We start from the raw sequence: 56,258 nt of genomic DNA, 5'->3' as shown, positions 1-56,258 counted from the left end.
AGAAACTTTCTAGCACCCATCGGATCCGCAGCCGGAGGACGCCGTGCACGGGCACACCGTTCTCGTCTGCGGCCGGCGTGTACTTGCCCCGCCGCACCGCCGCGGCACATGCTCTCAGATCCAGGTCCTTGGACCCGCTCGTCCCGGCGACGCCGCAGGTATGGGGCTTTCCAGTAGCGTCGACAAAGACCTCCACCACGGTGTAGCCGCTCTTCCCCAAGCCCGCCGCGCGCGTGACGTAATCATCCGAGGTGAGCAACTCGCTTTCGTTGCGGACGGTCACGGGCGTTAGCGGGGCCCGTTCCCCAAGCACAAGCAAGGCCAGCAAGATCATATGATTTCCCTTGATGGTGCTGTTGTACCGGAACGCAAACCGGTGGAGGCCATCTTGCTCGGACGAGCATGCCACAAGGTTCCTGCCCGAAGTCTAGGTTGATACGAAGAAAAAATGCAAGGGAATCTGGGCGCGCTGCCATCTGAGAAGCATCGTCTCGTACGCAATTTTACGAATGTCGTTATTTGACCTTTACGGCCAAGTCGCCAGCTTCACCTTCAGCACCTGCGCCTGGCCAGTGAAGTTCAGCCCATAGTCGGTCTGGTCGCCGTTCCACACCCGATCGAACACCCATTTCCCGTCCTCGAAATGGCCTTCCTCCACCCGGTCGAGCATCAGGTTGCGCTCCCCCGGCCGCGCCAGCGCGAACTCGATCCGCGCATCGAACCCGGTCACCAGGAACTCGTCCGCCGCCAGCCGCGCCACCACCAGCCCGCCGAGCGGCTCGGCATTGCCCGTCGGCGGATCGAAGCCGAACTGGTGCCGCCCGAAGGTCACCGTCGCCTTGTACGCGCCCAGGTCGATCGACTGGCTGTGCTTGGCCTCGGGATCGGTGGGCTCGGCGACACCCCACACGTCGCTCTCCAGCGCCAGCCGCGCCCATTCGCGCTGCATCGGCCGGAACAGCTTGTACGCGCGAGCGAACAGGTCGATCGTCGCGTCGTCCAGCTTCGGCGCACCCAACGGGAAGTTCGAATAGCCGCTCGCGTCCATCCCGAACACCGACCAGCCGATCGCCCCGCGCCCGATCGTCGGGAAGAAATAGCGCGCATAGCCACGCGCGTTCCCCGTTTCGGGGACGAACAGCGGATTGTCCGGCCGCCGATAGGCGTCGAGGAACCCCAGATACGCCTTGTGATCGGGATTGTAGATGTCGGGCCCGACCAGTTCGAGATGCGGCGCCGCGGCCTTGTAGACGTCGATCACGGTGTGCGCCGGGCCGCCGCTGGCATAGGTGTTGGGATCCTGCCAGCCGAACGGACTGCCGGTCAGCGCGGCATTGGCGTACATCGGCAGCGGCTTGATTGCCTTGCCCGCCGCGGCGACCGCATCGATGTACCGCGCGACGTGCCAGCTATGGAAGAACAGTTCGGCATCGCGTCCATAGACCGTTGCCCAGCTGCCCGGCGCCTTGCCGGTCTGCTTGAGCAGTGCCGCCGGCACCGGCCCGGCGAACAGCTTGTCCGCCGCCGCCGAATGGTCGCGCGCGCTGCTGTAGCTGCCCGGCTCGTTCTGCACTTGCATCATGATCACCGTGTTCTGCGGATCGCGCTCGCGCAAATGCCGCATCAGCGCGACGAATGCCTTCTTGTCCGCCGCGAGCGTCGATTGCGCCAGCGGTGTGAAGGCATAATGCGTCTTGCCCTCGCGCCCGACCATCCGCGGGAAGCGCTTGTTGTCGCGCTTGACCCAGCCCGGCGCATAGGCAGTGCCCGTGTTCTTCCACGTCGCGAACCACAAAAGCACCAGCCGCACGTCATGTTCGCGCGCCTGGGCCAGCAGCGTATCGACGAACGCGAAGTCGAACCTGCCTTCCTGCGGCTCGATCTGCTCCCAGGCGACCGGCACCTGCAGCGTGTTGGCCTGGAGCCGATCGATCACCGGCCAGACCTTGGGCAAGGCCGCCGGATAGTTGCTCGAATTGTTGACCTGCGCGGCGAGCATCAGGAAGGGCGCGCCGTCGACGATCAGCGCATGCTTGCCGCCCTTGGAAACGATGCGCGGCAGGTCCTGCGCCGTGGCGGGGAGGGCAAGCAGCAGCGCCGCCAGCAGCCCGAATATTGACTTCATACCCCTCCTATGCGGCCGCGCTCGCCGCGGGCTCGTGCTTGCGATAGCGGAACGCCGCGAGGCTTGCCGCCTTCATTTCGATCGAGAAGCCCGGTGCCTCTGGCACGCGATAGGCGCCGTTCTCGACTACGCACGGATCGACGAAATGCTCGTGCAGATGGTCGACATATTCGATCACCCGCCCGTCCATCGTGCCGGCAAAGGCAAGGTAATCGATCATCGCGAGGTGCTGGACATATTCGCACAGTCCCACGCCGCCGGCGTGCGGGCAGACGGGCAGGTCGTATTTCGTTGCCATGAGCAGCACCGCGAGGACTTCGTTGACGCCGCCCAGCCGGCACGCGTCGATCTGCACCACGTCGATCGCGCCGCGCATGATCAATTGCTTGAACACCACTCGGTTCTGGCACATCTCGCCCGTCGCGACGCGCAAGGGGCGGACCGCCTCGCGGATCGCGCGGTGCCCCTCGACATCGTCGGGGCTGGTCGGCTCCTCGATGAACCAGGGCTTGGCAAAGGCGAGCTGGGCGAGATGGCCGATCGCCTCGTCGACTTCCCACACCTGGTTGGCGTCGATCATCAGCTTCCGGTCGGGGCCGATCGCGGCGCGGGCGATCGTCGCGCGGCGGATATCCTCGTCCACCGAGCGCCCGACCTTCAATTTCACATGATCGAAACCTTGCGCCACCGCCTCGCGGCACAGCCGTTCGAGCTCAGCGTCGGAATAGCCGAGCCACCCCGCCGAGGTGGTGTACGCCGGATAACCCCTGGCCAGCAGCGCCGCGACGCGCCCGGCCTTGCCAGGCGCGCGCGCTTCGAGCAGCGCGAGGCCCTTTTCGGGAGTGATGCAGTCGGTGATGTAGCGGAAGTCGATCAGTCCGATCAGCTCGGCAGGCGTCATCTCGCCGATCAGCCGCCACAGCGGCTTGCCCGCCGCCTTGGCGAGCAGATCCCAAACCGCATTCACCACCGCACCGGTGGCAAGGTGGATCACGCCTTTCTCGGGGCCGATCCAGCGCAGCTGGCTGTCCCCGGTGACATGCCGCCAGAAGCGTGCGCCGTCTTCGCGGATCCAGTCGAGGTCGAGCCCCTCGACCAGCGGCGCCAGCGCCTCGATCGCCGCGCACACCACGTCGTTGCCGCGCCCGATCGTAAAAGTGAGACCGTGGCCTTCCTGCCCTTGGTCGGTTTCGAGAATGCAATAGGCGGCCGAATAGTCGGGATCAGGGTTCATCGCGTCCGATCCGTCGAGCAAGTGCGAGGTCGGGAAGCGGATGTCGAGCACGCGTAATTTAGTGATCGTCGCCAGTTGCCTCTCCCCAATGTTCGTAGATACTTACAGTTTTCATATGTGGCAATCGCAGCTGGTGCAAGTTCCCTCTCCTTGCTAGGGTTCGCAGGGGGAATCGAAAGGGGAAGCAAGCATGGCAAAGCGGCGCTGCTTCGCGCTCGACCTGATCGACGATGCCGCGCTGATCGCCGAGTATGAATCGCGCCACGCCCCTGGCGCAGTATGGCCTGCGGTGTTGGCTTTTCTCGAGGCCCAGGGTGTCGAGGCGATGGAGATCTGGCGCACCGGCGATCGCCTGATGATGATCACCCGGGTCTCGGACGATTACCCCCGCACGGTCGCCGAGGCTCCCGAGATCGCGCAGTGGGAGACGCTGATGTGGCGCTTCCAGCGAGCGCTCCCGCATGCTGCGCCCGGCGAGAAATGGGTCGAGATGCAGCGCATCTTCGCGTTCGGCAAGGCCGAGTGATTCCCACGCGCCGTCTCGGCACCACCGGCCTCGCATTGCCCGAACTGGGTCTCGGCACCGCACCGCTCGGCAATCTCTACCGCGAGGTTACCGACGTCGATGCCGCCACGACGATCTCCGCTGCATTGGCCGGCGGCATGCGCTACGCCGACACCGCGCCTTATTACGGCTTCGGCCTTGCCGAGAAGCGACTTGGAGCTGGGTTGCCCGAGGATATGATCGTCTCGACCAAGGTCGGCCGACTGCTCGAACCGACGACCGCCGTCTCCGGCGAGCGCCACGGCTTCCGCTCGCCCGAACCCTTCGAACCCGTGTACGACTATTCCTATGATGGCGTGCTCCGCTCGCATGAAGCGAGCCTCGCGCGGCTCGGTCTGGACCGCATCGACATCCTGCTCGTCCACGATATCGGCCGGCTGACGCATGGCGCTTGCCATGCCGAGCGGATGACCGAACTGGCTGGTGGCCTGCGCGCGCTCGAAAGGCTGCGCGGCGGAGGCGCGATCTCGGCGTTCGGGATCGGGGTCAACGAATGCGCGGTCGCGCTCGAACTGCTCGACCGCAACCCGCTCGACCTGATCCTCCTCGCCGGGCGCTACACGCTGCTCGACCAGAGCGCGCTCGACGCGCTGCTGCCCCGCTGCGCCGCGCTCGGCACCGGCGTGGTGATCGGCGGCCCGTACAACAGCGGCATCCTGGCCGGGCAGGGACCGGGCGATCACTATGACTACCAGGCCGCCCCCGCGCCGATTCTCCAAAAGGCACGCGCGATCGCGGCGGTCTGCGCGCGGCAAAGCGTGGCGCTCGGTGCCGCCGCGCTCCAGTTCACGCTCGCGCACCCCGTGGTGGCGAGCGTCGTACCCGGCCTCGCCAGACCCGCCGAGGTTGCCGAGACGCTTGCGCGCTACGCCGCGCCGATCCCTGCGCAACTCTGGGCCGAACTCAAGCAAGAGGGCCTTCTCCGCGCCGACGCGCCTGTCCCCGGCTAGATCCGGCTGTCGCCTTCGACGAGTTGCTCGGAAATCTGCGCCGCCGCCACGCGGACCAGCTCTCCGGTCTCCTTTGGCGAAACCGCGGGCTGGAGCTTCTTGAGATAGGGCACGGTCAGCGCCGCCGCGGCCATCCCGCCGCGCAGCACTGGCGCCGAGATGTCGGTCACTCCCGCGACGAACTTGCTCGGCGTCATCTCCACCTGCCGCTCGCGGATTTCGTCGGCATGCGCCCGGAACGCGTCGAGCTCGGCCCCCGACAATTGCGGATCGAGCAAACTCTCCCAGCGCAGCCGCACATCCTCGGGCTGGAAGGCGTAGAGCACCAGCCCCGACGCCGCCAACTGGAGCGGCCGCCGATAGCCGACGCGCACAGAGAAACCGAGCTGCTCGCTCGATTCCATTCGCGCGACCACCACCATCTCCCCCTGGGTATGCAGTGCGAGATGGCACGATTGTCCGACGCTCGCCGCGAGCTGGCGCATCACCGGCAGCGCCGCCTCGATCAGGTTGCGCGTACGCGGCTGCTGCATCCCCAGCGAGAATAGCCGGTCTGTCAGCCGGTATCCCTCGTTCGACACATCCTGTTCGATATAGCCGCGATATTCGAGCACCTGTACCATGCGGAACAGCTCGCCATGCGAACGCTCGAGCCGGTTGACGATGGCCGTAAGCGTCATCGGTGCGGCCTCGCTCGCGAGCAGCTCGAGGATGTCGATCCCCTTCTCCAGCGCAGGCGCCCGGTAGCGCGAATCGATCTCGCCCTTCTCGTCAGCACTTTTCTTCACGGCGCCCCCTCATGCTATTCTCGATGCTACACCCTGTATCGGTTGATCGTCCCGGATTGAAGCCGGAGCGCGGGGCGGCGCGAACGTATATTCGTATGTGAATAATGTTTTTATTTACGCAAGTCTCGAAGAAGGCTGCGCAAGTGGAGGGGAACTCAATGGAAGCCGGAATGTCATCCGCTGCAGTTGCGCGCGCACCACGTGTCGCCGGGCTCCTCCCGATCGCCCTGATCGTCGCGTTGTTCTTCCTGTGGGGCGTCGCGAACAACCTCAACGACGTGCTGATCGCGCATTTCCGCGAGCTGTTCACGCTGGGTGACTTCCAGGCGGGGCTCGTCCAGTCGGCTTTCTATCTCGGCTATTTCTCCCTCGCCATCCCGGCGGCGCTGTTCATGCGCGCAAGCGGCTATCGTGCTGCGGTGCTGACCGGACTCGGGCTCTATGGATTCGGCGCACTGCTGTTTTGGCCCGCGGCGATGGCGCAGAGCTATCCCTTCTTTCTCCTCGCTTTGTTCGTCATCGCCAGCGGGCTCGCATTCCTGGAGACCTCGGCCAACCCGCTGATCGCGCGGCTGGGGCCCGAGGAGACCGCGTCGCGCCGGCTCAATCTCGCCCAGGCATTCAACCCGCTCGGCTCTATCGCCGGCGTAGTGCTCGGCAGCCATTTCCTCCTGTCGAACCCGACCTTCCTGCTGGAAGAGATCCAGGCGATGGATCCGGTGTCGCTGGCCGAGTGGCGCGCCGCCGAAGGCGTTGCGGTTCATCTCCCCTATCTGATCGTGGCCGGTGTCGTGCTCGGCTGGGCAGTGCTGATTCGCCTGACGCGCTTCCCACCGATCGCCACGCAGCGTGATGTAGACGAAGGCGTCGGCACGCTTGCCGATTTTCGATCCTTGTTTCGCGAGCGCCGGCTGATGTCGGGGGTGATCGCGCAGTTCTTCTATGTCGGCGCGCAGGTCGGCATCTGGAGCTATCTGATCCGCTATGCTCAGGTCGCGGTGCCCGCGATCGGCGAGCGTGAGGCGGCGAATTGGCTCACCGTCTCGCTGGTCCTGTTCATGGCCGGGCGCTTCGTCGGCGCTGCGCTGATGGGGCGTATCGCTGCGCTGCCCCTGCTCGCGGGCGTTGCGGGCATTGCCGCATTGCTGTGCGTCGCAGCGACGATGATCGGGGGGAGCATCGGCGTCGCCGCGCTGGTCGCCACCAGCTTCTTCATGTCGATCATGTACCCGACGATCTTCGCCGAGTCGGTGGCGGGGCTTGGGCCGCGCACCAAATCGGCGGCGGCGCTGCTGGTGATGGCGATCATCGGCGGGGCGGTGCTCACGGCGGCGATGGGCGCCGTCTCCGACGCCAGCGGCTCGATCCTCTGGGCGATGCTCGTTCCGGCCGGGTGCTTCCTCGTCGTGCTGGCGTTCGCGCTGCGGGTGGGGACTCAGCGCGCTTGATCGACGCGCATGTCCATGTCCGGCGGATCGGTGCGTATAGCTGTGTGTGCCCTGGCCCCGATCTGGCTGCGATCCACCGCTACTTCGACCTCGCCGATTTTGACGCCGCGGCGGAGGGGGAGGGATCGGGGCGCTACGCAACGCGTATATCGGCTCGCAACCGGACGGCCGGGCGACGGAAAAGGGAGTTAAACGCCGCCCGGCCGCACCCCTTAGGGGGAACCCTGCGGAGCCTAACCTTCATACTCCTGAATGGGTCTGCGGACCAGTATGGATAATCACCATATCGGGACAGGTCAGGGCAGCGGCGTCAGCCCTTCGGAGCGCACTTTCCAGCCTTTCCGCGGGAAGCCGGGTGCCGGTCCCGACGATCCCTCCCAGCCGCCAGCCATCATTCCCACCGCGAGCAGCAGTGATGCGTTGGACGGAAAATACGTTTCCGCCGCACGGACATAGCCGGTGCCGTCCGGCCCGGGACTTCCCGTCCCGGCAGCGGGGCCGACCATTTGCCTCTCCGCCTCCATATGCACACGCGGCGTCATCCCGCTGACGCCCCAGCGATTATTGGGCAAGTCGCGGAACAGCCAGTCTACCGCGCTCTCGGGATTGCCGAGTCGCGCGGCGGTCATCGCCACGACCGGAAAGTCCCACCCCCAAGTCTGGCGCAAATCCCAATGCGACTCGGTCCGCGCCAGCGTGCGCGCCATCGTCGCGCGATCGACCCGGCCCGGGATCAGTCCATAGGCCATCAGGAACGATGGGTGGTCGCGGTTGAGGCAGCGCGCCGCCGCCGCATGGCCGCTGCATGCGGGCGAGGCGGCGGTGCGCCAAAAATCGGGGGCGGTTTCCACTGGCAGATAGAAGCCGTCGCGCTGGGGAAGCGGCGGCAGGCCTGCGATCACCCGGTCCCATTGTGCCTCGCGCGCGAGGCCGCGCCGCTCGCGCCAGCGTTGCGCGACGCCGAGCGCCCATCGATAATATTCGAGCTCGAACGCCGGATTGCGCGTGGTGAGCGGCGGATGGTTCTCCTGCACCGGGATGATCGGCGGGCCGAGGACATAGCGATCGCCTTCGCGTAGCGGCCAACTCGCGAGCAGCTGCGCGGTCTGCTCGACCACCTCGCCATAGCGGGCGAGCGTCGCGCGATCCCCACGGCGTGCGCGCCACACGAGCTCGGCAAGGTAGATCGGGTGCGGCTGCTGCCACATGATGAAGGGATTGACCGTGCTCGGGCTGTTCCACCCGTTCGGCCCGGTCATCTTGCTCCACCACGCGCCTTCGACGCCTTGGCGCTTCGCCAGCGTCTGCGCCTGGGGAAGCATGTCTAGATACCAGCCCAGGCTGCGCTCGAGCAGTTCGGGCCGGCCCCAGCTCGCCCAATGCGCGAGGTGGAAGGGTGTCATCTCGAGGTGGAACTTGCCGTTCCAACTGTTCGAGAACAGCCCCTCCTCCTGCGGCGGATAGTCGCCGGCCTGATGGATCGCTGCAAGATATTGCGAAAGCACCACGCGGCGTTCGAGCTCGGCGGCGCGGCTATCGGTGCTGCCGCTGAAATCGATGGCGCCGCCATGGGTCCAGTATGTCCGCCAATGTTGCGCCACCGCCGCCGTATCGGGCAGGCCGGGCTCGGTGCGGTTGCGCTCGAAGCTGATCGTTACCGCCAGTGTCTCGCCGCGGCGGCCCAGCGCGCGAAAGCCGTGCGGTCCGGTGCGTGAAATCGTACCGCCCTGCGCCCGCATCGCCGAGAAATAGCGCGTGTCGTCGAGTTGCCGCTCGGCCACCATCCTGTCGGGGCGTTGCGTGAGGATGCGGGTGCGGTGCCGCTGATCGTTCGACCATTCAGAGGGATCTGGGTTGAGCTTGGCGGCCACCCCCGGATAGCGGACGTCCACGCCGATCCGCCCCGCTGCCACCAGCGGCGAGGCGATCGATACCATCACCATGTCGCGCGTCGGGTGCACGCGCGTTTCGACGCGCACCGGTGCGCCGTCGAAGACGAAGCTGCTGGTCAGCGTGCCCGACCATAGATCGAGCGTCTGCTGCGTGGCGCTGAGGTCGGAAAACGCGGCCTGCGTGCCGTCGCGCCGTAGCAGTGCGAGACCCACCCGGCCGAGCGAGAAGCGATGCGGGTTCTCGCGCAGCCATTGCAGCGCAGGGCGGCTGTCCAGTTCGGCCCAGTCGCGGATCCAGGGGAAGGGCCGGTCGCCGCGGCCGGGGACGGGGACCATCACCAGGCCGTCGCGTTCGGTATAGAGTTCGGGGTTGGGAAAGCTGTGCCAGGCCCATTGCGCCATCGTCAAAAGCGGCGCAAGTGACGAATATTGCTCGGGAAATGTCTGCAGGCCGGTGATATCGGCAGTGAAGCCGAGATTGCCGTTGCCGAGCGTCAGCGGCGCGTGGGGATCGACGCGGGTGAGCGTGACATTGTGCCGCGTCACCAGCGCGTGCCGGTCGATCGGCTGGGCGGGGGCAGGGGAGGCGGTGGCTGCCGCTATTGCGAGCAGGAGCCACCGCATCGTCAGGCCTTTGCCATCCGCGGGGGCTGCGCCACCGGCGCCTTGTGGCTCGGCATCTTTGCATAGACAGGCCAGTCGAGCCCGGTGACCAGATCGGCGATCTTCACCGGCTGGCCGGTCTCGAAGCACTTGTTCGCCGCGACGCCGACCAGGATCGATGCGGCGCCACTGCGTTCGTCCGCGGCACGCAAAAGCGCGTCTTTGGGCGCATTCGGATCGAAAATGTCGGCCAGCATCACCGCATCGCCGCCGCCGTGGCCGCCCGCCGCGCCGGTCTGGGGGACGATGTCGCGCGGGTCGCCGCGCATCGGCACGATCCGCGTCTTGATCCGATCGTCGACGCTATGCCCGCCCGCGCCGGCGACGCCCGCCTGCTCGACCACGCTATGCTCGAGCCGGCCCTTGGTGCCGTTGAAGGCGATGTGATAGCCCTCCCAGGCATTGAACGCATTGAGGCTGTAGCTGAGCGTCGTGCCGCCGGCGTAGCCGACGATCACATTCATCGTGTCTTCGATGTTGATTTCGGGGCGCCAGACGCACTGGTCGCGGAAATAGCCGTCATACTTCTCGTTATCGAGGTACAGCGCCTTGAGCGCGGGATCGGCGGCGAGATCGAAGAAGAAGCTGCACTCGGCCTTTTCGGGGCAGGTGCGGCAGCGCTGGTGCGCCCCGTCGAGCCCGAAGCGGCGCGCCATTTCGGGCGTGTAGAATTCTCGCTTGCCGGTGGCGTTGACCGAGACCGGCATGTCGGAGAGCCACCAATTGACCAGATCGAAATGGTGCGTCGCCTTGTGGACCATCAGCCCGCCGGAGATGGCCTTGTTCGAATGCCAGCGGCGGAAATAGTCGGCGCCGTGGACGGTGTTGAGCAGCCACTGGAAATCGACCGACAGCACGTCGCCGATCTCGCCCGCCATCAGCAGCTCCTTCACCTGGCTGCGGAACGGCGAGTAGCGATAGTTGAAGGTCACGCGGATGTGCCGCCCGCTGCGCTTGACCGCGTCGAGGATGCGCTGCGCCTTGGCCGCGGTGGTGGTCATCGGCTTCTCGGTGATGACGTCGCACCCCGCGTCGAGCGCGCGGACGACATAATCGTCGTGGAATGCGTCGGGCGTGGTGACGATCACTGCGTCGGGCTTCAATTCGCGCAACATCTTGTCGAAATCGGCGGCGAGATAGGGCTTGGGCGGCCGCGCGCCGGCCTTGGTCGCTTCGCGAGCGAGATAGTCGAGCCGGCCCGGATTGACGTCGCACGCGGCGATCAGCTCGCCATGCGCCTTGTGCGGCCCCCACAGCGCCTGCTGGAACATCCGGTTGCGGCTGCCGACGCCGACCGAGACATAGCGTTTCCGTCTATCCGCCGCCTGCGCATCGAGCGCCGCCGCCAGCGCGGTCCCTGCCGCGAGCCCGCCTAGCACGTCGCGCCGCCGGACGGCGGGGCCTTCGCTGTGATCCATCTTCCTCTCCCGTCGGGCTTTTTTGCCCGTTATGGTGTTCAGCGGCGCTCGGTCTCCACCAAGGCGTCGCGGCTGATCTTGTCGATGCTGGTGCAGCCGGTCAGCGCCATCGCGACGCGCATCTCGGCCTCGACCAGCTTGAGCATGTGGGTGACGCCCGCCTCGCCCTGCGCGGCGAGCGCATAGGCCCAGGCGCGGCCGAGCAGCACGCCCCTGGCGCCGAGCGCGAGCATCCGCACCACGTCGAGCCCCGAGCGCACCCCGCCGTCGGCGAGCACGGTCAGCTTGTCGCCCACCGCGTCGGCGATCGCGGGCAGCGCGTGCGCGGTTGAGGGTACGCCGTCGAGCTGGCGCCCGCCATGATTGGAGACGACGATCCCGTCGGCGCCGAGCCTGGCGGCGTCGCGCGCGTCTTCGGCGTCCAAGATGCCCTTGATGATCAGCGGGCCGTTCCAGCGCTCACGGATGAAGTCCAAGTCGCGCCAGCTCACCGTCGGATCGAAATTGTTGCGCATCCAGGCGAAGAAATCCTCGAGCCCGGTATTCTTGCCGAGCACCGGCGCGACGTTGCCGAGCTGGTGCGGGCGACCGTGCACGCCGACGTCCCACGCCCAGCCCGGGCGCTTGACGGCCTGCCACATCCGCCGCAGCGCGCCCGCAGCGCCGCTCGCCCCGGCAAGCCCCGAGCGATAGTCGCGATAGCGCGATCCGGGGACGGGCATGTCGACGGTGAACACCAACGCATTGCAACCGGCCGCACGCGCCTGATCGAGCAGGTCGGCCATGAAGCCGCGGTCCCGGATCATGTAGAGCTGGAACCAGAAGGGGACGCTGGTCGCCTTAGCAACCTCACCGAGCGGGCACGCCGAGACGGTGGAGAGGCAGAAGGGGATGCCCGCTTTCTCCGCCGCGCGCGCCGCCTGGACCTCGCCGCGCCGGGCGTTCATCCCCGCCAGCCCGATCGGCGCCAGCGCCACCGGCATCGCCAGCTTTTGCCCGAACAGCTCCGCAGACAAATCGAGCGCCGAGACGTCGCGAAGGATGCGCTGGCGCAGCGCAATCGCCGCGAGATCCTCGACATTCCGTTTGAGCGTCACCTCGGCATAGGAACCGCCGTCGATATATTCGAACAGGAAATGCGGCAGGCGGCGGCGCGCCAATTCGCGATAATCGAGGGTGGAAGCGGCTCGTCTCATTGTGTGGCAGGATGTGCCATAAGATGGAACCTGCTGTCGAGCCGCTTCGCCGCCCGACGGCTGTTGGATTCGGCAGACGATACCGGCCAGCAACTGTGCCATTTATGCCGCATCAATCGAATTTCGTCCGTTCTGCATTGCAGCAAATAGAGCAAGCGTCTGAAAACAAGTCGATATCTGCCGACGCCTAGTTGTCGGCAAGTTGCGTTATCAGCAGTTGACAACGCAGGACATGATGGTAGCGTTAACATCAGTCGGCGATCGGGCCGACCTTATAAAAAACCATGCGGCGCGCGGGGCGCGCTGACGAGGAGGGGACAAATGAAAAGCACTCGGCGCACGCCGACGCTCGCGCGTACGGCTTCCGCAATCGCCATCACGGCGTGCCTGATGATGCCTGGCATGGCGCTGGCGCAGGAAGCTGCGCAGGCCGATACGGCCTCGGCAGCGCAGGATGACACGGCGCAAGGCGAAGATATCGTCGTCACCGGCATTCGTGCCGCGCTGGATCAGGCGATCGCGATCAAGCGCAACTCGGCCGGCGTGGTCGATGCGATCTCCGCCGAAGACATCGGCAAGTTCCCCGATACCAACCTTGCCGAGTCGCTGCAGCGGATCACCGGCGTTTCGATCACCCGTGCGAACGGCGAAGGTTCGCAGGTCGCGGTTCGCGGCTTCAGCGGCGGCTTCAACCTGGTGACGATCAACGGTCGCCAGCTTCCCTCCACCAGCATCGATACCAGCACCGGCAACGCCTTCGCACGCGGCACCGGCCGTTCGTTCGACTTCCAGAACCTCGCCTCGGAAGGCGTCTCGGCGCTCGAAGTATACAAGACCGGCCGCGCCAATATCCCGTCGGGTGGCATCGGCGCCGCAATCAACATCGTGACTCGCCGTCCGCTCGATTCGCGCGAGGACGGCTTCTCGGGCTCGATCGGCGCCAAGGCGCTCTATGATCTGACGGTCGAGGATGCCGAAGCCGATCTGAAGAAGATCACTCCGGAAGTTTCGGGCCTGCTCAACTGGAAGAACCCCAGCGAGACCTTCGGCGTCACGGTGTTCGGCAGCTACCAGTTGCGCGAATCGACTTCGATCCAGTCGAACCCGAACTATTGGAACATCGTTCCGCTGGCAGCCTTCCTCAGCACGGCGGGCCCATATATCAGCCCGACGACCAACATCACCAATCGGCCGACGACGCCGTATGTCCAGATCCCGAACGACAGCCGCTACCAGTTCTCCGAGAACCGTCGCGAGCGTCTGAACGGCCAGGCGGTCGTCCAGTTCAAGCCTTCGGACGCGATCGAGATCACCGTCGACGGTCTCTATGCCCGCAACAAGCTGAGCGACGAGCGCAGCGAGCAGACCAACTGGTTCCAGCGTCCGTTCACCGACGTCACCTTCGACGACAACAAGCAGATGCAGAGCGCCATCATCCTGGCCGAAGCGGTGCAGGCGGATAAGGGCTATGAGCAGCAGCGCTTCGCCACCCAGAGCGAGCTGTACTCGGTCGGCGGCAACCTCAAGTGGAACTTCACCGACGCCCTGTCGCTGACGCTCGACGCCAACCATTCGAAGTCGAAGACCACGCCGGACAATGCCAACGGATCGTCGGCGACGACGATCTCGATCGGCGCCCCGGTTCGTGCGACGCACCGCGTCGATTTCACCGGTGGCTTCCCGCAGCAGTCCGAAACGATCAACGACTGCAACGCCACCAACGGCGGCCGCGGCGGCAATTGCAACAACCAGCTCGATATCGGCGACGTCGGCACGCAGATCGCGCGTACGATCACTTCGGAGCAGGAAGCGCGGATCAATCAGTACGGCGCCGAATTCGCCTGGGATCTGGGCGAGGGAAGCAAGTTCGTCTTCGGCGGCGACTATGTCGATGCCAAGATGCGCTCGGCGAGCTCGAACACCCAGCAGATGCTGGGCGACTGGGGCATCACCGACACCGGGCTCGTCAGCCAGCTGGCCGGCGATCTGGTCAAGACCTTCTGCATGACCTGCAAGTTCGACAAGTATAACCCGAATTCGACCGGCTCGGCGCTGGTCGCGTTCCGCGGCGACGCAGTCGAGCTCCTCGACATCTTCTCGCCTTACTACGTCAACCAGCCCGGCCGGAACATCGCGCTGCAGGGTTCGGCGGACGATACGGTCGGCGAAAAGACCTGGGCGGTGTACGGCCAGATGAACTGGAGCGGCGAAATCGCCGGCCGCCGTGCAAACGCCCTGATCGGCGTCCGCTACGAGAAGACGCGAGTCAATGCAGTGGCGCTGCAATCGGTGCCGCAGGCGATCCGCTGGGCGTCGGACAACGATCTCTATGTCGATGGCGGCCCTGCCGGCGGCGCAGTGGTCCAGAAGGCGAGCTACGATAACCTGCTGCCTTCACTCGATTTCGACATCGAGGTTCTCGACAACGTCAAGGCGCGTGCTTCGTTCAGCCAGACGCTGGCACGTGCGGATTACGGCAGCCTGTTCGCATCGGTGACGGCGAACGCTCCCAACCGCCCGACGGCGCTTGGCGCTGCAGCTGCGGGCGCAAACGTGCAGGATCCGTCGCTGTTGCCGCTGGAATCGGACAATTTCGACGTGTCGCTGGAGTGGTACTACAAGCCCTCGAGCTTCGTATCGATCGGCTTCTTCAACAAGAATGTGCGCAACTTCATCGGCACGCAGGTTACCAATGGCAACCTGTTCGGCCTGCGCGATCCGAGCTCGGGCGCTCCCGGCACGCGTTCGGGCGTCGCGCTCGATTATCTGCGGACCAACAACATTCCGCTGAGCGACATCAACCTGTTCGCCTACACCGCGTTGCTGGTGCAGAACAACGGCAACCAGGCTGCGGCGACGGCGCAGTTCCAGGCAAATTACACCCCCGGCGTGGGCCTGGGCACGGCGTTCTACAACCAGCTCGCCACTGCGGTGGACATCGTTGCCAACGACGCCGACCCGCTGTTCAACTTCGCGATCAGCGGCCCGGTCAACAATCGTGAGGGCAACATCCACGGCTTCGAAGTCGCCTGGACGCACTTCTTCGGGGAGTCGGGCTTCGGCTTTGCGGCGTCGTACACCAAGGTCGACGGCGACGTGAACGTGGACCCCTATGCCGATCCGAACGTCAACATCTTCGCACTGACCGGCCTGGGCGACAGCGCGAACCTGACGGCGATCTACGACAAGGGCGGTCTCTCGGCCCGCGTCTCGTACAACTGGCGTGACAAGTATCTGTCGGGCACCAACCAGGGCGGCAACCGCAACCCGCTGTTCACCGACACGTTCGGCACGCTCGACGCGAACATCAGCTATGATTTCACGCCGAACTTCTCGCTGTCGCTCGAGGCGGTGAACCTGACGAGCGAGCCGTTCCGTCAATATGCCCGCAGCGAGACCAACCTGGTCTATGTGCAGGAGCTCAAGCCGCGCTTCTGGCTCGGCGGACGCTTCCGCTTCTAACCGGACCCGGGAGTGGGCCAGCGCCCACTCCCGATAAAAGGGGGAGAAAGGCCGCAGCTCCCGAGCAGCGGCCTTTTTCTTTTGTCTGGCACCCGCGCGTCGCTAGACTGGGTGCAAACAGGACCGGAGCGGATGAACCCCGTACAGATCAACAATATCGACCACGCAAATCTGCGGGTCAGCCCCCGCGCAGGCGCCGCGTTCGGCGACGCCGCCAACCAGGCATTGGTCTTCCCCGCCGAGTTCGAGGAACTGCAGCGCGAGTTCGCGATCATCTTTCGCCGTCGCGAGGCTGGGATCCAGGCCTATGCGCTGCTCGGGCTCGACCGCGACGAGAATTTGTTCCTCGCCGGCGATCGCTGGGCGAGCCGGTACGTTCCCGCGATGCACCAGCGCGGACCGTTTTCGATCGGCATCGCGCGCAGTGCCGACGGCGCCGGGGCGGGCGAGCCGATGGTTCATGTCGACATGGACGATCCGCGGGTGGGCGCGGGCGAGGGCCTGCCGCTGTTCCTGGAGCATGGCGGCAATACGCCGTACCTGAACCGGATCTCGGAGATCCTGCAGCTGCTCTATCGCGAGACGGACAGGGCGCCGGGGGCCTATGCGGCGCTCGACCAGGCCGGGCTGCTCGCGCCGGTGACGCTGACCGTCGATGTCAGCGAGGACCGCCGCTATACGATCCCCGACGTGCTCGTAATCGATGTCGAACGCCTTGCCGCGGTGACGGGGGCGGCGCTCGAGCAGCTGTACAGCGCGGGGATATTGCGGCTCGCGATCCTGGCCGCGGCGTCGCTCGGCAACATCCAGCAGCTGATCGCCCGCAAGCAGGCGCTGCTGGATCCGGTGGCCTGACCGGCATGCCCGCCATCGCTCGTCGGACGCGCGTGATCGAGGGCGCGGACGCGCGCAGCCTGGCCGTCGCCGACCTGATCGCCGAGGGGCGTCCCGCGATCCTGCGCGGGATCGCGCGCGACGTGCCGCTGGTCGCCGCCGGGCTGCAAGGCGCGGAGTCGGCGATTGCCTGGCTCAAGCAATTCGATGGCGGGCGCCCGGTCACTGCCTATGTCGGCGATGCGGCGATCGGCGGCCGGTTCGGCTATGCCGACGACTGCACGGCGCTGAATTTCGCGCGCGAGCGCGGATCGCTGTCGGGCTATCTGGACCGGCTCCTCGCCGGGCTGGACGATCCGCACGCGCCGGCGATCTATATCGGCTCCACCGATATCGACTCGTATCTGCCGGGGCTTCGCGAACAGGCGGCACTGCCGTTCGGCGATCCGCAACTGGAGGCGCATCCGCCGCTGGTCAGCATCTGGATCGGCAACCGCACCACCGCGGCGGCGCATTACGACATGTCGAACAACATCGCGGTGACTCTGGTCGGGCGCCGGCGCTTCACGCTGTTCCCGCCCGATCAGGCGGCCAATCTCTATCCCGGCCCGCTCGAGCTGACGCCGGCGGGGCAGGTCGTCTCGATGGTCGATTTCGATGCGCCCGATCCGGTGCGCCATCCCGGCTTCGCCGACGCGCTGGCCGCGGGCGAAGTGGCGGAGATGGAGCCGGGGGACGCGCTGATCTATCCCGCCTTGTGGTGGCATCAGGTCGAGGCGCTCGATCCGTTCAACGCGATGATCAACTATTGGTGGAATGCCGCGCCGCGCTTCGTCGATACGCCCCAGACGACGCTGCTCCATGCGATGCTTAGCCTGCGCGACCGCCCCGAGCACGAGAAGGCCGGGTGGAAGGCGCTGTTCGATTATTATGTCTTCGGCCCCGCCGATCGCGCGGGTGCGCATCTGCCCGAAGCTGCCCGCGGCAACCTCGCGCCGCTCGACGACATCAAGGCGCGCCGGCTGCGCGCGGACCTCCTGAACAGGTTGAACCGATGAGCGAACAGATCGTGAAGCGTGTCGTCATCGCCGGCGGGGGGACCGCCGGCTGGGTCGCCGCGGCGGCTTTGGTCAAGCAGCTCGGGCCGCTGCTCGATATCACCTTGGTCGAGTCCGACGAGATCGGCACGGTCGGGGTGGGGGAATCGACCATCCCCACGTCGCGCAGCTTCCACGACCTGCTGACGATCAACGAGCAGGCATTCATGCGCGCCACCCAGGCGACCTTCAAGCTGGGCATCTCGTTCGAGAATTGGGGCAAGCCCGGCGACCGCTACATCCACAGCTTTGGCGAGATCGGCAAGCGCTCGACCTGGATGGCCGACTTCCACCATTTCTGGCTCCATGCACAGGCTCGCGGCTTTGGCGGCAGCCTGGCGGACTATTGCTTCGAGCTCCAGGCGTCGCAGGCGGGCAAGTTCGCCAAGGCCGAGGGCGTGCCGATCAACTACGCCTATCATCTCGACGCGACGCTCTATGCGCGCTTCCTCAGGGGGCTTGCGGAACCGGCGGGCGTACGGCGGGTCGAGGGCAAGATTGCGCAGGTCGAGCAGCATCCCGAAACCGGCTTCCTCACCGCGCTGGTGCTCGCATCGGGGACGCGCGTCGAAGGCGACCTGTTCCTCGACTGCACCGGTTTTCGCGGTCTGCTGATCGAGCAGACGCTGGAGACCGGCTATGACGACTGGACGCGCTACCTCGCCACCAATTCGGCGATTGCGGTGCAGACGCGCTCGGTAGGCCCCGCCATCCCGCTCACCCGCGCGATCGCGCACCAGGCCGGCTGGCGCTGGCGCATCCCGCTCCAGCATCGCGTCGGCAACGGCATCGTCTATTGCAGCGACTTCCTCTCGGACGACGAGGCGCAGGCCCAGCTTCTTGGCGATGTAGAAGGCGAAGTCCTCACCGAGCCGAGGGTAATCCGGTACCAGACCGGCGCACGGCGGCAGGTCTGGAACAAGAACTGCGTGGCGCTGGGCCTCGCCAGCGGCTTCATCGAACCGCTCGAATCGACCAGCATCCATCTGGTTAAGGTCGCGATCACCCGGCTGATCCAGGAATTCCCGTTCGGCGGGTGCAGCGAGGCGCTGGCCGCGCGGTTCAACGCCCAGTCGCGCTACGAAATCGAGGGGATCCGCGACTTCATCACGCTCCATTACCACCTCACCCAGCGCGACGATTCCCCCTTCTGGGATCGCTGCCGGACGATGGAGATTCCCGACAGCCTCGCGCAGCGCATGGCGCTGTTCCGCGATGCCGCTCAGGCCTATAAGGAGGGCAACGACCTGTTCCGGGTGGATAGCTGGGTTCAGGTGCTGCTCGGCCAGGGGCTAGCCCCTCGAAGCTATCACCAGCTCGCAAGAATGATGGATGCCGACACGCTCGCCGGCGCGCTCGCGACGCTCAAGTCGAATATCGACACTGCGGTCGCACGGATGCCGTCGCACCAGGATTTCCTGGCGCAATACTGCCCCGCCGGCGACGCCTGACGCCGCCGGCGGAAACGGGTCTATTCCACCGGCGCGCTGTCGTTGCCGGCTTCATCGCGCGAGACGCGCGCGGTCATGCCGGTGGCGTCGGCATCGTCCTGGGTCTGCTCGTCGGCGCTGAGGCCCGAGGGGACGGTCTCGGCCTCGGGCACCGCGACGGTGACGTTGTCGACCAGCGGCGCGGCGGGCGCCTCGGCCGGCAGTTCCACCGTCGTGTTCTCGACTTCGATCGGCGCCATGTTCTCGACTGGGGGCGGCGCCTTCTCGTCGCCGCCCGAGCAGGCGGCGAGCGCCAGTGCTGCAGCGAGCGGGGCGATACGCTTGATATTCATCCTTGGTCCCTCTTCGTCAGCGTGCGGCGACGGCGGTGATCGCCGAGCGCCTCTCGATCTTGGCGGCGAGCGTCTTGTCCCAGCCATAGGGATCGCCGCGGAAGTTCATCTGGCCGTTCGCGCTGGCAAACGCGGTCCAATAGAGCAGATAGACGTGCACCTGGTCCTGCGGCTGGAGCTGGACGCGCAGCGTCTTGCCCTTGTCCTTGGCCGCCTCGATCGCGTCGGGCTGCCAGGCGGGATCGTTGCGCAGCAGCAGCTCGGCGAGCGGGCCGGGCTTTTCGAGCCGCACGCAGCCATGACTGTCGAGCCGGTTGAAGCTCGCGAACTTCGCCTGTGCCGGAGTATCGTGGAGGTACACGGCGTAAGGGTTGTCGAAGTCGAACTTGTAGAGCCCCAGCGCGCTCTTCGGCCCGGGCTGCTGCTGGATGCGGCGGCCCGCGCCGGTGCCGATGATCTTGTAATTGTTCGCCGCCAGATAGGCTGCACCCTTGGGGAACAGCTCCTTGGCGGCGATCCCGGCGGGGACGTTCCACGGCGGATTGAGCACGATCGAATGGATGCGCGACTGGAGCATCGGCGTCTCGTTGCCCGGACGTCCGGTCACCGCCTTCATCGATGCGATCGGCGCATCGCCCTCGAACACCGTCAGCACCGCCGCGGCGATGTTGACCTGGATGCGCTTGGCTGGCAGCTCGGCGGGCAGCCAGCGCCAGCGCTCCATGTTCGCCATGATCTGGCGCACGCGATCGCCGGCGGGGACGTTGAGCGCGGCGAGCGTCTGGGTCGAGACGAGGCCGGTGGGGTTGAGGCCATAGCGCCGTTGCGCGCGGACCACGGCTTCCTTCAGTTCGGCGTCGAACGTGGCGCCTGTCGTCGCGACGTCGCTGTCCTCAACCGCGAGCCGCTTGCGCAGCGCAGTGACTCGCGCCCCGGTGGATCCTACGGCAAGGTCCGGGCCCGCCGGGAGCGTCGACCAGCCCCCCGCTGCCTCGATCTTGCGGTAATTGGCCAGGCCCTTCTGCAGCCCGTCATAGCCGGCATATGGTGGCGGCAGCGAGCGGAACCACGCCGCAATACGATCGCGCTTCACCGCATCGGCAAAGGCCGGTATCGGATCATAAGCGGCGGGGCGCAGGCCCCAGTCCGCCTGGAAGTCGCTGGTATCGAGCCGCCCCGAATGCACCGCGCGGGCATAATCGAGCGCCGCGCGGACCACCGCCTCGTTACCGCCCATCTGCGGCGCTGCGGCACCGTCGTGGCGAAGCCCTTGCGCGAAGCCGGCATCGGCGAGCAACTGAGTCAGCTGCGCCGCCTGCGCTGCGCTGATCGTCGGAGGCGGCACCACTGGAGCCACCGGCGGCAGCGGCTGCACCATCGGTGCGGCAGGGGGCGTCTGCTGCTGCGCGAAGCCCGGCGCGGCCAGCAATCCGACCACGGCCGCGACTGCGCTGCCTTGCCAAAGGGATCGGCCTAAACTCGCTCGCGATATCACACTCATACTCCTGCCCGGCTGCGTCGCCCCCCGGCAATTCAGCTGAATCGAAGTGCTAATAGGCGAAGTTCGCGTGCAAGTGCGAGAAACTATTGGCCCGCGGCCGAGATATGCCGACCGCGGGCGAACAGAGGCGCGGTGCTGCTGGCCGATGCGAGCCCCGGAACCGCGCTTATGGCGGGCTCATTCTCAAGAACGACTGCGATCCAGCGCGCTTGCCAGCTTTCTTTGCAGCCCGCTAAGCTCGTGCCGAAACAGGCGGGTCGCCGCTCGCCGAAGGACAGGAGAGATCACGATGCCGATCGTTCGCCGCGGCTTCCTGGCCGGCGCACTCGCGCTCCCGCTCGCCGTCCGAGCGCAGCCGCAGGAGAATCGCGAGGACAAGCGCCAGCGCCAGCTTCGCGAAGATTGGCCCTGGCTCGATCGCTATGCCGAGGAGAACCGTGCGCTGCTCGCATCGGGCGCGAAGACCAACATCGTCTTCATGGGCGATTCGATCACCGAAGGCTGGCGCAGGCAGCGTCCGGAATTCTTCAAGCCAGGTCGCGTCGGCCGCGGGATCGGCGGACAGACCACCCCGCAAATGGTGCTGCGGATGATGGCCGACGTCGTCGCATTGAAGCCGCGCTACCTCCACATCATGGCCGCGACCAACGACGTTGCCGGCAACACCGGCAAGATCACGCTCACCCAGACCTGCGACAATTTCCGGATGATGACGGCGATCGCCCAGGCCAATCGCATCGAGGTGCTGATCGCCTCGGTGCCGCCCGCGGACGGCTTTCCGTGGCGGCCCGGGCTGGAGACGGTCGCGCCGATCCGCGCGATCAACGCCCGGCTCAAGGCATATGCGCAAACTGCGAGAGTGACCTGGATCGATTACTGGCCGGTCCTAGCCGACGCCAAGGGCGGCATGCGACCGGGCCTCGCGACCGATGGTGTCCATCCGACCGACCAGGGCTATGATCTGATGGCAACGGTGATCGAGCCGTTTCTGCGGGCGCGCAAGGTGTGACCTTCGCTGTTGCGATATGTCAGACAAATGAGTTTCAGATGCGGAGTTTTCGAGTAGGTTGTCGGGAACCGGATTCGCAATCCTGCGAAAGCAGAAGCCCAGGATGACAAGCGAACCGGCCTGAAACGCCGGCTCCCTGCTTTTTGCAGGAGCACGGGATGGGAGAGGCAATGCGGATAACCGGAAGAGACGCCGTCGTCGCGGGCTTGGCTGCGTTATGCGTCGGGGCGGTCGCCGCAGCGGCGCAGACCATTCCCGCCAGACTCGGCCCCGCGGTGTTCGACTGGGCGAAGATGGACGTGAAAACCACCGATGTCGGCGCACTGCGCACTCTCGTCCGCCAGCCCACCGCGACGCTCGACGAGCTCGAGATGCACGTCACCACGCTCAATCCGGGCCTCGCCTCGCACCCGCCGCACACTCACCCCAACGAAGAACTGGTGATCATCCGCGAAGGCACCGTCGAGGTGCTGAGCGGTGGCGCGTGGAAGCGGCTGGGGCCCGGATCGGTGGTGTTCAACGCCTCCAATTCGCCGCACGCGCTGCGCAATGTCGGCGAAACACCGGCAACCTATCACGTCATCAACTGGAAGACGCCGGCCACGCCCGCGCACTGAGGAGACCAAGATGCACCGCCGTACGATGCTCACCGGCGCCGGGCTGGCAGGGCTTTCCGCCACGCTGCCGCCCGAGCTGCTCGCCCAATCGGTCACCCAGGGCAATGCCGTCTCGGCCGACGCCGCGCCCTCGGCGCCCGAGCCGACCGCCAAACACCGCATCAAGTTCGGCATCATCGGCCTCGATCACGCGCATATCTATGGCATGACCGACGCGATGATCCGCGGCGGCGGCACGCCGGTCGCGGTGTTCGCCGCCGATCCCAAGCAGATCGAGCCCTTCGTCAAGCGCTACGGCAACGGCGTGAAGATCGCCAAGAGCGAGGCCGAGATCCTCGGCGACAAGTCGATCCAGCTGATCATCGGCGCGCCGATCCCCGATCTGCGCGCGCCGCTCGGCATCCGGGCGATGCGCGCGGGCAAGGACTATCTCGGCGACAAGCCCTCGATCACCAGCCTAGAGCAGCTTGCCGAGGTCCGCCGTACGGTCAAGGAGACGGGCAAGAAGTTCGCGATCATGTATTCCGAGCGGCTCGAAGTGCGCTCGGCCGTATATGCGGGCGAACTCGTCGCGCAGGGCGCGATCGGCAAGGTGATCCAGACGGTGAACCTGGCGCCGCATCGCGTCAGCGCGCCCACCCGGCCCGACTGGTTCTGGGACAAGGCCAGGTATGGCGGCATCCTCACCGATATCGGCAGCCACCAGGCCGACCAGTTCCTCTATTATACCGGCTCGACCTCGGCGCAGGTCGTCGCCGCGCAGACCGGCAACCTTCATTGGGCCGACAAGCCCAAGTTCGAGGATTTCGGCGACATGGTCGTTACCGGCAATGGGGGCACGGGCTATATCCGCGTCGACTGGTTCACGCCCGACGGGCTGCCGACCTGGGGCGACGGCCGGCTGTTCCTGCTCGGCACCGAGGGGACGATCGAACTCCGGAAATATGTCGACGTCGCCGGGCGCCCTGGCGGCAACCACTTGTTCCTCACCGACAACAAGGGCGTGCGCTATGTGGATTGCTCGAAGGTGCCTTTGCCCTTCGGCCCGCAATTCGTCACCGACGTGGTCGAGCGCACCTCGGTCGCGCAGGACCAGGACCAGGCGCTGCTCGCCGCCGAATTGGTGCTGACCGCCCAGAAGAACGCCACCCGGCCCAAGCTGGGCTGAAGGAGAAGATCATGCAGCTTTCCCGACGCGGCATTCTCAAGACCGGCGCCATCGTCGCAGCCCCGGCGATCGTGCCTGCCAGCGTGTTCGGCCAGAACGCGCCGTCCAACCGCATCACGATCGGCGCGATCGGAGTGGGGCGGATCTCGCGCGGCCACGACATGCACGAGATCCACAAGCATGCCGACGCGCAGATCGTCGCGGTGTGCGACGTCGATACGATCCGCCTGGGCGCCGGCAAGGAACTGGTCGATGCGCGCTATACCGCGAGCACCGGCAAGCCCTATTCGGGCACGCGGATGTTCCACGACTATCGCGAGCTGCTCGCCGACACGTCGATCGACGCCGTGCTGATCTCGACGCCGGACCATCACCACTCGCCCCAGGCGGTCCATGCCGTCCGTGCGCGGAAGCATGTCTATCTGCAGAAGCCCGCCGCGCTGACCATTTCCGAAGGCCGCACGATGGCCGATGCGGTCAAGGCGAGCGGCATGCTGCTGCAGATCGGCTCGCAGCAGCGCGCGCAAAACCCCTGGCCGCAATTCCACCGTGCGTGCGAGCTTGTCCGCAATGGCCGCATCGGCAAGCTGCGCCAGGTCGAGGTGGGCTTGCCCGGCGATCCTTCGGGCCCGGAGGCGCCGCCGATGCCGGTGCCGTCCAACCTGAACTACGATGCCTGGCTCGGCACCACGCCCGAGGTGCCCTATACCGAGATCGGCGTGCATCCGCAGAATTCGTTCGAGGATCGCCCGGGCTGGCTGCGCATCGAGCAATATGGCGCGGGGATGATCACCGGCTGGGGCTCGCACCATATCGACACTGCCCATTGGGGCATGGACATGGAGCATTCGGGGCCGGTCGAGATCTGGGGCAAGGCCGAATTCCCCAAGTCCGGGCTGTGGAACGTCCATGGCGCGTTCGAGACGCATGCGCGCTACGCCAATGGCGTGACGATGAAAGTCTCCGGCGCGCTGCCCAACGGGGTGAAGTTCATCGGCGACAAGGGCTGGATCTTCGTCACCCGCAGCGGCGCGGTCACCGCGAGCGATCCGAGCGCGGGCGCCAAGCCGATGGAGCCGCTCCAGGCGAGCGATCCCAAGATCCTGACCAGCGTGATCGGCCCCAACGAAGTCCATCTGCTCGAGGTGCCCGAGCAGCACCGCAACTGGCTGGATGCGATTCGGACCGGCGTGCCCTTGAGCGCCCCCGCCGAGATCGGCCACCGCGCCTGCTCGACCTGCCTGCTCCACTGGACCGCGATGAAGACCGGCCGCCGGCTCAAATGGGATCCCAAGGCCGAGCGCTTCCTCGGCGACGACGAAGCCAATGCCATGCTCAGCCGGCCGCAGCGGGCGAAATACGCAATCTAGCCCAGTTGTGCTCCGGACTGTCCGGAGCGGAACGTGTCCCTATATGGCGGGCTGCAAAGGAGCTTCGCATGATCCGCACCGGACTGATCGGCTATGGCCTGGGCGGCATGGCGTTCCACGCCCCGCTGGTCGATGCCGTCCCCGAACTCGAACTCGCCGCGATCGTCACCTCGCGCGCAGAACAAGTGCGCGACCGCTATCCCAGCATGCAGGTGGTGCCCGATGCCGCCACGCTGCTCGCCGATCCGGCGATCGAGCTGGTGGTGATCTCCACCCCCAACGATACCCATGCCCCGCTGGCCCGCGCCGCGATCGAGGCGGGCAAGCATGTCGTGATCGACAAGCCCTTCGCCACCCACGTCGCCGATGCTGAGGCACTGCAGGCGCTCGCCGCGGCGCAGGGGAGGGTGCTCAGCGTGTTCCACAATCGCCGTTGGGACAGCGACTTCCTCACGCTGCGCAGCCTGATCGACCAGGGCCGCATCGGGGAGGTCATGCTCTACGAGGCGCGCTGGGATCGCTTCCGCCTCGGCCTGCGCGACAGCTGGCGCGAGACCGCGGGGCCGGGCGGTGGCGTGCTGATCGATCTCGGGCCGCATCTGGTCGATCAGGTGCTCGCGCTGTTCGGGCCGCCGCGCTCGGTCACTGCCGATATCGGCGCGCAGCGCGAGGCCTCGCAGGTCGACGATTATTTCGAGCTGACGCTGCACTATGGCCGGATGCGCGCCATCCTCTCCTCCGCGGCGATCGTCCCGGCGCCGCGCCCGCGCTTCGCGGTGCACGGCACTAAGGCGAGCTTCGTCAAGCATGGCCTCGATCCGCAGGAGGCGCAGCTTCGCGCCGGTGCCCGCGCCGATGCGCCCGATCACGGCGTCGAGGATCCGGCGACCTATGGCGCGCTGATCGCCCCCGACGGCAGCCACATGGTGGTCCCGTCCGAGCGCGGCGACTATCGGCGCTATTATTCGGGCGTGGCCCAGGCGATCGCGCAAGACACCGCCGCGCCGGTTTCTCCCGGCGATGCGGTTGCCGGGCTGCGCATCATCGAGCTGGCGCGGCAGAGCGCGGCGGAGGGGCGAACCTTACCGTTCTGATACGCCCTTACTCGGGCGTTTTACGTAGGGGTCACAATCGGGTAACGGGCCTATAGGGGATGGATCGCGGCAACGTCCGCAGCATAGGATTCTTGGATGCTGAGCCTTCTGGTTGCGTCGTCGACCGGCAGCTACGCGCCGCACGGCGCATCGATGGCGTGGCGGTCCGATTTGCTGTGGGGCAATATCCTTGCCGACGCGGTGCTTGCGGTCGCCTATATCGCGCTCTCACTGGGCCTTGCGGTATTGATCCGCCGCCGCAGCGACTTCGCTTTTGGGTGGATATTCTGGTGTTTCGCCGCGTTTTTGATGGCAGGCGGCGTTGCACATTTAATCAGCATCTTGACTTTGTGGCATCCTTTCTATGCGTTGGAGACAGTCATTAAGGGTGTTGCCGCCGCCGCGTCGATCGCGACGGCGGCTGCGCTATGGCCGCTCGTTTCCAGGGTAATCTCGATGCCGTCCCGCGCTCAACTCACTGCTGCGAATGCCGAGCTCGAAGCGCTGGTGAAGGAGCGCGACTCGGCGCTTGCCGAGCTGCGCCATCATGTCGAGCAGCGCCGCGAGCTCGAGGAAGCTCTTGCCCAGTCGCAGAAGCTCGAGGCGATGGGCCAGCTCACCGGCGGCATCGCCCATGATTTCAACAATCTGCTCCAGGCGGTGGCGGGCAATCTCGAGCTGATCGCGCGCAAGCCCGACGATATCGATCGTGTCGTCGGCTGGAGCGCGAGCGCGCTCAACGCAGTCGAACGCGGCCGTTCGCTCACCAGCCAGCTGCTCGCCTTTTCGAGCAAGCGCCGCGCCGATTTCGATGCGGTGCGGCTCGGCGAGCTGGTCGGCGGGGTCAAGGACCTGATCGAACGCGCAGTCGCCCCGCTCTGCCAGGTGAAGATCGAGCGGATCGATCCGGGCCTCAATGTCGAGGTCGATCCCCTCCAGCTCGAAATGGCGATGCTCAACCTCGCGTTCAACGCGCGCGATGCGATGCCTGAAGGCGGGACGCTCACCATCTCGGCCGAACGTCGCAGCGGGACGGTCGCGCGCGATCTGCCGCCGGGCGACTATGCCGCGCTTACCCTGTCAGACACCGGGATCGGCATGCCGCCCGAGGTCCAGGCGCGCGCGGTGGAACCCTTCTTCACCACCAAGGGCGAGGGCAAGGGCACCGGCATGGGGCTCGCCGCGGCCTCGACGATGATCCAGCGCTTCGGCGGCACGCTCGCGATCGAGAGCGTCCAAGGGGAGGGAACGTCGATCACCTTGTTCCTGCGGATCGCCACCACGCAGCCGCGGCGCGTCGTCGGCGACGATTCCCGGTCGGATGCGCGGATCGACCTGTCGCGTTGCACAATCGCGCTGGTCGATGACGATGCGCAGGTCCGTGGTTCGCTGCGCGACACACTGATGTCGGCGGGCGCGACAGTCGAGGAAGCGGCCGAGGGCAATGCCGGGATCGAGCTCGTCCGGCGGCTGAAGCCCGATCTTCTGGTGGTCGACTTCGCCATGCCGGGGCTCACCGGTGCCAATGTCGTCCGCAAGGTGCGCGAAGAACACCCCAACCTGCCCGTGATTCTGGTCACCGGCTATGCCGATTCGGAGAAACTCGATTCGCTCACCGGCCCGCAAGTGGTGGTGCTGTGGAAGCCCTTCGAGGCCCAGGAACTGCTGCGCAAGGCCGTCGGCCTGCTGCGCCGCTAGGGCGTGCTGGGGATTCCCGTCCCTGAAGGGAGGGGCCGTGGTGGGTGCGCGCGTCCGCGCGCTTACTAAAGACTCATCGAACGGTTCGGCAGAACAGCCACGGTCGAGGCATCAAGCCTCGCCCGAGGCTAAACCCACCCCCTAACCCCTCCCTTGCAGGAGGGGGGAATTGGATGTCGTACCCGCTAGGGCAGCGCTTTCCGCAATTCCGCGATCCACGCCGTCGCCACGCTGTCCGAAGGCGCGCGCCAGTCGCCGCGCGGGCTGAGCGCGCCGCCGGCCGATACCTTGGGCCCGTTGGGCATCGCCGATCGCTTGAACTGGCTCGTCTGGAAGAAGCGGAACAGGAAACGCTCGAGCCACAAGGCGATGGTCTCGAGGTCGTAGGCGTTGCGGCCGGCTTCCGGGAAGTCGATCGGCCAGCGCCCCGCTTCGCAGTCGCGCCAGGCGTGCCAGGCGAGGAAGGCGATCTTCGACGGCCGCAGGCCATGCCGGACCACGTAATGCAGGAAGAAGTCGTTGAGTTCATAGGGCCCGATGCGGTCCTGGGTGCTCTGCATCCTGCCCTCGGCATCGGCGGGGACGAGTTCCGGCGAGATCTCGGTATCCAGGATCGCGCTTAGCGTCGCCGCGGCATCCCCGGTGAACTGGTCGGTCTGGACAGTCCAGCGGATGAGATACTGGATCAGCGTCTTGGGCACGCCGGCATTGATGCCGTAATGGCTCATCTGGTCGCCCACCCCATAGGTGCACCAGCCCAGAGCGAGTTCCGACAAGTCACCAGTGCCGAGCACGAACCCCTCGCGCTGGTTGGCGAGGCGGAACAGATAGTCGGTGCGCAGGCCCGCCTGGACGTTCTCGAAGGTCACGTCATAGACCGGCTCTCCCTCGGCGAAGGGGTGGCCGAGGTCGCCCAGCATCTGGCGAGCGGCCGGGCGGATATCGATCTCGTCGCCGGTTACGCCCAACGCGCGCATCAGTGCCCAGGCATTGGCCTTGGTCGCCTCGCCGGTGGCGAAACCGGGCATGGTGAATCCGAGAATGTCGGCGCGGGGACGGCCGAGCCGGTCCATCGCCTTGCATGCGACGATCAGCGCATGCGTCGAGTCGAGCCCGCCCGACACCCCGATGACGAGATGCTTGCTGCCGGTGGCGTCGAGACGTTTCCGCAGCCCCTCCACTTGGATGTTGAACGCCTCGTAGCAATCCTCCTCGAGCCGCGAGGGCGTGTTGGGGACGAAGGGGAAGCGGCGCAGCGGGCGGATCAGCCCGCGGTCGGCGAAGTCGGGCTGGTGCTCGAAACCGATGCGGCGGAAGCGCGTCTCGGGATGGCCGGCGTGGCGCGCTGCGTCGTTGAAGGTGCCGTTGCGCAGCCGCTCGAGCCGCAGCCGCTCGAGGTCCAAATCGGCATAGACGATCTCGGTCGTCAGCTCGAAGCGTTCCGAGCGGGCTAGCAGTTCGCCCTGTTCGTAGATCAGCCCCTGGCCATCCCAGGCGAGGTCGGTGGTGCTCTCGCCAGGCCCCGACGCCGAATAGAGATAGGCCGAGAGCGTGCGTGCCGACTGTGCCGCGCAGAGCAGCTCGCGCTCGCGGCCCTTGCCGACGACGATGTTCGAGGCCGAGAGGTTGCACAGCACCAGCGCGCCGGCGAGCGCGCCTTCGGTCGAGGGCGGGGTGGGCGCCCAATAGTCCTCGCAGATCTCGATATGGAAGACGAAGTCGTCGAGGTCGCTCGCGGCGAAGACCAGGTCGGCGCCGAACGGCACGGTCTGCCCAGCGAGGGTGATGTCGAGCCCCGTCAGGCCAAGCCCCGAGGCAAACCAGCGCTTCTCGTAATATTCGCGGTAATTGGGCAGATAAAGCTTGGGCACCACGCCGAGGACGCGCCCGCGCGCGATCGCCACCGCGCAATTGTACAGCCGCCCGTTGCGGCGCAGCGCGGCGCCGACGAGCAGCACCGGCTTGAGCTTGGCGCTCGCCGCGACGATCGCGGCGATGCCGGCTTCGGTCGCGTCGAGGATCGCGTCCTGCAGGTGCAGGTCGTCGATCGCATAGCTGGTGACGTTGAGCTCGGGGAAGACGAGCAGGTCGGCACCCGCGGCGTCGCCCTGCTGCGCGAGTTGGATCGCAGATGCCGCGTTCGCCGCGGGATCGGCGACGGTGACCAAAGGCGTGCAGACGCCCGCGCGGATCATCCCCTGGCGATGCAGTGCAAAGAAGGGATGGGACTTCGCCATCACAGCGCCTCCGGCAGCGTTTCGGTCATGCAAGGAGTCCTAGTCTGCTGCGGGGGCGGATGCCAACCCGGCGTGGTGCCGGCGGGTCGCTGCGAATTTGGCGCACGGCGCCGCGACAGACTGCTCTTCGTCAACAAAGATCAAATCACGCGCCGGTTGATGGTCTTGTGCAGTTGAGCCGAGAAGATGTGGAGTCTGCCTATAGTGAAACACACCAGACATATTTGATTTGACTCTAAAAGTACGCGGCATTGCAACTAGATCACTATGGTTAACCTATAAAGTGTCTGACGGGCGTTCGCGCTCGCCGATGTTCACACATAATCTCAGGATGCGATTTCCGTGATACAAACGTTCAACAGCTGGCGCCTGTCGACGAAGATGCTCGTCTCCTTCGCGATCATTGGCCTTGTCCTTTCGAGTGTTGCCGGCGCGGGGATGCTCGCCATGTCCGAGATGGGAGCGATCGCCACCCGGCACGTCGAGCGCGGCATCGCAGGAACCGAGGCGCTGGGGCGCCTGATGTCGGCGCTGCGCGAGCATCGCATCATCATTTGGTCTCAGATGAACGCAAGCTCCGCCGAGGAAGAGGCGGGCTATGATGCGAGGCTCGAGAAGAACAAGGGGACGCTGGCCACTGCGATCAAGGACTATGAGCCGCTTGCGGGCGAGTTCACGCCGCAGGTCGAAGCACTGAAGGCCCAGGTCGCGAAGCTCGACGAGGTCAATGCGCGCATCTTCGAGACCAAGCACCGCCAGGGCGTCGCCGCGGCGCTGCCGCTGGTCAAGGGGGAGGGCCGCAACGTCTCCACCAAGGCGCTCGAGGCTGCCGAGGGGCTGGTCTCACTGCAGAAGCAGCGCGCGCACGACAATAACGAGAAGGGCCAGGACTATGCGTCGCGCGCCTTCTTCTTCGTCATCCTGCTTTCGGCCTTCGGCCTGAGCGCGCTGTTCGGCATCTGGCGCCTGATCACCCGCACCGTCTCGACGCCTATGGCCGAGCTGTCGACTGCGACCAAGACGCTTGCCGAGGGTGGCGATGCAGTCGTGCCGCATCGCTCGCGCAGCGACGAACTGGGCGAAGTCGCCCAGTCGGTCGAGATGTTCCGTATTGCCGCCGTCAACCGTGCCGAGGCCGACGCGCGTGCCGCCGCCGAGCAGCAGGTCGTGACGTCGTCGCTGCGCGACGGGCTCGATGCGCTGACCAATGGCGATCTCACTGCGGTGATCACTGCCGACTTCCCGGCCGGCTATGCACAGCTCAAGACCAACTTCAACGACGCGCTGGGCAGCCTGCGTACGCTGATCGGCGCAGTGACCGAAGCGACGGTGTCGATCCGTACCGGATCGGGCGAGATCGCCCAGGCCTCCGAGGAACTGGCGCGTCGCACCGAAGCCAATGCCGCGAGCCTCGAAGAGACCTCGGCCGCGGTGGCGCAGATGGACGGCCGCCTCAAGGCGACCGCCGAAGCCGCCACCCGCACCGTCGGCCGTGCGGACGGCGCGATCGGCACCGTATCCGAAGGCCGCGCTATCACCGACGACGCGGTCCAGGCGATGACTCGCGTGGCGGATTCGGCCAAGGGCATCGACAGCGTCATCGAAGGCCTCGACAAGATCGCCTTCCAGACGCGAGTCCTCGCGATGAACGCCGCGGTCGAAGCCGGCCGCGCCGGCGAGGCGGGCCGTGGCTTCGCGGTCGTCGCCGATCTCGTCTCGGCGCTGGCGATGCGCGCGGAGGAAGAAGCCGGTCGCGCGCGCGACCAGCTCACCGCGACGCAGAACGAAGTCGTCGCTGCGGTGGAGATGGTCCAGAAGGTCGATGGCGCACTCGCCAACATCGCGGGCGATGTCAGCGAAGTTCACACCCTGCTCGGCCAGATGGCGACCGACAACCAGGCCCAGTCGACCGCGATCACCCAGATCAGCGTCGCGATCGGGACGATGGACCAGTCGACCCAGCAGAATGCCGCGATGGTCGAGGAAACCTCGGCTGCCTCGCGCAACCTCAATGTCGAAATCTCGGTGCTGAGCGAGCAGGCATCGAAGTTCAATGTCGGCGGCGAGCCGGCAGCGCCGCGCACACGCCCGACGGCGAGTTCGGCGAAGGGCAAGGCCTATGTCTCGCCGGTCAAGGCACTCCCGGTGACGGCGATGGCCGAAACCGCCACGAGCGACTGGGCGTCGTTCTAAAAACGGAGCCTTGCTATCGGAACCGCCTCCGCCCGGCCTCGGCCGCGGCGGGGGCGGTTTTGCTTTGTCGGGCGAACGTCGCACTGCGCTCTCTGTACCGCGTAGCAAAACGCCCCCGGCGCATGGCCGAGGGCGTGGGATGATAACGCGGGTGGGGAAGGATCAGACCTTGGCGGAGTAGATCATCCGGCCCGGGCCGAGCCGCTCGAACACCTTGGCGAGTTCGCGCTCGCCGACCGCGAAGCAGCCCTGGCTGCGGCCGAGCTTGCCGTGCTTGGCGATCATGTCGGCATTCGAATACCAGGCCGAGTGCACGACGATCGCCCGATCGAACGCATTGTTGTTGGTCGGATCGAGCCCAAGCAGGCGCTGCGAATCGCCATGCTTGCCGACATAATAATCTGAGGTCAGGAATGCGCCCTCGCTGGTGGCTTCCGAATTGACGGCGTTCGAGAAGCTGTGAAGCAGCCCGGTATGCTCGGGATCCGATCCGATGCCGTGCGCGACGAGGTAGCTCTGCACTTCGCCGCTGCCCAGGCTCACGATGTGGAAGCGCGGGCGATGCGAGGGCGTGGCGAAATCGGCGATCGCGATGCGATCGTGCGAGGCGATGCGTACCGAATGCCGGTCGAGCGCCGCGATGGCACGCTTGAACAATTCCGGGCGAATATTGCCAGGCGCGGTGCGCGTCGACTTGACGACCTGGGGCGCTGCGGGGATCGGCGAAGGCTGTGGAACCGGAACGATCGGAGCCGGTGCGGCTGCCAGGTTCAAGGTCCTGGTCGCGCAGGCCGAGACCACGGCACCGCTGGCCATCACAAGCGCCGACCGCATCAGCGTGCGGCGCGTCTGCACCGAATCGAGAATTTGCGTCACTAAGCCACCCGCTACCCGTTGTGCTCTGTCGTTGTACCAGAGCTTATCTTTCATATGGGGTAACGTCCGGCCCGTTGCCGGCAACTCACCGCAATCGCTGCCCATTTCATCGAGTCGAGCGCCCGCGACGGAACAAAGTCGCACGGGTTGAAGCGATTCGCGCGCGGCGCCGAATTAGGTTAACAAACCTTTAAGAAGGTGGGGCGGGCATCCCGCGACAAAAGGAATATCGGTCATGAACCTTGGCGCGCGCATGGCGCTTGTGATCGTGGGAGTGGCGTTCGGATGCGCTTCGCCGGCGACGGCGCAGCCGCTGGTTGCGGCCGATCACTCGGCGATCCGCAGTCTCAAGCCCGGCCAGTCGCATTGGTTCGAGACCCCCGAACTGGTCAAGGCCGGCACGAGTGCGGCGGCGCCGGTACGCCTCGTCATCGCGATCCGGCAGCAACAGGCGCTGGTCTATCGCGGCGATCGGCTGGTCGGCATCACGACGGTGTCGACCGGCGCGCCGGGTTATGAAACGCCGCTCGGCGAATTCACCATCCTCGAGAAGAAGGTGTTCCACCGCTCCAATCTCTACAGCAATGCGCCGATGCCGCATATGCAGCGGCTCACCTGGGGCGGGATCGCGCTCCATGCCGGCCCGCTGCCGGGCTATCCCGCGTCGCATGGGTGCATTCGCCTGCCGCGCGAATTCGCCCGTCAGCTTTATGACCTGACCGCCAAGGGCGGCACGGTGCGGATCGTCGATGACATCTCGGACGCGCCGTTCGCTGCGCCTGTCGAGCCGTTGCTCATCGCGGACACCCGCAGCCTGCGCACGGTGACCACCAGTTACAACCCAACGGCACCGCTGCTGGTCGCGGAAACGCGCAATCTGGGCGGCGAAGCCTATGACGTGCTCACGATGAGCGACGACGCCCCGGCAGGGCCGGGGCGCCGCGGCGCGCGTTAGGCTCAGTTCGGACCCGTCTCGACCGTCGTCGTGGTGGTGGTCGTCGCGGTCGGCGCAGGCGAAGCCTTGCGGGTGGTCTTGCGGACCGTGGTCTTCTTGCGCGCGCTCGAATAGGTCCGCGCCGGGGCGGTGGTCTGCTCGACCGTGGTGACCGTACTCGCCTGCTGCTGCGCAGCGGCGGCGCGGGCGGCCGCCGCTTCGGCGGCGGCAGCCGAATTAGCAGCGGCCTGCTGCGCCTGGGCAGCGCGCGCCTCGGCCGAAGCCGCGGCCTCCTGCGCAGCGACGCGCTCGCTGGCCTCGGCATTGGCGACGGCCTCGGCGTTCAGCCGCGCGTCCCGCTCGGCCGAAACTGCCTGGCTCTTGTGCACTTCGGCTTCCTCTAGCGCCTGATCGGCAAGGCTCGAGGCGCGGCGGGCTTCCTGGATCGTCGAATCGCGATGGTCGCGGGCGAGTTGATCGCGGGCGACGCGCAGCGATTCCTGGGCGCGTCCCATCGCCTCGGAGGCATGGGTCGTCGCGCCGGCTTTCTCCGCCGCCTCGACCTTGGCGGTGGCTTCTGCGACGGCGGTGCGCGCCCGGTCGATCCGGCTCTGCGCGAGCGACGGCGTCGCCATCAACAGCGCGGCGATACCCGCGCCCTGCAGCATCAGTTTCATGTTTCGCATTTTTGCAACTCCTCGTTGCCCCGGCCGCCGAACGGGCACGGCTGATCTAGGTTGCCAGGACGACGATGAGCCGGTGCCGGCTGTCGACGAGGCGCATATTCGGCGACTGCGGCATCCTGCTCGACGTAGCGTGCGGCTTGCAACCGACCACGCAACCGCCGCATTAGCGGCTCGTTGAAGCATGGCGCATCAGAAGGAAGACCATGAGCAAGAAGCCGCCTATCCCCGCCGAGAACCAGTCCCCCTATCCGGTCGAGGAACCGCCCCACGATCATGTCGAGGACAATGAGACGGTCGCGATTGTCCGCGAGATGGCGGCCGCCAAGCAGCGCCGTGGCAACGGCCCCAACGCCCGCCAGCTCGGCATCGGCGCCGCGGTCGGCATCGGCTCTGCCGCGATCGTCGCGGGGCTGCTCTATTGGCGCGGAGGCCGCAAGGACGGGAAGTAACTGGCGCGCCCGGTTGGATTCGAACCAACGACCACAGGCTTAGAAGGCATGTGCTCTATCCAGCTGAGCTACGGGCGCGCGCGGCATGCCTCTGCCACGGATTGCGCGGCGGCGAAACCGGCATCATACATCGTTCATGAGCGAGGGGGCTGAACGACCGGCACAGGTCGCCGCGCATGCCGTGGCAGGCGGGCATTTCCGCTATTACGACTTCGTCATGGCAGCGTTCGTCGCGATCCTGCTGCTCTCCAACGTGCTCGGTGCGGGCAAGGTCGCGCAGGTCTGGCTGCCCGGCCTGGGCTATTGGCCGTTCGGCGCGGGAATCCTGTTCTTCCCGCTTTCCTATGTGATCGGCGACGTGCTGACCGAGGTCTATGGGTATGCGCGCGCGCGCCGCGTCATCTGGGCGGGGACCGGCGCGGTGCTGTTCATGGCGCTGATGTCGTGGGTTGTCGTCGCGCTGCCGCCGGCGCCAAGCTGGGGCAACCAGGCGGCGTACGAGACGATCTTCGGACAGGTGCCGCGGATCGTGCTCGCCTCGGTCTGTGCCTTCTGGGCGGGCGAGCTGGTCAATTCCTATGTTCTCGCCAAGATGAAGCTGTGGACCCGGGGACGGATGCTGTGGGCCCGCACGATCGGATCGACCTTCGCGGGGCAGGCGATCGACAGCCTGATCTTCTACCCGCTCGCTTTCTGGGGCGCCGAGGGCTGGACCACCGAGCTGGTGGTGCAGGTGCTGTTCACGCAATGGGCGCTCAAGGTCGGTTGGGAAGTGTTGCTGACGCCGGTGACCTATGCGGTGGTCGGCTTCCTCAAGCGGCGCGAGGGCGTCGACGTCTATGACGAGGGCACGAATTTCACGCCCTTCGCCACGCGGGTCTGATGCGCTGCGGCGCTGTGCAATCTGCGCACTTGCATGTCCTTGCAGTTTCGGAACAGTCTGTCGCTGTCATTGACGGGAGGACTGCATGGCTGCCGAGGAAGCGACATTCGCGAGTGCGGGCGGGGTGAAGATTTTCTACCGGACTTGGCAGCCTGGGGGTGAGCCCCGCGCGGTGGTGGTCATTTGCCACGGCGTCAACTCGCATGGTGGACAGTATCTCTGGGCGGCCGAGCAGTTCGTCGATGCCGGCTATGCCGTGCTCGCGCTCGACCTGCGTGGGCGGGGGCGTTCGCAGGGCGAACGCTTCTATGTCGAGGACATCGCCGAGTATGTCGCCGACGTCGCCGGGACGATCGGGATTGCCAAGGCGCGGTTCCCCGGATTGAAGGTTTTCCTGCTCGGGCACAGCGCAGGCGGGGTGACCTCGGCGAGCTATGTGCTCGACCACCAGGCCGAGATCGACGGGTTCATCTGCGAGAGCTTCGCGTTCCAGGTGCCGGCGCCCGGCTTCGCGCTCGCTGCGATCAAGGGGTTGAGCCACATCGCTCCCCGGCTTGCGGTGCTCAAGCTCAAGAACGAGGACTTTTCGCGCGATCCGGCCGCGGTCGCCGCACTCAATGCCGATCCGTATATCAAGGACGAGACCCAGCCCGCGGCGACGGTGGCGGCGCTGGTGCGTGCCGACGAGCGGCTACGGGCGGAATTCCCAACGATTACGCTGCCGATACTCATCCTGCACGGCACTGCGGACAAGGCGACGGTGTGCGAGGGCAGCGTGTTCTTCCATGAGACCGCCGGATCGGCGGACAAGACGCTCAAGCTCTACCAGGATCATTATCACGACCTGCTTGCCGATATCGGCAAGGAGGAAGTGATGGGGGACATCAAGGCGTGGCTGGAGGCGCACCTCTAGCCGGGGCGGGTACCTAGCCCGCCGACACCGCGCGCGGCTTGCGAGGGATGCCGGTGGCGCATTCGAGCGCGGCGCGATCCCATCCGGCCAGGTCCGCCGCCGCTTCGTACGTCGACTGGAGGAAGCGCATCAGTTCGCCTTCGGGGTCGGCGCTGGTCCGTACTGCCTCATAGGATAGCAGGAACTCGCCGAGCCTGGAGTCGAAGCGGGCAGCGGCGGGGGCGGCGGACCGCTCGGAAAAGCCTTGAGGCGTGGGATAGGCGTAGGAATAGAACATCGGCTCGTCGACACCGCCGCCGCCGGGCCAGAATCCGGCGGAGGAAACCTCGTGGCTATAGGCCTCTCGCGTCACGTCGTCGGGGAGGCCGGGCACGCCGCCCGGATGCGGCGGCGCGCCGCGGCCCGAGAAGCGCGTGACGGCGACGTCGAACGAGCCCCAGAACAAATGCACGGGCGAGACCTTGCCGAGGAAACCGGTACGGAACTGCTGAAAGACGCGCTCGATATGCGTGAGCGCAGTGTGGAACCGCTCAACCGCCTCGCGGTCATAGGGGCGCGGCGCGCGGTCCTCGGCGAAGGGCCTCGCATCGGGAATTTCGTTCGGCGTGCCGTGGATGTCCATGCGGCCGCCGAGCCGATCGACGAGCGCGGTAGTCCTTTCCAGGAAGTCGGCAGTGGACATCGCTTCCAGCGCGAACTGCTCGCGTTGGTGGGGTGTCTCGCCGATCAGCGCGTGCGCGCGGAGATCGAAGCTCAGGGTAATGGGGAGGGGGCCGTCCGAGATCGGCCCAGTCGTCAGGCCGCGCGGCGTGATGTAGAGCGTGGCGTGCCAAGAGTGATTAACCCAGGGCGTGTGCGCCAGCCGGTATTTGCCGACGATCTGCGTCCAGCGATGGAGCGCGGCGCATGTTTCCGCCCAATCGGGATAGGGCAAGGCGGGCCATGCGGTGCTCGCGTCGTTCATGATCGGCTCCCCTTGATGTAAGCGGCACCCTCGCACAAATGCGCGACGCTTGTGAGGTGTATTCTAGTACCTGGAAGACCAAGCGCGCCAAACGCCCGGCAGGCCGAAATCAGGCGACGGCTTCGAGCAGTCCCTCGAACAGGCGGCGGCCCTCGGTGCCGCCATGCGCGGCTTCGATGCGGCGCTCGGGGTGGGGCATCATGCCGAGCACGTTGCCGGCCTTGTTGAGCACACCGGCGATATTGCGCGCCGAGCCGTTGACGTCCTCGGCATAGCGGAAGGCGATGCGGCCTTCGCCTTCGAGCGCGTCGAGCGTCGCGGCATCGGCGAAGTAATTGCCGTCATGATGCGCGACGGGGACGGTGATCGTCTCGCCGGCCTGATAGCCGCTGGTGAAGATCGACTGGCTGTTGTCGACGGTGAGCGCGACGTTGCGGCAGACGAAATTCAATCCCGAATTGCGCATCAGTGCGCCGGGGAGCAGCCCGGTCTCGGTGAGCACCTGGAAGCCGTTGCAGATGCCGATTACCGGGACGCCGCGCTCGGCCGCCTCGACCACCGCGCGGACCACCGGCGAACGTGCCGCGATCGCGCCGCAGCGCAGGTAATCGCCATAAGAGAAGCCGCCCGGTAGCGCGATCAGGCCAATGCCCGAAGGCAGTTCGCTCTCGCCGTGCCAGACCATCGCCGGGGCGGTGCCGGTCACGTCCTCGAGCGCGGTCGCGATGTCGCGGTCGCAATTAGAGCCGGGGAAGACGATGACCGCGGTCTTCATTGCTTTTCGACCCGGTAGTTCTCGATCACGGTGTTGGCGAGCAGCTTGCGGCACATCTCGTCGATCGCTTCGTCGCTCGCGTCGTCGGCGACGTCGAGCTCGAAGATCTTGCCGGCGCGGACGTCGTCGACGCCTTCGAAGCCAAGGCCTGCGAGCGCGTGCTGGATGGCCTTGCCCTGGGGGTCGAGCACGCCGTTCTTCAGGCTGACGATGATGCGGAGTTTCATGAGGGCAGCCCTATGGCCGGGTGGACCGAGTCTCGCAATCGGAAATAGCCGCGCGGATACGGAAAAGGGGCGCGGAAGATGCCCTCCGCGCCCCTTATGTGCCGTAGCCGGCCCTGCTTACTTGCCGCGGCGCTTGCGGTGGCTTTCGAGGTCGAGCACCGCGGAATCGGCGTCGCCTTCGGGGAGCAGGCCAAGGCGGCGGGCGACTTCCTGATAGGCTTCAACTTCCCCGCCAAGATCGCGGCGGAAGCGGTCCTTGTCGAGCTTCTCGCCCGAGGCGATGTCCCACAGGCGGCAGCCATCGGGACTGATCTCGTCGGCGAGGATGATCCGGGCGTAGTCATTGTCCCAGATGCGGCCGAACTCGAGCTTGAAGTCGACCAGGCGGATGCCGATCCCGGCGAACAGTCCCGAAAGGAAGTCGTTCACGCGGATCGCCATGTCGGCCATGTCGTGCAGCTCTTCCTGCGCGGCCCAGCCGAAGGCGAGGATATGCTCGTCGGTGACCATCGGGTCGCCGAGCGCGTCGTCCTTATAGTAATATTCGACGATCGTGCGGGGGAGGGGGGTGCCCTCCTCGATGCCGAGGCGCTTGGCGAGGCTGCCGGCGACGACGTTGCGCACCACGACTTCGATCGGGACGATCTCTACCTGGCGGATCAACTGCTCGCGCATGTTGAGCCGGCGGATGAAGTGCGTGGGGATGCCGATCCCGGCGAGCAGCGTGAAGACATGCTCGGAGATGCGGTTGTTGAGCACGCCCTTGCCGCTGATCGTGCCCTTTTTCTGGGCATTGAACGCCGTCGCGTCGTCCTTGAAATACTGGATCAGCGTACCCGGCTCCGGACCCTCGTAGAGGATCTTTGCCTTGCCTTCGTAGATCTGACGGCGGCGTGCCATGTCGGCTTGTACCCCATGAAAAGCGTGGCCCCGGCGGTGCGGCAAAGGACCGCACGGCTGCCGGGGCCGTGGAAGGTCCGGGCCTATAAAGCACGGCGTGTTGCGGTGCAATCACGCTTCGGCGGGTGGGGGCGGCCTCCGGCTGTACCAGCGCCGAACGAGCAGGACGCCGGCGCCGAAGATCAGCGCCCAGGGAGTAAGGAAGATCAGTACGATCAGCAGGTTGCGGCCAACGGCATAAACCGCCGCCGCGGATGCGACCACCGCGTCGCCGAGCCGGCCCGAGGGTTCGCGCGGCGTCGGCTCGATCGCGGTGGCGGGCGTGTAGGTGATCGTGAACTGCGACATCGCGACGCGGGTACGCAACTGGCCGAGCCAGCCCTTGGCCTGGTCGAGCTCTTCCTGCGCCGCGGCGACGCTGCGCTCGGCCTCGACCAGCTCGGCGACGCGGCCCTGGCGGTTGCGCAGCATCCCGGTCAGCCGGGCGACGAGGATCTCGCGCTGGCGGATTCGTGCCTCGGTATCGACCATGTCCTTCGAAACATCGTCGGCTGTGATCGTGGTCTCGACTGCGCGGCCGCCCGCCGCAGCGATTGTCCTAGCCAGATCGTCGCGGAAGCGCTGCGCGATGCTGCTCGCGACACGGAGCTGGAGGTTGGCGTTGGCATAGCCTTCGTCCGAATTGCCGTTGCGCATCGCGATGAGCTGACAACGTGCGGGCCCCGCGTCCCGGCAGAGCGCGAGATGCGCCTGCTGCGCGTCGGCGATTCGCGGGCCGGCGAGGCGGAAGCCCAGGCGATAGGCGTAAGCGAGCTGGGGCACGCTGACCGCGATCGGATCGGCGGGAGCGATCTCGGAAGCGGCGCCGCTTTCGCGGGGCGGGGCGGGGATCAAGGCCATGCTCGGGGAAGCCGGGACGTTTCGGGACGCGGACGGGGGCGGGGCCGCCATTGCCGGCGGTTCCTCCACGGCCATCGATGACAGTTCGAGCGGCGGAGCCTGCATCTCGCGGCCGGATCGGCTGGTCTGGATCAGCATCAGGCACGCGCTGAGTACGACCAGCGCGGCAGCGCCGCCTGACAGGACCATGATGAACCGCCTGCGCATGCCATCCTCTCCTTCATTATGTAACGATACAACATCACAATCTTCAGCAAGGCAACTGGGTGAAGAATTGCTGATGTCTAGAAAGGGGAGGGCGTCTCCCTCTCCCCATCGGGGAGAGGGCGGGGGGAGAGGGGCAGTGCGGCTTGATGCCGATCGATTGGGGAGGACGCGCACGTTATGCCCCTCTCCCAACCCTCTCCCCGATGGGGAGAGGGCTATGATGCCGGATTACGCCTCGCTGGCCGCCACCCGGCGGCGGCGCAGTGTGCGGTATGCCAGCACCGGCAGCGCGGCGAGGGTGAGCCAGGGTAGCAGGTAGATCGCCAGCGACAGGAAGAAGCGCAGGCCGACGGTGAACACCGCGCCCGAGCCCTGTGCCGCCTCGCCGAGATAGGTGCCGAGGTTCTGCGCCGAGGCAGTGGGGACGATCGCGGCATAGCGGATCTCGAACTCGGACATGGCGACACGGCCCTTGAGCTCACCCAGCCAGCCGCGCGCCTGATCGAGTTCCTCCTGCGCCTGCGCGACGCTGCGCTCGGTGTCGAGCAGGTCGGCGGTCCGGCCGGTTCGCTTCCGGAGCAGTTCGGTAAGCCGCGCGACGAGCAATTCGCGCTGGCGGATGCGCGCTTCGGTGTCGACGATCTGCTTGGAAACCTCGTCGGTGGCGATGTTGGCATTCTCGGGACGGCCGCCGGCCTCGGTCACTTCGTGATCTAGCAGCACCTGAAAGCGGCGAGCCTCGGCAGTGGCGACGCGAAGCTTGAGCTTGGCGTTGCTCGCCTGTTCCTCGCCGACGCCGCGTTCGAGCCCGAGCAACTGGCAGCGCGCTGGTCCCATCTCCTCGCACAGGTCGCGATGCGCGTCCTGTGCGGCGGCGATCTTGTCGCCGGGGAGGAGGTAGGAAAGGGCATAGGCATAAGTGAGCTTGGGGAGCGAGACGGGGAGCTTAGGCGGCGTCTCTGCCCCCGGCTTCTGCGCCACCCGCGCTTGCTGGGCCGGAACTTCGGTGACGACCGACTCGGCCGCGGTGGGAACATCGGACTGCTCGGTTCGCCCCGAATTGCCGTCATTGGCGGAACAGGCGGCAAGCGATGCCGCGGCGGCAACGGCGACGAGATGCTGGGGAGTGAAGGCACGCATGGGCATTCTCCTGCAATGAGGATGATATGCCATCACATGCGTGGGAAAGCGTCAAGCCACATTCTTGCCACAATTTGGGCAAGAATGTGGCAATGCCTGTTCTGGGATTGCGTGCTAGCTCCCGTGCCGTTCCCAGGGGGCGTCGAACTCGATCGCGACAAGGCATTCGAATGCTTGGAGAATATCGCCAAAGAAGTGAGCGATCCCGCCGCTCAGATCGGCATGGTGTTGGGCCCAGACGGAGCTTTCATAATCCTTGGACATGGTGCCTTCTCCTTTTTCGAGAAACGGGTTCCATCAGTTAGGCTTGTGGGAAAAGGGCGAGCGGCAAGGCCGCTCGCAGGTTGCCGCCGAGCGAGGCTATCGGGAGCCGGCGGGTTTCGAAAAGCCGGTCCGGTCCGCCGTCGCGAAGCGGGCCGAAAGGGTTGCCGCAGCGACGGCGCGGTTGCGCAGGGGCGCGGTTCGAGCGAGCGATTCGGAACGGCAGCGCAAGCCGGTCAGCGACTTGATGTGCCGGCCCGTCACTTCATCCGCGCACAATTTCTTCACAGCACGGGAGATGCGACGATCGAGGGTTGCCCGACCTTCCGGGCGCGAGAGATCGAGATCGGCATGGCGAACCTGCAGCGATGGCGGACGCTGCGGTCCCACTGCCTGAGGGGCGGGGGTGGCGAGCGCGGCGAGTGCGGAGAGGATGATCAGCATGGTCGTTTCCTTCGAGCCTGCCCTCTGCGGCAGCCCCTGCCATGTGCGCCCGACAGCGGCGGCGCGCCAACAAATCGTTGGACTTGATAAATAAGTACAGCTTATTGGTTCGCATGCGCCAGATCCCCCCGCTCGCCGCTGTCCGCGTGTTCGAGGCAGCCGCACGCCACGGCAATTTCACCCGCGCCGCCGAGGAACTGGGAATGACCCAGGCGGCGGTGAGCTATCAGATCAAGCTGCTCGAGGAGCGGCTGGGCGCGGCGCTGTTCGCGCGGCAGGGGCGCGCCGTGGTGTTGAGCGACCTCGGCCGGCGCATCGCGCCACAGGTCACCGGGGCGTTCGACGCGATGGGCGATGCCTTCGCCTCGGTGCGGACCGAATCCGAGAGCGTGCTGACCATCGCCGCGCCACGTACCCTCGCCACCAACTGGCTGGCGGCACGGCTGGGGGCGTTCCAGCTGCTGCGGCCCGAGCTCGCGGTGCGGCTGTTGGTCAGTGACGAACTGGTCGATCTGGCCGGTGGCGACGCCGATCTTGCGCTGCGCGGCGCGAGCGGAGCGACGCCCGGGCTTTGCGCGCATTTCCTGATGCGAATGACGGTGACCCCGCTCGCCAGCCCTGCATTCCTGGCCCAGCATACGCACGTCGAGGCGCCCGCCGATCTGCTGCGCCTGCCGCGTATCTCGCCGGAGGACGATTGGTGGGATCTGTGGTTCGGCGTGGCGCTGGGCGATGGAGTCGATCGCGGCCAGGCGTCTGGGATCCGCTTCGACTCGCAGGTGCTCGACGGTAATGCTGCGATCGCCGGGCACGGGCTGGCGATCCTCAGCCCACCGATGTGGCAGCCGGCGATCGATGCCGGACTGCTCGTCCAGCCGCTTCCACACTATGCCATGTATCGAAACAGCTTCTGGCTGATGTATCCCGAGGCCAAGCGCAACCTCCCCAAGATCCGCGCCTTTCGCGACTGGTTGCTCGGCGAAATTGCGCATCTGGCGCGCAATGATCCGATGGCCGCTTTCGTGGCACCCGACCCCGCCTGACCGGCGGGAACGCGCAGTGAACATCGGCTTGGCCTTGCGGGCTACTCCCTGCTATCTCCTCCTGCGATGACTCTCGATACCGAACTGGTCGACCCGTCCGGCCCTACCGACGTCCCCTTCGATAGCGCGCTTTCGGAGCGCTATCTCGTCTACGCGCTGTCCACGATCACCGCGCGCTCGCTGCCCGACGTTCGCGACGGGCTCAAGCCGGTGCACCGCCGGCTGCTCTGGGCGATGCGGCTGCTCAAGCTCGATCCGGCGAGCGGCTACAAGAAATGCGCGCGCGTCGTCGGCGATGTGATCGGTAAGTACCACCCGCATGGCGATCAGTCCGTCTATGACGCGATGGTTCGCCTCGCCCAGACCTTCGCGCTGCGATACCCGCTGGTCGACGGGCAGGGCAATTTCGGCAATATCGACGGCGATAACGCTGCGGCCTATCGCTACACCGAGGCGCGGCTGACCCAGGTCGCGATCGACCTGATGGCCGGGCTCGACGAGAATTCGGTCGATTTCCGCGCGACCTATAACGGCGAGGAGGAAGAGCCCGAACTCTTCCCCGGCCTGTTCCCCAACCTGCTCGCCAATGGCGCTGCGGGGATCGCGGTTGGCATGGCCACCTCGATCCCGCCGCACAACGCCGCCGAGTTGATGAACGCCGCGGTCGCGCTGATCGACAATCCCGCGGCGAACGTCCTCGACTATGTTAGCGGGCCCGATTTCCCGACCGGCGGCGTCGTGGTCGACAGCCCGGCGGCGATCGCCGAGGCCTATGCCACCGGACGCGGCTCGTTTCGGGTGCGCGCCAAGATCCAGCGGGTGGGCGAGAAGGGCGGCGGCTGGCACCTCGTCGTCACCGAGATTCCGTACGGCGTCCAGAAGGGCAAGCTGATCGAGGGGATCGCCGAGCTCATCAACGAGAAGAAGCTGCCGATCCTCGGCGATGTCCGCGACGAATCGGCCGAGGACATCCGCATCGTGATCGAACCGCGCAGCCGCACGGTGAGCTCGGAAGACCTGATTCACGGGCTCTATCGGCTGAGCGACCTCGAAGTGCGCGTGCCGCTCAACCTCAACGTGCTCGACAAGCACCGCACGCCGCGGGTGATGAGCCTGCGCGACGCGATCGCGGCGTGGGTGGAGCACCAGTTCGTCGTGCTGCGGCGTCGCTCGGAGCACCGGCTGAGCAAGATCGCGGATCGGCTCGAACTGCTCGGCGGCTATATCATCGCCTTCCTCAACCTCGACCGGGTGATCGAAATCATCCGCACCGAGGACGAGCCCAAGGCAGTGATGATGGCCGAGTTCCAGCTCACCGACCGCCAAGCCGAGGCGATCCTCAACATGCGGCTGCGCAGCCTGCGCCGGCTCGAAGAAATGGAGCTCAAGCGCGAGCGCGATGCGCTGATGAAGGAGCAGGGCGAACTCGAGACGCTGCTGTCGTCGGACGCGCGCCAGCGCACGCGGATGAAGCGCGATCTGGGCAAGATGATCGAGCGCTATGGGCTGGAGACTCCGCTCGGTGCCCGACGCACCGCGATCGCCGAGGCGGCGCCCACGCGCGAGATCCCGCTCGAGGCGATGATCGAGCGCGAGCCGATCACCGTGATCCTGTCGCAGCGCGGATGGATACGGGCGATGCGCGGGCATGTCGAATTGGCATCGGCCGAGACGCTCAAGTTCAAGGAAGGCGACGGCCCGCACTTCGCCTTCCACGCGCAGACCACCGACAAGCTGTTGCTCGCCGCCGACAATGGGCGCTTCTATACGCTGGGCGGCGACAAGCTGCCCGGCGGGCGCGGGTTCGGCGAGCCGGTGCGGCTGATGCTCGACCTGGAAGGCGAGCGCCAGATCGTCGCGTTCCTGCCGGCAAGCAGAGCAAGCAAGCTGCTCGTCGCGGCGAGCGACGGGCGCGGCTTCGTGGTCAATGTCGCCGACGTGATCGCCGAGACGCGCAAGGGCAAGCAGGTGGTGACGCCGCGCGCCGGCGCGCAGCTCAAGCTGGTCCGCCCGATCGGGCGCGAGGACGATGCCGTCGCCGCCGTGGGCGACAACCGGAAGATGCTGGTCTTTCCGCTCTCCGAAGTCGCCGAGCTGGCGCGCGGGCAGGGAGTGCAGCTCCAGCGCTATCGCGACGGCGGGCTTTCCGACGTGCGCACCTTCAAGATGGAGGAGGGCCTGAGCTGGGCGATGGGCGGCGAGAGCGGCCGGACGCGCAGCGAGACCGACCTGTCGGCATGGCGCGCGGCGCGCGGTGCGGCGGGACGCATGGCGCCCAACGGCTTCCCGCGGGACAATCGCTTCTGAAAACGGGGCGGCGCGGATTATTCCGGGCTTCAGCGCAGTTTAACCAATTCCGGTTAGCGCTGAAGCAAGATGGCATTCGGGAAGCTCAAGCCAAGTCCGGTCGCACTCGTGGAACCTCCGCGGGACGATGCCGTGTGCGCGATCGATCCCGTTCAGGCGAGCCTGATGCTCGACCTGCTGCCAGTGCCTGCCGTGGTGGTGGCGCTGGAAGGCGGCAAGTTCCATTTCCGCGCGCTCAACCGGCCGTTTCGAATCGCCGGGTTGGGGACGACTGCCGCCGAATCGCCGCTGGTCCGGCTGCTCGGCACCCAGCTTCGCCGCTTCCTCGAATCGGACGAGACGCATCGCGAGATCGCCTGGCAGTTCGGCGAGGAAGTCGATTGCCGCTATTTCCGAGTCACCTTCGCGCGCCGCGCGGCGCAGCTGGCGAGCGGCCGATGCCTGGTGACGCTGGTCGACCAGACTTCGGAGCTGCGCACCGAGCACAGCCTGCGCCGCGAAATGGCGACCGACAGCCTGACCGGCTTGCCCAACCGCACCGGGTTCGGCGACCAGCTTGAGGCGATGATCGGCGAGGACGACGCCGAGCGCTTCGCGGTGCTGGTGGTCAACCTCGATCGGTTCAGCCGCGTCAATGCCGTGATGGGCGGCCTGACCGGCGACGAGCTGCTGATCTCCGTCGCGCGGCGTTTGAAGGGCGCGCTGCGCGGCCGCGACATCCTCGCGCGCATGGGGGGCGACGAGTTCGGCGTGCTGCTGACGCTCGACGACGGTCCCGATGACGCGCTCCAGGTCGCCAAGCGGATCCAGGCGGCGCTCGCCTCGCCGTTCCGTCTTTCCGATTTCGAGATCCGCGTCGAATGCTCGATCGGCATCGCGCTCGGTGCCGACAATCGCGGCGAGCCCGAGAACCTGATCCGCCATGCCCAGTTCGCGGTGAAGCGCGCCAAGACCAGCGGCCGCACCGAACTCTACCATATCCGCGCCTTCGACATTGCCCGCGAGCAGTTCGGCATCGAGACCCAGCTGCGCCGCGCGATCGAAAATGGCGAGATGACGCTGAGCTACCAGCCGATCTGCGACCTCGGCACCGGCAAGCTGGTTTCGTTCGAGGCGCTGGCGCGCTGGACCACCGAACGCGGAGTCGCGCTGTCGCCCAACGACTTCATCCCGGTCGCCGAGGAATCGGGGCTGATCGTTCCGCTGGGCCGCTGGGCGATGGGCGAGGCGGCGCGTACGCTGGCCAGCTGGGACCAGGCGGCTGGGGGGGATTGCGGGGTCAAGGTCGCGGTCAACCTGTCGGCGATCCAGCTTCAGCGCGACCGGATCCCCGAGATGGTCCAGGCGGCGCTCGAGCAGCACGGCATATCCGGCTCGCGGCTGACGCTCGAGCTGACCGAGAGCGCGATCGTCAGCGATCCCGACCGGATCAGCCGGACGATGCTGGCGCTGAAGGATCTCGGCACCACGCTGGCGATGGACGATTTCGGCACTGGCTATTCGAACCTCGCCTATCTCCAGAAGCTGCCGATCGACCAGCTCAAGATCGATCGCAGCTTCGTCTCGGGCATGCTTGCCGACCGCGACAAGATCGCGATCGTCCGCGCGGTGCTCAGCCTCGCGCAAGCGCTGGGTATGGAGACCACTGCCGAGGGGATCGAGACCAACGAGCTGGCACAGACACTCGCCGCGTTGGGCTGCACTTATGGCCAGGGCTATCTTTATGCGCGGCCACTCGAGCCCGACGCAGCCTGGTCGCTGATGCTCGCGCGCAACGCCTGAGCCACGACGTCGTCGGCGAGTTGCACGACGCGATCCTCGCCGGGAAAACCCTCTTGGATCCAGCGATCCTCGACCGCGCGCAGGGCGCGGGCGACTTCCGGCCCCTTGGCGAGACCGCGCGCCACCAGCGCGCCGCCAGTGAGCGGTAGCCGAGGTGCCTGCCACGATTCGATCTCGGCAACCTCGGCGATCGGGCGATCCGAGAGCAATAGCTGGTCGAGCGCCGAATCGATGCCCAGCCGATAGGCAAGGGGCTTCGCGGCGCCCTGGGGCTGCGCCACCGCGGCGATCAGCCGCTTGCGCTCGGCATTGGACAGCTTGAGCCGCGCGCCGATCTGATCGGCGAGCTGGGCATTTTCCGGCAGCAGCGCGGCAAGGCGGCGGAGCGGATGCGGCGCGATCCCGGCTTCGCGCTCGCGCTGCGCGAGCTGGGCGAGTCGATCGGCGGAGACGATCTCGGGCAGCACGGGCTCGAATACCCCGCGCTCGAGCATCATCCGCACCACGCGCACGGCGTCCTTCGCGACGAGCAGCTTGAGCAGTTCGTCGCGGATACGCTCGCGCGACAACGCCATCAGGTCTTTCGATCGGGCTACGCAGGCGTCGAGACCCTCGGGATCGGCGCGGTCGCCGAAGCGGGCGAGGAAGCGGAAGAAGCGGAGGATGCGAAGGTGATCCTCGGCGATACGCTGGAGCGGATCGCCGATGAAACGGACATGGCGCGCCTCCAGGTCGGCGAGGCCGCCGAAATAGTCATAGATCGCGCCAGTGCGCGGATCGGCATAGAGCGCGTTGATCGTGAAGTCGCGGCGCGCGGCATCCTCGCGCCAATCGTCGGTGAAGGCGACGGTGGCACGGCGGCCGTCGGTCGAGACGTCGCGGCGCAAGGTGGTGACTTCGACCGGGCCGCTTTCGAGGACGACGGTGATCGTGCCGTGTTCGATCCCCGTCGGCACCGCGCGGATCTGCGCGGCGCGGAGCAACTCGAGCACCCGCTCTGGGGGCAGCGGCGTGGCGAGGTCGATGTCCGAGACAGGGATGCCGAGCAGCGTATCGCGCACCGATCCGCCGACGAATCGCGCGTCGCCGAGCACCTCGACCAGCCGGTCGAGTCCTTCGCGGTGGCGCCATTCGGCGGGGGGAAGAGTCAGGCGGTCCAACGGAGTCTCCGCGAAAGGTTGACGATCATCGCCGCGGTGGCGCCCCAGATGCGGCGATCGCCCCAGAGGATCTCGTAATAGCGCCGCTCGCGACCCTGATAGGTGGCAGTCGCCTCTACCTGGTTGGCGGGGTCGAGCAGGAAGGCGAGCGGGACTTCGAACACCGCGGCGACTTCGGCCTCGGCAGGCACCAGCGTCAGGTCGGGTGGCACCACCCCTACGATCGGCGTGACCTCATAGCCCGTCACAGTGCGGTAGCGGTCGCCGGTGCCGATCACCTGCACCGCCGATGGCGGCAGTGCGATCTCCTCTTCGGCCTCGCGCAGCGCCGCGCCGATGGGGCCGTCGTCCCCGGGGTCGATTCGCCCGCCGGGAAAGGCGACTTGCCCCGGATGTCGCCGCAGCGATTCGGTGCGCTGGGTGAGGATCACGCCGGGCTCGGCGCGATCGGTGACCGCGACGAGCACCGCGGCGGGATTGCCTGCGATGTCGGGGTCGAAGTCGAAATGGTCCCCGGCGAGCAATATCGTCTCGTGCGGACTGTTTAGCGCCGCACGCAGCCGGTCGGCAAGCGTCACGCGTCGGGTTCCAGCGCGAAGAAGGTGCCGTTGCTCCATAGTCCCGGCGGACTACTGCCGTTGGCGAGCGCGATTTCGACGAGTTCGTAATAGACCGGGCGCGCGATCAGCGCCTCCAGCCCGCGGCGGACATGGAGATAGGGCCTGGGGCCGTCGTCGCGTGTGTCGAAACGCAGTGCATGCTCCGGGCCGGCGGCGACCAAGTCGCCGGTGTTGAGCCGGAAAGCGAGCTTCATCGCCGCGCCTTCACCCTCGACCTTCATCTCCACTGCGGTGAAGGGCGCGTCCTCGACCTCGATGTCGAGCTTCTCGACCGGGGTGACGAGGACGAAACGGCCGTCGGGCTCGCGGCGCAGGATCGTCGAAAAGAGGCGGACCATCGCGGCGCGTCCGATCGGCGAGCCCTGGTGATACCAGGTGCCGTCGCGCGCGATCCGCATCTCGCTGTCGCCGCAATGGGCGGGGTTCCAGCTTTCGACCGGGGGCAGGCGATTCGCTTCGGCGAGCCGGGCGATCTCGGCGAGCGACAGGCTGGCGAGATCGGGGGGCGGCGGCATCGGCATGCGGGTTCGTTAGGCGCGCGCGCGCCCGGGCTCAAGTCGCGGGCCCAGCATCCCCGGACAATCGGGCACCCGATCACCGCGCGCGAGCAGCCGGCGCGGCTCGAACGGCCCGGGGAGCCGCCAGCCTGCGGTCCGCTCGGCAGTGAAATCGAAAAAGCGGCCATAATATTCGGGATCGCCAACCAGCATCAGCGACTCGCAGCCCTCGGCCGGGCAATCGGGGACCGCGTCGAGCATCCGCTCCATCAGCGCGCGGCCGATGCCGCCTTGCTGCCGCTCGGGCGCGACGGCAACCGGGCCGACCATCACCAGCGGCACCACGGCGCCGTCGTCGCAAGCCAGCGCGACCGGCCAGCACTGGATCGTGCCGAGCAGCGTGCCATCGGCATCAAGCGCGGCAAAGCTCAGGTCGGGGACGGGGAGGGTCCCGCCGCGCACCTGATATGCCGTGCGGGTGCGTCGCTCCGGGCCGAAGGCGCGGTCGAGCAGCGCCTCCACGGCCTGGGGGTCGGCAACGGCCAGCGGCACCAATGCGATCACGTCGTTTCCTCGGCATCCGGCAACGCCGCCGGGGCCGCGCGCTTTAGCGGGGTGCTGCGCGCGCGCAAGGATTAATGGGATGGCGCCCGCGGCTTCCCAGCCTTAGAGGGGCGCGGTTTCCACGAAAGGCGATTACTTGCGCGACCTGCTCCAGCTCGAGGTGCACGACCTAGAAGTCGAGGTGCTCACCGGGATCTATTCCGAAGAGACGCATCTGCCCCAGCCGCTGCGCATCTCGGTGACCGCCGATCTCGACATGCCCGAGCGCTTCGCGCCCGATACGCCGCTCAGCGCTTCGAAAAGCTATATCGACCTCAAGCACGCGGCGACCGCGGGGCTGCCCAAGGACGTGCATTTCACGCTGATCGAAGCGGTGGCCGAGCATGTCTGCGAGACGCTGTTCGTGTCGGACAAGCGCGTCCAGCGCGTCGAGGTGCGAATCGTCAAGCTTGCGATCGCCGAGCAAGGCGAATCGATCGGCATCACGATGGTGCGCCATCGGCGGTAGGCCTGCAAACTCCCCTCCCTGCTTGCAGGGAGGGCCTGGGGGTGGGTGCGCGCGTCTGCGCGCCCAAAAAGAATCTATGCCAAGAACCGAAGCGCCGGCCGAGGCGTCGAGCCTCGTCCGCCGCAAACCCACCCCCTGATCCCCTCCCTTGCCGGGGGGAGACACGACGCTCAGCCGCAGGGCCCCAGCGCGCGCAGCACGAGCTGATAGTCCTCGCGTGCCACCGCGGCATTGGCGGGCTCGCCGCCCTCGAGGCTCTCGGGCGGCAGCGTCCGCGGCAAGCCGCAGGCGAGGCGATACCAGAGCAATGTGTTCGGCGGGGGCGGGCCGGCCGATTCGTCGACGATGTCACTGAGCGACACCGACCAGCGAGGCTGCTCGCCCGGGCGCCGGAGGATCTGGAGCGATACCGGTGCGCCGCTCGATGTCTGCAGAAATATCTGTGTCTCGCCCTCGCCGGGGAGCGAGCCGGGAACGTGGAAGGCGTTGCCGACGCCGGTGATCGCCGGTGGCGCATCCTTGGCGACGACTTCGCGGGCGATGCCGCGGACCAGCGCGTCGAGCGCCGGGTCATAAGCGCGCTGGCCATCGAGCCCGGTGAGCTGGATCTGGTCGGGCCGATTCGGCACGGCACGCGCGAACAGCAGCACGCGCTGCTTCTTGAGCTTGGGGTCACGTCCGCGCTCGGTCAGCGCCACGTCGGCGACGTACCCGATTCTCGTCGCGACACCTGCAGGACCGCGAATCAGGGCAGTCACATCGGCCTCGATATAGAATCGGGCGCGCCCCGGGGCGAGATTCGCCGCCTCGGCACCTTTGATTTTCACCGCACTGCGAATACGCGCATCGAGGATCAACGGCGCCCCAAGAACTTGTCCCGCGACAGTGGTATAGCCGGGCAATACAGGTCCGGCAGAAGCTTGGTTTTGCGTGGGTTGCAGGGCGGAGTGGGCAGGCGCGGTTAACGTTATCGCGCAACAAAACGCCATCAGGGGTACACGGATCATGCGGTTCCGTTACCGGATTGTGCCCTTCTTATACAGAAATAATTCCGTCATGTGCTGGCGGTAGGCGCTGATTGTCCGACAAAGCGTTTGCGTACCCCGAATGGCCGCGATAGAGACTCGCCCTCTGCCGTACCTTAAGCATCCAAGCTGAGGCGGACGGGCTTGTGCGCGGAACATTCCGGCGCGCAGGGTCGCACAGGATTAGAGGAGTGACGTTGCCGAATGGCTTACGCTGACCGGAATGTAAGTGGCAGCCGGTTCGTTGCGATCGTAATCGTCGCAATAATCGTGGCTGGCTTGGGTTATGCCTTCGTCACGGGTCTGGCATACCAATATATCAAAAAGAAGGCGGAGGAGCTCAAGACCTTCGAGGTCGAAGAGCCGCCGCCCCCGCCCGAGGAGGTTCCGCCTCCGCCGCCGCCGCCGGACACGCCCGTGCCGCCGCCGCCGACTCAGGTGGTGACGCCGCCTGCGATCGTGCAAACGGTTTCGCCGGCGCCGCCGATGGTGACGACTCCCATCATCCCTCCCGCACCCCCGATCACGCCTCCGGCACCGCCGGCGCCCGTAGCGCCGCCGCAGCCGCCGGCGCCGCCGCGGGTCGCCAAGCCGCTCAAGCCCCGCACGCCTCCAGGCAGCTGGGTGACGAACGACGATTATCCTGCGGCCGCGATTCGTGCCGAGCAGCAGGGCACCACGGGCTTCCGCCTTCAGGTCGATGCGACCGGCAAGGTGGTGGACTGCACGGTGACGTCGTCAAGCGGCTCGTCGGTTCTCGACAACACCGCCTGTTCGCTGCTGAAGCGCCGTGCGCGCTTCTCGCCTGCGGAAGACGCCAGCGGCAACAAGATCCCGGCGCCATATGCGAGCCGATTCCGCTGGGAACTGCCGAAGAATTGATTTGGGTGGCCGGCGCCCCGTCGCGGCGCGCCGGAGTGTGGAACGCTACTAGTTTAGAGGAAAGAACCGACAATGTTCATGACCATTCTCGCCGCGGCGGCGCCCAAGGGCGACAATCCGTACGGCCTCGAAGCAGCCCTCCGCGAAGGCGGGATCATCGCGCAGAGCGTGTTCGGCATCCTGGTGCTGATGCTCTTCGTGTCGCTCTACATCCTGTTCACCAAGCTGTTCGAGCAGCAGAAGATCATCAACCAGTACAAGCGCGTTCGTGCGCAGTTCTGGACCTCGAACAGCCTGCGCGAAGGCGCTGCGAAGCTCGAGAAGAACTCGGCCTATCGCCAGATCGTCGACGACGGCATCCAGGCACAGGACCAGTACAAGGAACTGACCGATCCGATCGAAGCGCATGACTGGCTGCACGGCTCGCTCGCGCGCTCGGAAGCATCGATCAACTCGCAGCTCAACGGCGGCCTCGCGTTCCTCGCGACGACCGGCGCGACTGCGCCGTTCATCGGCCTGTTCGGCACCGTGGTCGGCATCTACCGCGCACTGATCAAGATCGGTTCGGCCGGTCAGGCTTCGATCGACGCCGTCGCCGGCCCGGTCGGTGAAGCGCTGATCATGACCGCGCTCGGTCTGGTCGTCGCGGTTCCCGCAGTGCTTGCGTACAACTTCCTGCAGCGCCGCAACAAGGCGATCTCCGAGAACCTCAACGGCTTCTCGAACGATGTGCTCGGCTACCTGGCTTCGGACGGCCGCGTCCGCCCGAAGGCCTCTGCCGCTGCCGTAAAGGCGCCTGCAGCCGCGACGGCCACGAAGCCGACCACGACTGCCGGCCAGGCCGGTGGCGTGCAGACCCGCGCGTAAGCAGTACACAGGATAGGGCCGCGCGCTTCGGCGTGCGGCCCGCTCCCGGGTCGCTCGGGAGATAGAAGGATAGGATAACGCCCAATGGCGATGAGCGTAGGCGACAGCGGCGACGACGCACCGATGTCGGACATCAACACCACGCCCCTCGTGGACGTGATGCTGGTGCTCCTGATCATCTTCCTGATCGCCGTTCCGGTGGTGATCCAGACGATCGATCTGGCGCTTCCCAAGGTGCAGTTCGAACCGACCACCACCAAGCCCGAGAATGTGGCGCTTTCGATCACCGGCGCCGGTGGCCAGTGCCAGGTGTATTGGGGGATGACTCCGGTGACGAGCAAGGAACTGCTCGACAAGGGCGTGGAGAAGCTTCGGGCTGAGATCGACCGCCAGGGTGGCCCCAACGCCGCCGGGCTCGAGCTTCCCGAAGTGCACATCCGCGGCGACGTGAACACTCCGTACCGCTGCATCGGCGGCACCATCTATACCATGCAGATGGCAGGTTTCGCGAAGGTCGGGTTCATCTCCGAGCCGCCCGCGGGATCCAACGTCACCCGCATGTGACGCACAGCGTTTAAGGAGTTCTCGAAATGGCAATGAGCGCTGGCCGCGACGATGGCGAGCCGATGATGGAAATGAACACGACGCCGTTGATCGACGTCATGCTCGTGCTCCTCATCATGTTCATCATCACCATCCCCATCCAGACCCACGCGGTTAAGGTGGACCTGCCGCAGAATAGCCCGTCGAGCGCGCCGCCCGTAGAGCCCCAGAAGAACAAGCTCTACATCGACGCGAACGGCAACGTGTTCTGGAACAGTGTGCAGATCGACGACGTCACGCTGCGCCAGTATCTGGACGCATCGTTGCAGATCAGTCCGGAGCCCGAGCTGCATTTCCAGCCCGATCCCAATGCCCGCTACGACGTGGTCGACCGGGTTTTGGCGATCGTGAAGCGCGCGAATATCACCAAGCTCGGCTTCGTCGGCAACGAGCAGTATCGCAACGACTTCTGATCCGGCCGCGCTTCGGCGCAGCCTGCCAACCTTTCGAAAGGCGGTCCCTTGGGGCCGCCTTTCTTTTTGCGTCGAAGCCGCTTGCCGAGATGCAACGAAAGTGTCACACAAGAGTCATCAAGATGTCACGGAAACGTCACCGTGACGCAATGAACTCTTGGAGGGTGCTATGCGTATCGGACTCGTTCTCCTCGCCGCCGCGCCACTGTTCGCGGCACTCCCGGCCCAGGCGCAGGATAGCGCCGTTGCCGCCACGCAGATTTCGCAGGGTGATTTCGCCGCGGCCGAATCGCGGCTCCTGTCCGAGCTGCGCATCCATCCAGGCCGTCCCGAGCTGCTGCTCAACCTGGCGGCAGTCTATGCCAAGACCGGCCGCACCGGCGAGGCGCGCGGCCTTTACACCAGGGTACTCGGGCAGGACGAAGTGCTGATGGACCTGTCGGTCGATCGCACCGCAGGTTCGCATGCGCTGGCGCAGCGCGGGCTGCGGCGGCTCGATACGGTGCAGTTCACCGCGCGTTGAGTTTACGCTTCCCCGAGCCAGGCTCGGGGAGGTATCGCCTTTAGAGCCGCGGCAGCGTCACGCCACGCTGGCCCATATACTTGCCGGCGCGGTCGGCATAACTCGTTTCGCAGGGCTGGTCGCCCTTGAGGAAGAGGAACTGGCACGCGCCTTCATTGGCATAGATCTTGGCGGGCAGCGGCGTCGTGTTCGAGAACTCGAGCGTGACATGGCCTTCCCATTCGGGCTCGAGTGGCGTCACGTTGACGATGATCCCGCAGCGCGCATAGGTCGACTTGCCGAGGCATATCACCAGCGTGTCGCGCGGGATGCGGAAATATTCGACTGTGCGGGCCAGCGCGAAGCTGTTGGGCGGGATGATGCACACGTCGGTCTTGCGGTCGACAAAGCTGTTCGCGGCGAAGTCCTTGGGATCGACCACCGCCGAATCGACATTGGTGAAGATCTTGAACTCGTCGGCGACGCGCGCGTCATAGCCGTAGGACGATAGACCGTAGCTGATGCAGCCCTCGCGCCGCTGCGCCTCGACGAACGGTTCGATCATGCCGTGGGCGAGGGCGTTT

The 56,258-nt window shown here is 66.4% G+C and carries 53 protein-coding genes and 1 tRNA gene (2 of these 54 running past the window's edge); 27 read left to right on the top strand and 27 right to left on the bottom strand.

Annotation, left to right across the window (positions count from 1 at the left end; all coding sequences use genetic code 11):
- From RZN05_RS08200 to RZN05_RS08190, 3 genes are all read right to left on the bottom strand, one after another.
- Window positions 1-334: the 5' portion of a TonB family protein gene (locus RZN05_RS08200; RefSeq protein ID WP_317226126.1), read on the bottom strand. 290 nt of this gene lie to the left of the window's left edge; 334 of the gene's 624 nt are visible here — the first part of the coding sequence; its start codon is at window positions 332-334; its stop codon lies beyond the left edge, outside the window.
- Window positions 335-526: 192 nt separating this feature from the next.
- Window positions 527-2,125, bottom strand: coding sequence for a DUF5597 domain-containing protein (locus tag RZN05_RS08195; RefSeq protein WP_317226125.1), 1,599 nt, complete (start codon window positions 2,123-2,125; stop codon window positions 527-529).
- A gap of 7 nt (window positions 2,126-2,132) precedes the next feature.
- A complete protein-coding gene (locus tag RZN05_RS08190; protein ID WP_317226124.1) occupies window positions 2,133-3,410 on the bottom strand; it encodes an L-fuconate dehydratase in 1,278 nt (425 codons plus the stop codon).
- 139 nt (window positions 3,411-3,549) lie between these two features.
- On the opposite strand from RZN05_RS08190, the gene RZN05_RS08185 reads away from it, so the two are divergent.
- A complete protein-coding gene (locus tag RZN05_RS08185) occupies window positions 3,550-3,885 on the top strand; it encodes an L-rhamnose mutarotase (protein WP_317226123.1) in 336 nt (111 codons plus the stop codon).
- Window positions 3,882-4,874 (top strand): aldo/keto reductase, encoded by a 993-nt coding sequence (locus tag RZN05_RS08180; RefSeq protein ID WP_317226122.1) that lies wholly within the window; start codon window positions 3,882-3,884, stop codon window positions 4,872-4,874. The genes RZN05_RS08185 and RZN05_RS08180 overlap by 4 nt, the downstream gene beginning before the upstream one ends.
- Here the strand turns inward: RZN05_RS08180 and RZN05_RS08175 are convergent.
- Complete coding sequence (locus tag RZN05_RS08175; RefSeq protein WP_317226121.1) at window positions 4,871-5,662, bottom strand: IclR family transcriptional regulator; 792 nt, start codon at window positions 5,660-5,662, stop codon at window positions 4,871-4,873. The genes RZN05_RS08180 and RZN05_RS08175 overlap by 4 nt on opposite strands.
- 170 nt (window positions 5,663-5,832) lie before the next feature.
- On the opposite strand from RZN05_RS08175, the gene fucP reads away from it, so the two are divergent.
- Window positions 5,833-7,110, top strand: coding sequence for an L-fucose:H+ symporter permease (fucP, locus tag RZN05_RS08170; protein ID WP_317226120.1), 1,278 nt, complete (start codon window positions 5,833-5,835; stop codon window positions 7,108-7,110).
- 296 nt (window positions 7,111-7,406) lie between these two features.
- Here the strand turns inward: fucP and RZN05_RS08165 are convergent, their stop codons facing one another.
- The 3 genes from RZN05_RS08165 to lldD are packed head-to-tail and all read right to left on the bottom strand — an operon-like array spanning window position 7,407 to window position 12,279.
- Entirely contained in the window at window positions 7,407-9,626 is a 2,220-nt protein-coding gene (locus RZN05_RS08165) for a hypothetical protein (RefSeq protein WP_317226119.1), read from the bottom strand.
- A gap of 2 nt (window positions 9,627-9,628) precedes the next feature.
- Window positions 9,629-11,083 carry a Gfo/Idh/MocA family oxidoreductase gene (locus RZN05_RS08160; protein ID WP_317226118.1) on the bottom strand — a complete coding sequence of 485 codons (1,455 nt, stop codon included), beginning with the start codon at window positions 11,081-11,083 and terminating at the stop codon, window positions 9,629-9,631.
- Between the two features lie 38 nt (window positions 11,084-11,121).
- Window positions 11,122-12,279 carry an FMN-dependent L-lactate dehydrogenase LldD gene (lldD, locus tag RZN05_RS08155; RefSeq protein ID WP_317226117.1) on the bottom strand — a complete coding sequence of 386 codons (1,158 nt, stop codon included), beginning with the start codon at window positions 12,277-12,279 and terminating at the stop codon, window positions 11,122-11,124.
- Window positions 12,280-12,600: 321 nt separating this feature from the next.
- On the opposite strand from lldD, the gene RZN05_RS08150 reads away from it, so the two are divergent.
- The 4 genes from RZN05_RS08150 (at window position 12,601) to RZN05_RS08135 (ending at window position 19,123) form a co-directional block, all read left to right on the top strand.
- Complete coding sequence (locus tag RZN05_RS08150) at window positions 12,601-15,741, top strand: TonB-dependent receptor (protein ID WP_317226116.1); 3,141 nt, start codon at window positions 12,601-12,603, stop codon at window positions 15,739-15,741.
- A 132-nt stretch (window positions 15,742-15,873) separates the two neighbouring features.
- On the top strand, window positions 15,874-16,596 hold the full coding sequence (locus RZN05_RS08145; RefSeq protein ID WP_317226115.1) for a SapC family protein: 723 nt from the start codon (window positions 15,874-15,876) through the stop codon (window positions 16,594-16,596).
- 5 nt (window positions 16,597-16,601) lie between these two features.
- A complete protein-coding gene (locus tag RZN05_RS08140) occupies window positions 16,602-17,633 on the top strand; it encodes a cupin-like domain-containing protein (RefSeq protein WP_317226114.1) in 1,032 nt (343 codons plus the stop codon).
- On the top strand, window positions 17,630-19,123 hold the full coding sequence (locus RZN05_RS08135) for a tryptophan halogenase family protein (RefSeq protein WP_317226113.1): 1,494 nt from the start codon (window positions 17,630-17,632) through the stop codon (window positions 19,121-19,123). Before RZN05_RS08140 ends, RZN05_RS08135 begins: the two co-directional genes overlap by 4 nt.
- Window positions 19,124-19,143: 20 nt before the next feature.
- Here the strand turns inward: RZN05_RS08135 and RZN05_RS08130 are convergent, their stop codons facing one another.
- Entirely contained in the window at window positions 19,144-19,455 is a 312-nt protein-coding gene (locus tag RZN05_RS08130) for a hypothetical protein (protein WP_317226112.1), read from the bottom strand.
- A gap of 16 nt (window positions 19,456-19,471) precedes the next feature.
- Window positions 19,472-20,956, bottom strand: a complete 1,485-nt coding sequence (locus tag RZN05_RS08125) for a L,D-transpeptidase family protein (protein WP_394804793.1) — start codon at window positions 20,954-20,956, stop codon at window positions 19,472-19,474.
- 289 nt (window positions 20,957-21,245) lie between these two features.
- On the opposite strand from RZN05_RS08125, the gene RZN05_RS08120 reads away from it, so the two are divergent.
- From RZN05_RS08120 to RZN05_RS08095, 6 genes are all read left to right on the top strand, one after another.
- The gene (locus RZN05_RS08120) at window positions 21,246-21,965 is read left to right on the top strand and encodes a GDSL-type esterase/lipase family protein (protein WP_317226111.1); all 720 of its coding nucleotides are present in this window, start codon (window positions 21,246-21,248) and stop codon (window positions 21,963-21,965) included.
- A gap of 206 nt (window positions 21,966-22,171) precedes the next feature.
- Complete coding sequence (locus RZN05_RS08115) at window positions 22,172-22,582, top strand: cupin domain-containing protein (RefSeq protein WP_317226110.1); 411 nt, start codon at window positions 22,172-22,174, stop codon at window positions 22,580-22,582.
- Between the two features lie 10 nt (window positions 22,583-22,592).
- Window positions 22,593-23,750 carry a Gfo/Idh/MocA family protein gene (locus RZN05_RS08110; RefSeq protein ID WP_317226109.1) on the top strand — a complete coding sequence of 386 codons (1,158 nt, stop codon included), beginning with the start codon at window positions 22,593-22,595 and terminating at the stop codon, window positions 23,748-23,750.
- A gap of 11 nt (window positions 23,751-23,761) precedes the next feature.
- Entirely contained in the window at window positions 23,762-25,120 is a 1,359-nt protein-coding gene (locus tag RZN05_RS08105; RefSeq protein ID WP_317226108.1) for a Gfo/Idh/MocA family protein, read from the top strand.
- A gap of 68 nt (window positions 25,121-25,188) precedes the next feature.
- Window positions 25,189-26,214: an oxidoreductase gene (locus RZN05_RS08100; RefSeq protein WP_317226107.1), complete on the top strand. Its 1,026-nt coding sequence runs from the start codon at window positions 25,189-25,191 to the stop codon at window positions 26,212-26,214.
- Window positions 26,215-26,310: 96 nt separating this feature from the next.
- Window positions 26,311-27,912, top strand: a complete 1,602-nt coding sequence (locus tag RZN05_RS08095) for a response regulator (RefSeq protein ID WP_317226106.1) — start codon at window positions 26,311-26,313, stop codon at window positions 27,910-27,912.
- A 185-nt stretch (window positions 27,913-28,097) separates the two neighbouring features.
- Here RZN05_RS08095 and RZN05_RS08090 read toward each other — a convergent pair whose 3' ends face one another.
- Complete coding sequence (locus RZN05_RS08090) at window positions 28,098-30,149, bottom strand: NAD(+) synthase (protein ID WP_317226105.1); 2,052 nt, start codon at window positions 30,147-30,149, stop codon at window positions 28,098-28,100.
- 342 nt (window positions 30,150-30,491) lie between these two features.
- Between RZN05_RS08090 and RZN05_RS08085 the strand changes: the two genes are divergently transcribed.
- Window positions 30,492-32,342, top strand: coding sequence for a HAMP domain-containing methyl-accepting chemotaxis protein (locus tag RZN05_RS08085; RefSeq protein WP_317226104.1), 1,851 nt, complete (start codon window positions 30,492-30,494; stop codon window positions 32,340-32,342).
- Window positions 32,343-32,504: 162 nt separating this feature from the next.
- On the opposite strand, the gene RZN05_RS08080 is transcribed toward RZN05_RS08085, so the two are convergent.
- The gene (locus RZN05_RS08080; RefSeq protein ID WP_394804820.1) at window positions 32,505-33,176 is read right to left on the bottom strand and encodes a murein L,D-transpeptidase catalytic domain family protein; all 672 of its coding nucleotides are present in this window, start codon (window positions 33,174-33,176) and stop codon (window positions 32,505-32,507) included.
- 277 nt (window positions 33,177-33,453) lie between these two features.
- Between RZN05_RS08080 and RZN05_RS08075 the strand changes: the two genes are divergently transcribed.
- Window positions 33,454-34,173, top strand: coding sequence for a L,D-transpeptidase family protein (locus RZN05_RS08075; RefSeq protein ID WP_317226102.1), 720 nt, complete (start codon window positions 33,454-33,456; stop codon window positions 34,171-34,173).
- Between the two features lie 2 nt (window positions 34,174-34,175).
- Here the strand turns inward: RZN05_RS08075 and RZN05_RS08070 are convergent, their stop codons facing one another.
- A complete protein-coding gene (locus RZN05_RS08070; RefSeq protein WP_317226101.1) occupies window positions 34,176-34,838 on the bottom strand; it encodes a hypothetical protein in 663 nt (220 codons plus the stop codon).
- Window positions 34,839-35,041: 203 nt separating this feature from the next.
- Here RZN05_RS08070 and RZN05_RS08065 point away from each other — a divergent pair, with 203 nt between their 5' ends.
- Window positions 35,042-35,287 (top strand): hypothetical protein, encoded by a 246-nt coding sequence (locus tag RZN05_RS08065; protein ID WP_317226100.1) that lies wholly within the window; start codon window positions 35,042-35,044, stop codon window positions 35,285-35,287.
- 1 nt (window position 35,288) lies between these two features.
- On the opposite strand, the gene RZN05_RS08060 is transcribed toward RZN05_RS08065, so the two are convergent.
- Window positions 35,289-35,365: transfer RNA gene (locus tag RZN05_RS08060), tRNA-Arg, on the bottom strand.
- A 58-nt stretch (window positions 35,366-35,423) separates the two neighbouring features.
- Here RZN05_RS08060 and RZN05_RS08055 point away from each other — a divergent pair.
- Both RZN05_RS08055 and RZN05_RS08050 read left to right on the top strand, forming a co-directional pair.
- The gene (locus RZN05_RS08055; protein WP_317226099.1) at window positions 35,424-36,170 is read left to right on the top strand and encodes a queuosine precursor transporter; all 747 of its coding nucleotides are present in this window, start codon (window positions 35,424-35,426) and stop codon (window positions 36,168-36,170) included.
- 85 nt (window positions 36,171-36,255) lie between these two features.
- On the top strand, window positions 36,256-37,083 hold the full coding sequence (locus tag RZN05_RS08050) for an alpha/beta hydrolase (RefSeq protein ID WP_317226098.1): 828 nt from the start codon (window positions 36,256-36,258) through the stop codon (window positions 37,081-37,083).
- A 13-nt stretch (window positions 37,084-37,096) separates the two neighbouring features.
- Here RZN05_RS08050 and RZN05_RS08045 read toward each other — a convergent pair whose 3' ends face one another.
- The 8 genes from RZN05_RS08045 to RZN05_RS08010 form a co-directional block, all read right to left on the bottom strand.
- Entirely contained in the window at window positions 37,097-38,047 is a 951-nt protein-coding gene (locus RZN05_RS08045; RefSeq protein ID WP_317226097.1) for a DUF5996 family protein, read from the bottom strand.
- A gap of 109 nt (window positions 38,048-38,156) precedes the next feature.
- Complete coding sequence (purQ, locus tag RZN05_RS08040) at window positions 38,157-38,822, bottom strand: phosphoribosylformylglycinamidine synthase subunit PurQ (RefSeq protein ID WP_317226096.1); 666 nt, start codon at window positions 38,820-38,822, stop codon at window positions 38,157-38,159.
- Window positions 38,819-39,049, bottom strand: coding sequence for a phosphoribosylformylglycinamidine synthase subunit PurS (gene purS / locus RZN05_RS08035; protein WP_317226095.1), 231 nt, complete (start codon window positions 39,047-39,049; stop codon window positions 38,819-38,821). Before purS ends, purQ begins: the two co-directional genes overlap by 4 nt.
- A gap of 117 nt (window positions 39,050-39,166) precedes the next feature.
- Entirely contained in the window at window positions 39,167-39,949 is a 783-nt protein-coding gene (gene purC, locus RZN05_RS08030) for a phosphoribosylaminoimidazolesuccinocarboxamide synthase (protein ID WP_317226094.1), read from the bottom strand.
- A gap of 111 nt (window positions 39,950-40,060) precedes the next feature.
- Window positions 40,061-41,056, bottom strand: a complete 996-nt coding sequence (locus RZN05_RS08025) for a DUF4349 domain-containing protein (RefSeq protein WP_317226093.1) — start codon at window positions 41,054-41,056, stop codon at window positions 40,061-40,063.
- Between the two features lie 228 nt (window positions 41,057-41,284).
- Entirely contained in the window at window positions 41,285-42,196 is a 912-nt protein-coding gene (locus tag RZN05_RS08020) for a DUF4349 domain-containing protein (RefSeq protein ID WP_317226091.1), read from the bottom strand.
- A gap of 114 nt (window positions 42,197-42,310) precedes the next feature.
- A complete protein-coding gene (locus tag RZN05_RS08015; RefSeq protein ID WP_317226090.1) occupies window positions 42,311-42,460 on the bottom strand; it encodes a hypothetical protein in 150 nt (49 codons plus the stop codon).
- A 96-nt stretch (window positions 42,461-42,556) separates the two neighbouring features.
- A complete protein-coding gene (locus tag RZN05_RS08010; RefSeq protein WP_317226089.1) occupies window positions 42,557-42,901 on the bottom strand; it encodes a UrcA family protein in 345 nt (114 codons plus the stop codon).
- 113 nt (window positions 42,902-43,014) lie between these two features.
- On the opposite strand from RZN05_RS08010, the gene RZN05_RS08005 reads away from it, so the two are divergent.
- The 3 genes from RZN05_RS08005 to RZN05_RS07995 all read left to right on the top strand — a co-directional run bounded on the left by RZN05_RS08005 (window position 43,015) and on the right by RZN05_RS07995 (window position 48,033).
- Entirely contained in the window at window positions 43,015-43,944 is a 930-nt protein-coding gene (locus RZN05_RS08005) for a LysR substrate-binding domain-containing protein (protein WP_317226088.1), read from the top strand.
- Window positions 43,945-44,010: 66 nt separating this feature from the next.
- Window positions 44,011-46,251, top strand: a complete 2,241-nt coding sequence (gene parC, locus RZN05_RS08000; RefSeq protein ID WP_317226087.1) for a DNA topoisomerase IV subunit A — start codon at window positions 44,011-44,013, stop codon at window positions 46,249-46,251.
- 165 nt (window positions 46,252-46,416) lie between these two features.
- A complete protein-coding gene (locus RZN05_RS07995; RefSeq protein WP_317227589.1) occupies window positions 46,417-48,033 on the top strand; it encodes a putative bifunctional diguanylate cyclase/phosphodiesterase in 1,617 nt (538 codons plus the stop codon).
- Here the strand turns inward: RZN05_RS07995 and RZN05_RS07990 are convergent.
- The 4 genes from RZN05_RS07990 to RZN05_RS07975 are packed head-to-tail and all read right to left on the bottom strand — an operon-like array spanning window position 47,973 to window position 50,874.
- Window positions 47,973-49,193 carry a CCA tRNA nucleotidyltransferase gene (locus RZN05_RS07990; protein ID WP_317226086.1) on the bottom strand — a complete coding sequence of 407 codons (1,221 nt, stop codon included), beginning with the start codon at window positions 49,191-49,193 and terminating at the stop codon, window positions 47,973-47,975. The two genes, RZN05_RS07995 and RZN05_RS07990, sit on opposite strands and share 61 nt — an antisense overlap.
- Window positions 49,181-49,771: a CoA pyrophosphatase gene (locus RZN05_RS07985; RefSeq protein ID WP_317226085.1), complete on the bottom strand. Its 591-nt coding sequence runs from the start codon at window positions 49,769-49,771 to the stop codon at window positions 49,181-49,183. Before RZN05_RS07985 ends, RZN05_RS07990 begins: the two co-directional genes overlap by 13 nt.
- Window positions 49,768-50,334: a DUF1285 domain-containing protein gene (locus RZN05_RS07980; RefSeq protein ID WP_317226084.1), complete on the bottom strand. Its 567-nt coding sequence runs from the start codon at window positions 50,332-50,334 to the stop codon at window positions 49,768-49,770. The genes RZN05_RS07985 and RZN05_RS07980 overlap by 4 nt, the downstream gene beginning before the upstream one ends.
- A gap of 9 nt (window positions 50,335-50,343) precedes the next feature.
- Entirely contained in the window at window positions 50,344-50,874 is a 531-nt protein-coding gene (locus RZN05_RS07975) for a GNAT family N-acetyltransferase (RefSeq protein WP_317226083.1), read from the bottom strand.
- Window positions 50,875-51,010: 136 nt separating this feature from the next.
- On the opposite strand from RZN05_RS07975, the gene RZN05_RS07970 reads away from it, so the two are divergent.
- A complete protein-coding gene (locus RZN05_RS07970) occupies window positions 51,011-51,382 on the top strand; it encodes a dihydroneopterin aldolase (RefSeq protein ID WP_317226082.1) in 372 nt (123 codons plus the stop codon).
- Window positions 51,383-51,552: 170 nt separating this feature from the next.
- On the opposite strand, the gene RZN05_RS07965 is transcribed toward RZN05_RS07970, so the two are convergent.
- Window positions 51,553-52,209 (bottom strand): hypothetical protein, encoded by a 657-nt coding sequence (locus RZN05_RS07965; RefSeq protein ID WP_317226081.1) that lies wholly within the window; start codon window positions 52,207-52,209, stop codon window positions 51,553-51,555.
- A 402-nt stretch (window positions 52,210-52,611) separates the two neighbouring features.
- On the opposite strand from RZN05_RS07965, the gene RZN05_RS07960 reads away from it, so the two are divergent.
- From RZN05_RS07960 to RZN05_RS07940, 5 genes are all read left to right on the top strand, one after another.
- Window positions 52,612-53,289: an energy transducer TonB gene (locus RZN05_RS07960; protein WP_317226080.1), complete on the top strand. Its 678-nt coding sequence runs from the start codon at window positions 52,612-52,614 to the stop codon at window positions 53,287-53,289.
- Between the two features lie 72 nt (window positions 53,290-53,361).
- Window positions 53,362-54,156, top strand: a complete 795-nt coding sequence (locus RZN05_RS07955) for a MotA/TolQ/ExbB proton channel family protein (RefSeq protein WP_317226079.1) — start codon at window positions 53,362-53,364, stop codon at window positions 54,154-54,156.
- A gap of 84 nt (window positions 54,157-54,240) precedes the next feature.
- Window positions 54,241-54,720 (top strand): ExbD/TolR family protein, encoded by a 480-nt coding sequence (locus tag RZN05_RS07950; protein WP_317226078.1) that lies wholly within the window; start codon window positions 54,241-54,243, stop codon window positions 54,718-54,720.
- A 26-nt stretch (window positions 54,721-54,746) separates the two neighbouring features.
- A complete protein-coding gene (locus tag RZN05_RS07945) occupies window positions 54,747-55,172 on the top strand; it encodes an ExbD/TolR family protein (protein WP_317226077.1) in 426 nt (141 codons plus the stop codon).
- A gap of 169 nt (window positions 55,173-55,341) precedes the next feature.
- Window positions 55,342-55,695 (top strand): tetratricopeptide repeat protein, encoded by a 354-nt coding sequence (locus tag RZN05_RS07940; RefSeq protein ID WP_317226076.1) that lies wholly within the window; start codon window positions 55,342-55,344, stop codon window positions 55,693-55,695.
- 40 nt (window positions 55,696-55,735) lie between these two features.
- Here RZN05_RS07940 and dcd read toward each other — a convergent pair whose 3' ends face one another.
- On the bottom strand, window positions 55,736-56,258 hold the 3' portion of the coding sequence (gene dcd / locus RZN05_RS07935) for a dCTP deaminase (protein ID WP_317226075.1). It continues 32 nt past the right edge of the window; only the last 523 of its 555 coding nucleotides appear in the window; the start codon falls outside the window, past its right edge; its stop codon occupies window positions 55,736-55,738.

Source organism: Sphingomonas sp. HF-S4, assembly GCF_032911445.1.
Classification (GTDB): domain Bacteria; phylum Pseudomonadota; class Alphaproteobacteria; order Sphingomonadales; family Sphingomonadaceae; genus Sphingomonas; species Sphingomonas agrestis.
Note: the sequence above shows the minus strand (reverse complement) of the source record. Positions and strands in the feature narration are given on the sequence as shown.

Bases quoted from the DNA above. Each gene is read 5' to 3' on its own strand.
- RZN05_RS08195 (WP_317226125.1), bottom strand. From the start codon at position 2,125: ATGAAGTCAATATTCGGGCTGCTGGCGGCGCTGCTGCTTGCCCTCCCC.
- RZN05_RS08185 (WP_317226123.1), top strand. From the start codon at position 3,550: ATGGCAAAGCGGCGCTGCTTCGCGCTCGACCTGATCGACGATGCCGCG.
- fucP (WP_317226120.1), top strand. From the start codon at position 5,833: ATGTCATCCGCTGCAGTTGCGCGCGCACCACGTGTCGCCGGGCTCCTC.
- RZN05_RS08165 (WP_317226119.1), bottom strand. From the start codon at position 9,626: ATGCGGTGGCTCCTGCTCGCAATAGCGGCAGCCACCGCCTCCCCTGCC.
- RZN05_RS08160 (WP_317226118.1), bottom strand. From the start codon at position 11,083: ATGGATCACAGCGAAGGCCCCGCCGTCCGGCGGCGCGACGTGCTAGGC.
- lldD (WP_317226117.1), bottom strand. From the start codon at position 12,279: ATGAGACGAGCCGCTTCCACCCTCGATTATCGCGAATTGGCGCGCCGC.
- RZN05_RS08150 (WP_317226116.1), top strand. From the start codon at position 12,601: ATGAAAAGCACTCGGCGCACGCCGACGCTCGCGCGTACGGCTTCCGCA.
- RZN05_RS08145 (WP_317226115.1), top strand. From the start codon at position 15,874: ATGAACCCCGTACAGATCAACAATATCGACCACGCAAATCTGCGGGTC.
- RZN05_RS08140 (WP_317226114.1), top strand. From the start codon at position 16,602: ATGCCCGCCATCGCTCGTCGGACGCGCGTGATCGAGGGCGCGGACGCG.
- RZN05_RS08135 (WP_317226113.1), top strand. From the start codon at position 17,630: ATGAGCGAACAGATCGTGAAGCGTGTCGTCATCGCCGGCGGGGGGACC.
- RZN05_RS08130 (WP_317226112.1), bottom strand. From the start codon at position 19,455: ATGAATATCAAGCGTATCGCCCCGCTCGCTGCAGCACTGGCGCTCGCC.
- RZN05_RS08125 (WP_394804793.1), bottom strand. From the start codon at position 20,956: ATGAGTGTGATATCGCGAGCGAGTTTAGGCCGATCCCTTTGGCAAGGC.
- RZN05_RS08120 (WP_317226111.1), top strand. From the start codon at position 21,246: ATGCCGATCGTTCGCCGCGGCTTCCTGGCCGGCGCACTCGCGCTCCCG.
- RZN05_RS08110 (WP_317226109.1), top strand. From the start codon at position 22,593: ATGCACCGCCGTACGATGCTCACCGGCGCCGGGCTGGCAGGGCTTTCC.
- RZN05_RS08105 (WP_317226108.1), top strand. From the start codon at position 23,762: ATGCAGCTTTCCCGACGCGGCATTCTCAAGACCGGCGCCATCGTCGCA.
- RZN05_RS08100 (WP_317226107.1), top strand. From the start codon at position 25,189: ATGATCCGCACCGGACTGATCGGCTATGGCCTGGGCGGCATGGCGTTC.
- RZN05_RS08095 (WP_317226106.1), top strand. From the start codon at position 26,311: ATGCTGAGCCTTCTGGTTGCGTCGTCGACCGGCAGCTACGCGCCGCAC.
- RZN05_RS08090 (WP_317226105.1), bottom strand. From the start codon at position 30,149: ATGGCGAAGTCCCATCCCTTCTTTGCACTGCATCGCCAGGGGATGATC.
- RZN05_RS08080 (WP_394804820.1), bottom strand. From the start codon at position 33,176: ATGCGGTCGGCGCTTGTGATGGCCAGCGGTGCCGTGGTCTCGGCCTGC.
- RZN05_RS08075 (WP_317226102.1), top strand. From the start codon at position 33,454: ATGAACCTTGGCGCGCGCATGGCGCTTGTGATCGTGGGAGTGGCGTTC.
- RZN05_RS08070 (WP_317226101.1), bottom strand. From the start codon at position 34,838: ATGCGAAACATGAAACTGATGCTGCAGGGCGCGGGTATCGCCGCGCTG.
- RZN05_RS08065 (WP_317226100.1), top strand. From the start codon at position 35,042: ATGAGCAAGAAGCCGCCTATCCCCGCCGAGAACCAGTCCCCCTATCCG.
- RZN05_RS08055 (WP_317226099.1), top strand. From the start codon at position 35,424: ATGAGCGAGGGGGCTGAACGACCGGCACAGGTCGCCGCGCATGCCGTG.
- RZN05_RS08050 (WP_317226098.1), top strand. From the start codon at position 36,256: ATGGCTGCCGAGGAAGCGACATTCGCGAGTGCGGGCGGGGTGAAGATT.
- RZN05_RS08045 (WP_317226097.1), bottom strand. From the start codon at position 38,047: ATGAACGACGCGAGCACCGCATGGCCCGCCTTGCCCTATCCCGATTGG.
- purQ (WP_317226096.1), bottom strand. From the start codon at position 38,822: ATGAAGACCGCGGTCATCGTCTTCCCCGGCTCTAATTGCGACCGCGAC.
- purS (WP_317226095.1), bottom strand. From the start codon at position 39,049: ATGAAACTCCGCATCATCGTCAGCCTGAAGAACGGCGTGCTCGACCCC.
- purC (WP_317226094.1), bottom strand. From the start codon at position 39,949: ATGGCACGCCGCCGTCAGATCTACGAAGGCAAGGCAAAGATCCTCTAC.
- RZN05_RS08025 (WP_317226093.1), bottom strand. From the start codon at position 41,056: ATGCGCAGGCGGTTCATCATGGTCCTGTCAGGCGGCGCTGCCGCGCTG.
- RZN05_RS08020 (WP_317226091.1), bottom strand. From the start codon at position 42,196: ATGCGTGCCTTCACTCCCCAGCATCTCGTCGCCGTTGCCGCCGCGGCA.
- RZN05_RS08015 (WP_317226090.1), bottom strand. From the start codon at position 42,460: ATGTCCAAGGATTATGAAAGCTCCGTCTGGGCCCAACACCATGCCGAT.
- RZN05_RS08010 (WP_317226089.1), bottom strand. From the start codon at position 42,901: ATGCTGATCATCCTCTCCGCACTCGCCGCGCTCGCCACCCCCGCCCCT.
- RZN05_RS08005 (WP_317226088.1), top strand. From the start codon at position 43,015: ATGCGCCAGATCCCCCCGCTCGCCGCTGTCCGCGTGTTCGAGGCAGCC.
- parC (WP_317226087.1), top strand. From the start codon at position 44,011: ATGACTCTCGATACCGAACTGGTCGACCCGTCCGGCCCTACCGACGTC.
- RZN05_RS07995 (WP_317227589.1), top strand. From the start codon at position 46,417: ATGCTCGACCTGCTGCCAGTGCCTGCCGTGGTGGTGGCGCTGGAAGGC.
- RZN05_RS07980 (WP_317226084.1), bottom strand. From the start codon at position 50,334: ATGCCGATGCCGCCGCCCCCCGATCTCGCCAGCCTGTCGCTCGCCGAG.
- RZN05_RS07960 (WP_317226080.1), top strand. From the start codon at position 52,612: ATGGCTTACGCTGACCGGAATGTAAGTGGCAGCCGGTTCGTTGCGATC.
- RZN05_RS07955 (WP_317226079.1), top strand. From the start codon at position 53,362: ATGTTCATGACCATTCTCGCCGCGGCGGCGCCCAAGGGCGACAATCCG.
- RZN05_RS07950 (WP_317226078.1), top strand. From the start codon at position 54,241: ATGGCGATGAGCGTAGGCGACAGCGGCGACGACGCACCGATGTCGGAC.
- RZN05_RS07945 (WP_317226077.1), top strand. From the start codon at position 54,747: ATGGCAATGAGCGCTGGCCGCGACGATGGCGAGCCGATGATGGAAATG.
- RZN05_RS07940 (WP_317226076.1), top strand. From the start codon at position 55,342: ATGCGTATCGGACTCGTTCTCCTCGCCGCCGCGCCACTGTTCGCGGCA.